We start from the raw sequence: 57671 nt of genomic DNA, 5'->3' as shown, positions 1-57671 counted from the left end.
CGGCTCGGGGCGGCGAGTGCTGCGGCGAGCGGTCTGTCGAGAAGCACGAGGTCGGCGGGCAGGCCGGGTGCGATCCGGCGTGGTGCGCCACCGGGGTCGTCGGCCGGGCTGAGGTAGCCGGCGAGCGCCGTCGCGGCGCTGACCCTCTCGGCGGCGCCGACGGTCCGGCCCAGGGAGGTGGCGCGGCTGGTTGCCGACCGGATGACGCGCCACGGGTCGGGGTCGCCGTACGGGGCGTCGCTGGAGCAGGCGACCCGAACACCGTCGGAGAGCAGCCCGGCGTACGGATAGAGATGAGGTAGGTCGGCGGGGTCGACGTCACGGAGGTAGTCCTCCCCGCGGGTGCGCAGGAAGTCCGGCTGGGTCACGACCGCCACGCCGAGCCGCGCCAGGCCGGCACCGAGGCCGTCGGGAACCACGGCGGCGTGTTCCACCCGGTCGCCTGCGAGCGCTCCGACCTCCTCGAGCGCGACCACGGTGAGCACCAGCGACTCGCGGGTGACACAGTGCACGGCGACCGGGCGTCCTGCTCGGTGGCTGTGGGCGATCTCCGCGGCCAGGTCGTCGAAGTCGGGCAGGTCGTGATCGCGCAGCAGCAGCTTGCGCGGGCCGCCGGTGAGGCCGGCGGGCAGCGCGGCGCCGGTGGGCGCGCCGAGCAGGGTGAGCCGCTGCGGGACCGCGCCGCTGTCGGCGGCGACGGCGAGCAGGTCGACCGCCGCGGGGTCGAGATCGGGGGTGGCGTCGGTGAGCCCGGTGATGCCGTAGGACGCCAGCCGCCGGGCCGTGGCGGCCAGGTCCGGGGGTGAGTGGGGGAGAGCCGGCCGGAGCCGGTCGTCGTAGCGCCACAGGCGTCCGGTGGGGTTCCCGTCGCCGTCGCGCTCGACATCGGCGGTGTCGTCCAGTACGTGCTGGACCCGATCGAGCGCGGCGCTGTTGAGCATCCACAGTGCGCCGCTGCGGTGCTGGACCCGCACCGGTACGTCGCTCCTGATCCGGTCCAGCGTGTGCCGGTCGAGCGGGCCGGAGATCGACTCGTGGTAGCCCACCCCGCGCACCCAGCCGGCCTGTGCGGGCGCTCGGCGGAGTGCGTACACGAGGCCGGACGTGTCGTGCGCGGCGGCGGGGGAGCAGTCGACGGATTCGGCGGCCCGGGCCAGGGCGAACAGGTGGATGTGGTGGTCGTGCAGGCCCGGCAGCAGCGCGCCGCCGTCTCCGCCGACCACCTGGGCGATGCTCTTGCGGTGGATCTGTGGGGGCTGCAACCCGGTGACTCGCCCGTGGGCCAGGTGGACGTCGCAGCGCCTGCCATCCACCTCGACGTCGGCTATGACGAGGGGCGTCATCCGTCCGCCTGCCGGGGCATCGGCGGTGCGACCGGGACCGCACCCTCCGCGTACTCGACCCACCAGCCATCCCGCCGCCGGACGACCTGATGCTCGGGTGTGCCGCCCGTGGCGGCCTCGCTGGCCACATGGAGCATGGAGACGTCGATCAGCATGGCCTCCTCCCCGGTCAGGGCCGCCTGTGCCGCGACGGCGGCGGCCACGCCGGCGAGCGGGTCGGCGAGCGCGTCGCCTGCTGGAAGCAGGTCGCCGCCGTCGGGAACCACGAGGCCGGCCGCGGCGGCCACGTCATCACCGAAGCCGACGGCGTCGGAGTCCCGCCCGCGAGCGGTGATGCTGATCCAGCACGTGCCGCCCGCGACGATGTCGGCGGCGTCGAGGCCGAGCTGGCGCAGCGCACGTGGCCGGGAGGCCTCGAGGACCAGGTCCGCGGAGGCGACGAGGTCACGCAATTGGTCGCGCTCGGTGGTGAAGTCGAGCCGGACCGCCTCATGGCCGGCATGGAGGAGCTCGAAGAACGCGGGTGGGCCCGAGCGGGCGCCGTCGGGGCGGGCCGTGCTCTCCACCTTGATGACCCGAGCGCCGAGGCGACCGAGGAGATGGGCGCACAGCGGCCCGGCCCACAGACTGGTGAGGTCGACCACGAGCGGCTGCTCGCGCACCGCCCGGTCGCCGATCGTCGTGACGACGACGCCAGGCCGGTCGGCCGGAGGGTTCGTGGGTACGACGCCCCCGGGCAGGCCGAGCAGCTGGATCCGTTCCTCGGCTTCCGCCGCCGTCGTAGCGCGCAGCCAGCCTGCCACGGCAGACCAGGGGTCCTCCGCCGGTCGGCTGTCGCTCTCGGCGACCAAGGCGGGGACCAGGTCGACATCAGATTCCCGTGCCAGCGACAACCCGACGTACCCATCCTCCGCCGGCAGCACTCGAAACGCTCCGCCGCACGACCACGGCCCGTTGCGGCCCAGCCCGGCGTACGCCGCCCGCTCGCCGAGCAATCCGGGGATCTCGAACCCCAGCCCGGCGAGCTGCTCGCGGACCTGCAGGGCCGCGCGACCGGGGGCAAGCAGCGGAGGGCCACTCGGGCGGCCGGTCAGCGCCATTGCGCCGGAGGCCGCCCACGCTGCCACCGGGTCAGAGCCGGCCATCGACCAGCCCCCACTCCAGTGCCGTCCCCACCCCGATCCGGTCCCCGGTCAGGGCCAGGAACGCCGTACGCCACGGTCCGATCCGCTGCGTCAACGAGACCGTCCCACCCGCGCCCGGGATGAGGCCCATCGCGAGCTCGGGCAGCTGGAAGAACGCATCGTCGCGCGCCACCACCTCGGCTGCGAACGACGGCACCTCCACCCCCGCACCGATGCACGCCCCATGGACCTCGACCCGGACCCGGTCTCCCAGTTCGTGCATCAGTCGTCCAGCGCTGCGTCCGAGGCGTACGAGATGGGCGGCGGCGGGATCCGCGGCGGTCCCGAACTCGGCGAGGTCGCCGCCGGAGCAGAAGGAGCGGCCTGCCCCGCGGAGCACGACGCTGCTCAGGCTGTCGTCGGCCAGGGCCAGCTCCAGACCCTCGATGAGCCCGTCGCGGACCGCCCGGCCGAACGCGTTATGACGCTCGGGTCGGTTGAGGGTGATGGTGAGAATGTCGCCGTCTCGGTCGAGCAGGACCGGCCGGCTGTCGTCGGGCACGGGGGCGGTCGGTGTACGGGCTCGCCAGGCCCGGAACTCGGATCCGGCGAGAAGGGTCGAGTAGGCCAGAGACTCCAACTGGAGGTGATCGGCCACCGTTCCTCGAGGGGCCATGCGCAGGAGATTCGCAAGGGTCAGCGCCGCGGTAGGCGCTGTCCGAACGGTTGCGCTGATGCGCTCGAGTGCGTCAGTGTCGGCAGGCACCCAGGCGTGACCCGGGCCAGCCGGGGCCAGAGTTGTCGTGAGGGCCTTGAGCAGCGGCGCGAGGCTCGGCGAGACTGGTTCCGTGGCGATGCCGACCGTCACTACGGTGGGCTTGGACTGCTCGCTGCAGGCGCGGGAGACCAGCTCGGGAGGCGCGTCGCGGGCGGCGTCGAGATCGACGACGGCGAGCGGACTCTGGTCAGGGTCACCGGTCAGCACTGCCGCACCGTGTGCCAGCGCGCCCAGGTCGGTGACTCCGCTCGTGTTCGTGATGCCCACGACGACGGATCTTGCCACCGTTCACCCGGTTCCGTGTAGGGCAGGCCGGAATCTCAGCGTGCGAGCAACGCGCGTGCCATGACCAGTCGCTGAATCTGATTGGTGCCCTCGTAGATCTGTGTGATCTTGGCGTCACGCATCATGCGCTCGAGGGGGAAGTCGCGCGTGTAGCCGCATCCTCCGAGGAGCTGAACGGCATCGGTGGTGACCTGCATCGCGACGTCGGAGGCGAAGCACTTCGCAGCCGCTCCGAAGAACGACAGGTCGGGGTCGCTGCGCTCCGACTTCGCCGCGGCGACGTACACCATGATGCGTGCCGCCTCGAGCTTCATCCCCATGTCGGCGAGCATGAACTGCAGGCCCTGGAAGTCGCCGATCCTCTTGCCGAACTGCTTGCGTTCGCGCACGTAGTCGAGCGCATGGTCAAGGGCACCCTGGGCGATGCCGACGGCCTGTGCGCCGATGGTCACGCGCGTGTGGTCCAGGGTCTGCAGGGCAAGCTTCAGTCCCTCACCCTCCCGGCCGACCATCCGATCCTCCGGGATCCGTACGTCGTCGAATCGGAGCTCTCGGGTCGGGGACCCCTTGATGCCCAGCTTCCGCTCCGGAGCGCCGAACGTGAAGCCCTCGTCGTTGCGTTCCACCACGAACGCGGTGACGTTCGCGCCTCGGCGCCCGTCGGGGTCGGTGACGGCGAGGACGGTGTAGTACTCGGCCGCGCCGGCGTTCGTGATCCACGACTTCTGGCCGTTGAGGACCCAGTCGTCGCCTGCCCGGGTGGCGCGGCACTTCATGGACGCCGTGTCGCTGCCGGCTTCGCGTTCGGAGAGCCCGTAGGCGAACAGCGCATCGCCGCGCGCGACGGGAGGGAGGTAGGTGGCCTTCAGTTCCTCCGACGCCCCCAGCAGCAGCGGCATCGTCCCCAGCTTGTTCACCGCGGGGATCAGCGAGGAGGAGGCACACGCGCGGGCCACCTCCTCGATGACGATGCAGGTCGCGAGCGCGTCGGCGCCGGCGCCTCCGTACTGCTCAGGAATATGGGGGGCGTGGAAGTCCCCGGCACGTAGCGCGTCGTACGCGGCCTGGGGGAAGGTGCTGTTCTCGTCGACCTGAGCCGCCTCGGGCGCGATCTTGCTCTCGGCAAGCGCACGCACCGCCTCCCGGAGATAGCCGTGCTCCTCGCTGATCCGGAACATGTCGAAATCGGACGTACTCGTCATGGTCTGCCTGCCTCAGTAGTTGTAGAAGCCGCGGCCGGCCTTGCGGCCGAGGAGACCGGCGTCGACCATGCGGAGCAGCAGCGGAGGAGCGGCGTACAGGGGCTCCTTGAACTCCTCGTAGAGGGAGTCCGCGACTGCCTTGGTGGTGTCGAGCCCGATCAGGTCCGCCAGGGCCAGCGGGCCCTGCGGGTGGGCCGCCCCGAGCACGAGTCCGCGGTCGATGTCCTCAGCATCTGCGAACCCCGACTCGAGCATGCGGATCGCCGAGAGGACGAACGGGATCAGCAGTGCGTTGACCACGAAGCCGGCGCGGTCGGGGCAGTCGATCGCCTCCTTGCCGAGGACATCCTGGACGAACCTACGCGACCTCTCGGTGACGTCGGGCGAGGTGATCAGGGACGGGACGAGCTCGACGAGCTTGAGCACCGGGACAGGGTTGAAGAAGTGGATGCCGATCACGTTCTCAGGACGCGTGGTGGCGACGCCGAGCTTCATGATCGGGATCGATGAGGTGTTGGAGGCGAGGATCGCGTCTGGCGACTCGACGATCTTGTCGAGCTGAGTGAACAGGTCGGTCTTGGCCTGCTCGTCCTCGACGATCGCCTCGACCACGACCTCGCGGTCGGCCAGCGCGTCGAGCGAGATCTCGAGCCGGATCCGTTCCAGCACCGCGGCGGCCGAGCCGATCTTGCCCTTGTCCTCTGCGCGCTTCAGCGACTTCGTCAGACGTGCCTGTCCGGCCTCGGCCGCCGGCGCGCTCGACTCCACGACGACCACCTCCATCCCGGCTCGTGCCGAGACCTCCGCGATGCCCGCGCCCATCAGGCCGCAACCGACTACGCCGATCCTGTTCACTGTTCTGCTCTCTGTTGATCGAAGCGGGGATGGTCACACACGGGCAGCGGATCAGGACTTGCAGTGACTCACTTGCCTCTTGGACATCTCCCAGGACGTCCGACCAATAGAGCGGACCTGTCTGACGAGGTCAATGAAGTCCGCCATGACTCCACTCCGAGGGATGGCGAGTTCACCCCTGTGGAGGGAAGGTCACGCCCAGGCAACACATCTAGCGTCAGGACGCGTGACGCGGCCCGTCCGGTCGCGTCGACAGCCTGTGACAGGAGCGAAACGATGGGTCGAATGCCAGATGATGTCATCAACCACGAGCTGAGCCTGGTGTGGCAACAGATCTTCACCTGGGCGAGCTGGGCGATCGTGGCGGTGATGCTCGCCATCGCCGTGACGATGTGGGTGCGACAGCGCACGCCGTTCTACCTGATCGCGTGTCTCGCTGCGGGCGTTGCCGCCTACGCCGAGCCCCTCTACGACGTGGCCTTCGACCTCTGGTTCTACGACGCCCACAACGGGGAGCCCGGCGCGATGTGGTCGCACTTCACGGCGTTCGGTGTGGTGCAGCCGAACTGGTCGCACAGCGGCTACGTCATCCTCTACGCCAGCGCCTGCCTCTATGCCGGCCGTCGGATCTACCAAGGCAGGCTGGGTGGCAAGGGGCTGTTCGTCATCTGGGCCGCCGAGATCGCCGCCTCGTGCGTCTTCGAGGTCATCGGCACCGGCACCGACGTCTACACCTACTACGGCCCGTACGAGCTTCGGATCTGGAACTACCCCCTGGTGATCGGCGTCCTCGAGGGCACCCAGGTCGTGCTCTTCACGATCGTCGCGGTGCACATCTGGCGCCGGGTCGAGTCCGCGTGGGGGCTCACCAGCCTGTTCATCGTCTTCCCGATGACCTTCTTCGCGGCCAACTTCGGGATCGGTGCGCCGATCATCATCGCGCTGCACCTCGATGGGGCCGAGTTCTCGCGCGGCCTCGTCTGGGCCGCCACGTTCCTGACCATCGCGATGTGCGCGGCGGTCGTGAACGGCCTGACGAGGTTCCTGCCCGACCCGATCGGCTCCGGCGAGCCGGAGGTCGCTCCGGAGCCGGCATCGTCGGTGCGGGCCTGACCCGGGCCTGACGCACGATTCTGCAGGTCACGGCGAGCAAGAACACCCCGTCGGACGGTCAACCCCCCACTACGGGAGGACGCCCCGGAGGGCGGCGGAACCTACGTTTGAACGAGGCCGGTATCCGGCCCCCGTCCGCCCAGTGGGCCCGATCAGGAGGTACACAGTTGAGTACGTTCAAGGATGCTGACGAGGTCTACGCCTTCATCGGCAAGGCCATGGAGGCTTGCGTCGTCGAGCCGAAGTTCGTCGAAGCCACCAAGGACGGCAATCTCGTCGTCCTGATCCAGCAGACCGACCCCGAGGCCCATGTCCTGGTCGACTTCCCGGGGCAGAAGGTCCTGACCGGGGATGCGGCGAAGGCGGCAGCCTCCACGGTCCAGCTCCGGATGAGCTCCGACAACGCCAACAAGTTCTGGCAGGGCAGGCTCAACTTCACCCTCGCCATGGCGCAGCGCAAGGTCAGGCTCGAGGGCAAACGGACCACGGCGCTCGCGCTGCTTCCGCTGACCGACCCGATCTTCGAGACGTACAAGGCCATCCTCGCCGAGGCCGGCCGCACCGACCTGCTCGTCGACTGACGGCCGGTCCTTCCACCCTCCCGGCAATGACACGAGCAGGAGCCAACATGACTGACAAGATGACCGAGGACGAGTTCGAGGGCGCCTTCGCCAAGGCGCAGGAGCTCTCGCAGTTCTTCCGTGAGATCGGCCCGAAGTACGACGAGGAGAACACGTTCGCATTCCCCTCGATCGCGGCCTTCAAGAAGAGCGGGCTAGGAGCGCTGTCCGTTCCGAAGGAGTACGGCGGCCTGGGCGGCGACCTGCTCGACACGTCGCGCGTGGTGAGCGAGCTCTCCCGGGGCGACTCGGCCATCACCCTCTCCTACAACATGCACTACATCATGGTCGGCATCACCATGAGCCTGATGAGCGAGACCCAGAAGAAGCACTGGCTGGGACGCGTGGTCGACGGCGACATCATGTTCGGCCCGTTCTCCGAGCAGCGCGCCGGCTTCAGCGGCCTCGCTGACATGAAGGCTGTCCCGCAGCCCGAGGGTGGCTGGAAGCTCTACGGCAAGAAGGTGTGGGGCACGCTCTGCGAAGCCTCCGACATCGTGACGACCAACGCGACGATCACCGACGCCGAGGGCAACCTGCCCGAGGACTTCGAGGAGCGGGTCAACGCCGAGTCGTTCTTCATCGGCGACTTCAAGGTCGACGAGAACGGCCAGGGCGATGGCGTCCGTATCGAGAAGACCTGGAACGCGCTGGGCATGCATGCCACCGGCACCCAGACCATCGTCTTCGACGGCTACTACGTGCCCGAGGACGGTTTCATCTGCGAATGGCGTTCGGGTGCCTTCGGCGTCCTCGAGTGGGCGTCGCTGATGTTCGCCAGCATCTACCTGGGCATGCAGGCGCGCATCCTCGAGGAGTCGCGTGCGGTCCTCTCCAAGAAGACCCTGGGCGCCGTGTTCGGCGCGGTCGTCGCATCGGACGTCAAGGTCTCCGGTGTGGGACACATCATCGACGGCATCGGCGACATGGCCTCACGCTACGAACTCTCCCGTCGTGTGCTCTACCGCACCTGCACCGAGGTCTCGGAGGGTTATGACGACAACTGGCCGATCGAGCTGCGCTTCCCGTACATCGGTCTGGCCAAGACGTTCATCGCCGAGAATGTCATGCACATGAGCAAGCACGCGATGAGTATGGTCGGCGGGTCGTCGTTCAAGAAGGGTGCCATCTTCGAGCGCCTCTACCGCGACTCGGCCGCCTCGATGTTCCAGCCGCTGAACGCAGACCAGTCCCGCACCTACATCGGGGAGAACCTGCTCGCCCCGGAGGAGCTCGACGACTGATCTCACCGCACAGCCGACGTCGGCCTGCCCCTGTCCGGGGGCGGGCCGACGTCGATTTCGGGTCTCCGAAGCAGCTTTCAGATCGGCACCGTGACCCCAGCTGTCCACTCCTACGGGCAGTGCTGATCATCCCGTGGTGTGAGGCGTACGTCACTCCCTGCTCATACCTTCATAAGTGGGGTTGCGGCGCGCAGAATGTCGAACCTCTTCGAGAAGTCCCAATGGAGGAGAGATCAATGAACTACGCGTTCGCCATCAAGTGGCTGAAGGCATTCCGCGAGAGCTCTGAGGTGATCACCGCGCTGTACGCGGACGACTTCGTCTTCGAGGACCCGATCCTCGACCAGTTCGGGATCACTGACAAGGGCGACCTCGGGCGGATCTTCGACCTGTACGCCAACAAGGACCGCACCAACGGCCTGGGCGTGCACAACTTCCGGATCCGCGGCTACTGGGGTGACCACAAGAGCGGTCTCATCCGTTGGGAGTGGGGCCCGGAGGACTGCACGAACTTCATCGGCCTTGACGTCGCCAACAAGCCGTTCGTGTGCCAGGGCCACACCTTCCACCAGTACAACGATGACGGTCTGATCGTCCGCGAGTCGTCCTGGTGGGAGATCTCGACAATCCTCGAGCAGATCGGGTACCCCGGCGCCGACAACCCCCGCCCGCTCGGTAAGACCGCCGTCCCGGCCTGATTTAGGAGAACAGACATGACCGACATCGAATACGCGAAGCGCTGGGCGGAGACCCGCACCACCGACCTGGACGCGCACCGCGAGCTGTACGCCGCCTCGAGGCACTTCGCCATCGACAGCCGTAAGGTCGAGGACCACGAGCTCGACACCATCACGACCGACGCTGAGTTCGCGGAGGGCATGGCGCGATACGTGAACAGCGACGAGACGAGTGGTGCCGGGGTCCACAAGTTCACGGTCACGGACGTACTCCCGGGCAACGGCCACATGCTCATCCACTTCGACTGGGAACTCAAGGGCGCCGACAGCTACTGCGGCCTGCCGACCAACGGCAAGACGCTCCGGACCAAGGGATCGGCGTTCCTCGACTTCGACGCGAACGGGAAGATCGAGATGGAGTCCAGTTTCGTCGCTGAGGTGCCCGTCTTCCAGGAGCTCGGCGTCGCGCTGATCACGCCGCACTACTGGGAGGAAGGGTTCGACCCGGCTTCGCTGGGCTGACCTACGCGCGACCCCCACGTGGCCGGAGACCGACAGGTCTCCGGCCACGAGTCATTTTTCCGCTCTGTGAAGTGGGTCACCCCATGGGAGGGGCCTGTTCCTCCCCTGAGGTGTCGCCCACGTCACACCGCCAGATCTAGGTTCGGAGGACCGCGGTGGTGGCCGGCAAAGAGCACCTGGTCACCACCGCGCGACCAACACCAGTAGCGACAATGCAGCAGAGAGCAGGGGCCATGTGGGGCACGATGCCAGACGTCCTGGACAGGGCATGCGGGTACTACACGAACTCCGTCGCCGTCGTCGACGGAGACCGGCGGATCACCTACGGCGAGCTGCGCGACTGGTCCAACCAGATCGCCAACGCACTGGTCTCCCTCGGCGTGCGGAAGGGTGAGCGCGTCGGGCTGCTGCTCCCCAACACGTTGGAGTTCATCCCGAGCCAGCACGGCATCTGGAAGGCCGGCGCGGTCCTCGTGCAGATGCCCGGTCGGGCGGCAGCCGCCGTCCACCGCGCCAACCTCGACCAGACCGAGGCCACCACGCTGATCTACCACTCCTCGTTCGACGCCGTGGTCGAGGAGATGCGGGCCGAGCTGCCGAAGCTTGGTCGCTTCATCCGCGTCGGCGGCGACGTCGAATCCTCCGCTGACCACGCGTTCGAGGCCCTGGTCTCCGGCCAGCCGACCGAGCGGCCTGACGTCGCGCTGGACGAGCACGACGAGGCGTACGTGCTCTTCACCTCCGGCAGCACCGGCGAGCCCAAGGGCGTCGTCCAGTCCCACTTCACCTGGTGTCACTACAGCATCACCGCCGGCCTCGAGATCGGTGACATCCAGCAGGGGGAGGTCTTCGCGCACGGCGCCCCGCTGACCCACTTCACCCAGATCTTCGTCCACCCGACGTTCCTGCGGGGAGGCACCAACGTGATGCTGCCGGGGCTCGAGGTCGAGACGCTCCTCTCCGCCGTCGAGCGCGAGAAGGTCACGGCGACCGCGGTCGTTCCGACGATCATCTACATGCTGGTGGACCACCCGAAGCGTGACTCCTACGACCTCTCCTCGCTGCAGACGATGATCTACGCGGGTTCGCCCATCGCCCCCGACCGCCTCAAGGACGCGCTCGAGGTCTTCGGCCCGATCTTCATCCAGACCTACGCCGGCACCGAGCCCGGATACGTGTCCTGCCTGCGCAAGACCGACCACCGGGTCGACACCGACGAGGACGTCAGGCGACTGGCATCCGGCGGCCGTCCGCTGCCGTTCACCCAGGTCACCATCCAGGACGAGGAGGACAACGTCCTCCCGGTCGGCGAGATCGGCGAGATCTGCTCCAAGCAGCTCGGCCAGATGCTCGGGTACGTCGACGCGTCGCGCAACGCCGAGGCGCTCCGTGGCGGCTGGGTGCACACAGGCGACATCGGCCGGCTCGACGACGACGGCTTCCTCTACCTGGTCGACCGCAAGAAGGACATGGTCGTCAGCGGCGGGTTCAACGTCTTCCCGCGCCAGGTCGAGGACGTGCTCCTCGAGGACGCCGACGTCGCACAGGTCGCCGTCGTCGGCATCCCGCACGAAAAGTGGGGCGAGGCGGTGCACGCCTTCGTCGTCGTCAAGGACCGCAGCACCGCCGGCGACGAGCTGGTGGCGCGGCTGAAGGCTCGGGTGAAGGCGGCCCTGGGGCCGGTCTCGGCGCCCAAGACCGTCGACTTCCTCGACGAGCTGCCCGTCAACCCCGCCGGCAAGGTCGACAAGAAGACCCTGCGGGCTCCCTTCTGGCAGGGCCGCGACCGCCAGGTCGGCTGAGACAACCACCACCAACAGGAGTATCCGATGAGCGTTCCGCACTACCCCCTCCAGATCAACGGCGACATCGTCGAGACCGACGAGACCCTCGAGGTGCGCAGCCCCGCGACGGGCGAGCTCGTGGCCACCGTGGCGAAGGGTGGCGCTGCCGAGATCGACGCGGCGGTCGCCGCGGCGAAGGCCGCCGACAAGAGCGGTGTCTGGCGCAACACGCCGCCGGCCGAGCGTGCCGCGATCATCAACACGGTCGCCGCAAGCCTGGCCGGTCGCATCGAGGAGCTGGCCGCCCTGCAGAGCAGAGAGAACGGCGCGACCATCCGCGTCACCGGCGCGCTGCATGTCGGCCTCTCGATCGCCAACATGCAGTCCGTCGCCGCCCAGACCCTCGAGTACGAGTTCGAGAAGGCCGGCCCGGAGATCGGCCCGGTCCCGGCTGAGGGCATCCTCCGCCGCGAGCCGCTCGGCGTCGTCGGCGCGATCGTGCCCTGGAACATCCCGCTGCTGACGATCGTCTGGAAGGTCACCCCAGCGCTGGCCGCCGGCAACACCGTGGTCCTCAAACCGGACGAGCACGCGCCGTTGCTCGCGCTCGAGCTCATGAAGGAGTTCGAGGCCGCAGGCCTGCCGAAGGGCGTCCTCACCGTGGTGGTCGGCGACGGCCACGACGCCGGCGCCCGCCTCAGCCAGCACCCCGACGTCCGCAAGGTCGGCTTCACCGGCTCCACCGAGGTCGGCAAGAGCATCCTCGGCGCCTCCGCCGACAACATGAAGCGGGTCACCCTCGAGCTCGGTGGCAAGGGCCCGAACATCCTGCTCGACGACGCCGACCTCGATGTTGCCATCGACGGCGCCATCTACGCCTGCATGGCGAACAACGGTGAAGCCTGCGAGGCCGGCACCCGACTGCTCGTCCCGAGCGAGCGCAAGGACGAGATCGTCGAGCGGCTGGTCGCCCGGGTGGCCACGATGAAGATCGGCGACCCGCTCGAGCTCGCCACCGACATCGGTCCGCTGATCACCGCCGAGCAGCGTGACCGGGTGCTCGCACACATCGCCAAGGCCCAGACGCAGGGCGCCAAGGTCGCCATCGGCGGGTCCGCCCCGGCTGGCGACGAGTTCGCCAACGGCTACTTCGTCGAGCCGACCATCCTCACCGACGTCACTCCCGAGATGACGGTCGCCTGCGAGGAGGTCTTCGGACCGGTCCTCAGTGTTCTCAGCTACGAGACCGTCGAGGAGGCCGTGGCGATCGCCAACGACACCGAGTACGGCCTGTCCGCGGGTGTCTGGGGCACCGACGAGGCGCGCGTCCTCGACGTTGCCCGCCAGCTGGAGGCCGGCATGGTCTACGTCAACGACTGGCATGTCCTCCACCCGGCGTACCCCTTCGGCGGCTACAAGCAGAGCGGCCTCGGTCGCGAGGGTGGCCCCAACGCCCTGGACCAGTACACGGAGCAGAAGTACATCTCCGTCGACCGCTCGGGCGGCGTCGAGAACAAGGCGTACGGCCTCGTCCTCGGCACCCCCGCCTGACCGCGCAACTCTGACCGAGGAGCAGTCATGCGCCAGCACGTGTCAGCGAGCAGCAAAGACCTCGTCGAGGCGGCTTGCCGTGAGCTGCTTCTCGGTCGGGGGGTCGTCGTCTTCGATGACGAGGACCGCGAGAACGAGGGCGACCTGATCTTCGCCGCCGAGCACATGACGGCGGAGTCGATGGCCTTCGTGATCCGTCACACCAGTGGCCTGGTGTGCGTCGGCATGGCCGGCAGCCGGCTCGATCAGCTCGGCCTGCCGGCCATGGTCGAGGCCGCGAGCGACCCACGCGGGACCGCGTTCACGGTATCCGTGGACCTTGCGAACCCGGCCTCGACGGGCATCTCCGCCCTGGACCGGGCGGCCACCGCGCGCGCCCTTGCCGACTCCCGGTTCGGGGGCGATCTGTTCACCAGGCCGGGACATGTGTTCCCGCTTCGGGCGCGTCCCGGGGGAGTCCTCCAGCGGGCAGGGCACACGGAGGCCGCGGTCGACCTGTGCCGGCTCGCAGACCTGCAGCCGGCCGGAGTCCTCGCCGAGATCACCAACGACGACGGCACCATGGCGCGGATGCCGGACCTGGTGCGCTTCGCGGGCGACCACGGCCTGGTGCTTCTCTCGGTCGCCGACGTCGTGCGGGTTCGCATGTCGACCCTGCACGGCGAGTTCCACGCCGTGACCAACCGCTCAGGATCCCGACTCGACCATGACCTCGGCGCCAACTGCGCGCCGGAACGGAGAGCATCATGACCAGCACCGTGACCCCCCCGACGAACGTCGATCAGAAGTTCCGTGCGGCCATGTCGGCCTTTCCCAGCGGCGTCACCATGATGACGACGGCCGGCCCGGACGGCGAGCCGCGCGGATTCGCGGCGAGCTCGTTCTGCTCCGTCTCGCTCGACCCGCCCTTGGTGCTGGTCTGCCTCGCCAAGACCGCGCAGTGCCACGACGCCTTCATCGACAACGACCAGTGGTCGATCCAGGTCGCGGGTGCTGCCCACGTCGACCTCGTGACCCGGTTCGCGACCAAGGGGGTGGACAAGTTCGCCGGCGGCGAGTTCGTGCCCGACCACCGCGGTGTTCCCGTACTGGTCGATGCAGCCGTGCTCATCGAGTGCGAGGCACACCAGCGGTACGACGGAGGTGACCACACCATCCTCGTCGCCAAGGTGCTCGACATCGATGTGGATGACCGGCCGGCCCTCCTCTACTTCCAGCGTGAGTTCCGGCACCTGGACCACTTTCCGATGCAGGGGGCCTTCTGATGGCCCTCGACACCCAGCCGCCCCCGGCGGCTGAGCAACCACAGCGGCCGCTGACGCCATCGGGCCGGATGATGCACCGAGCCCCGGCGGGCGTGCAACGCATCCTCGTCGACATGGGCGAGGCGGGCAGGCTGCTCGGCTATCTCGTGAAGACCGCGGTCAAGGAGCCCCGGGGCTACTGGACCGCGACCCGCGACGAGATGTTCTACATGCTGCAGTTCTGCTGGCTCCCGGTCACGCTGGCCGTGGGCGGATTCTCGTTCCTGATCGCCAACTACGCCTACGACCTGGTCGGCCTCCTCGGCGCCGGCAACCGGCTCGGGACCTACTTCGTCTTCGCCAGCCTCCGTGAGATCTCGCCCTTCGCGACCGGCATGGCCGTCGCGGGCGTCATGGGCACTGCGATGACGGCCGACCTCGGCGCCCGGAAGATCCGCGAAGAGCTCGACGCCTTCACCGTCCTCGGCATCGACGCCATCCGCACCCTGGTGCTGCCGCGCGTCATCGCGATCACCGTGATGATGGTCGCCTTCAACATCGTCGGCAGCCTCCTCGGCATGAGCATGGCGATGATCTCCGCGACCTGGCTCGGCACCACGTCTCCCGGCGCCTTCCTGGGCAACCTGCTGGGCTCCATGACGGTGCCCGAGCTCGTCGGCACCACGGTCAAGTGCACGCTGATCGGCCTCTTCATCGGCGTGGTCTCCGCGCAGAAGGGGCTCAACGCCAAGGGTGGGGCCGAGGGCGTCGGCCGAGCGGTCAACGAGGCGGTCGTCCTCTCGTTCGCCGCCGTCTGGGTCGTCAACTTCATCGTCAACGCCACCATGCTCGGGCTCAACCCCGAGATGCTGATCAGCAGGTAGGGGAAGAACATGACCACGACGCACGTCACGAACCCCACCACCGATGAGGACGAGGGCCCAGAGCTCAGCGTCAACAGCTCGGGTGGCATGGGTGGCTACAGCGACGGAAGCTCGCTGATCGCCGATCTCGGTGGCATCGCGCTGTTCGGCATCCAGATCGTCAAGTCGATGCCGGACGTCCGGCACTACGGCACGGAGGTGCTGCGCCAGGCCGGGATCATCATCCTCAAGAGCACGTTCATCATCTGGTTCATGATGTGCATGCTCGCCGCGGAGATCGCCTTGGAGGCGCACTACCTGCTCGCCCAGCTCGGCGCTGGCGGCTACACCGCCGTGTTCAGTTCGACCGGCGACTACACCGTCGCTCCGGAGATGTGGGGGTGGATCCTCTCGGCCAAGGTCGCGTGCGGCCTGGTCGCGGAGCTCGGCTCCATGCGGATCAGCGAAGAGATCGACGCCCTCGACGTCATGGGACTCGACTCCCGGGCGTATCTCGTCAACACTCGGGTGCTCGCGATGATCATCGTCACGCCGTTCATGTTCGTCACCGGCACCGGCCTGATGTACATCCTGGGCTACTACATGAACGTCTACCTGTTCCACAGCGTTTCTGGTGGCGGCTATCTGTCGGTGTTCTGGTCGTTCACGACCCAGCAGGACCTCCTGCTCTCACTGCTTCAGGGCACGATCATGGGCCTCCTCATCGTCCTGGTCGGTTGCTACTACGGCTTCAACGCGAGCGGCGGCCCCGTGGGGGTCGGCAAGGCCACCGCAAAGTCGATGGTGATCAACCTCGTCATCGTCAGCGTGCTCGGCGCGGTCTTCCAACAGCTCTTCTTCGGCGCCTTGACACGAGCACCGATCAGCTTCTGACGGCACGTCTGGTTCGGACTCCACCGAAAGGAAACCCGCATGTCCTCTCACACCGCCAGCCTCGACGAGGACCGCTCGTACGAGGAGATCTACTCTCAGGGCGTCATCGTCGACCACGACCCCAACCTGGACCACAGCGTCCGGATCAAGGAGGTCAAGAAGTCGTTCGGCTCCTTCGACGTCCTCACCGGGCTCAACCTGAACTTCGTCGACGACGCGATCACCACGGTTCTGGGTCCCTCGGGCACGGGCAAGAGCGTGCTGCTCAAGCACATCGTCGGCCTGCTCGAGCCTGACTCCGGGGTGGTGGAGGTGCTGGGGCAGGACATGTGGAGCATCAACGCGAAGGAGCGGCAGGAGATCCGCAAGCGGATGGGAATCCTGTTCCAGGACGGCGCGCTCTTCGGCTCCATGAACATCTACGACAACGTCGCGTTCCCGCTGCGCAAGCACACCACCAAGCGCGAGTCGGAGATCCGCAAGATCGTGATGGGTCACCTGGACGAGGTGGGACTCGCCCGGGCAGTCACGAAGTTCCCCGGCGAGGTGTCTGGCGGAATGAAGAAGCGTGCCGGCTTCGCACGCGCCCTGGTCCTCAACCCGAGTGTCGTGATGTTCGACGAGCCCGACTCCGGCCTCGACCCGGTGCGCACCAGCCTGCTCAACGACCTGATCCTCAAGATGCACGCCGAGCACGGTGGAACCTACGTGCTCGTGACCCACGACATCCGGACCGCCCGCAAGGTCAGTGACTACGTGGGCGTGGTCTGGCAAGGAAAGCTCATTCACTACGGCGAGACGGAGGAGGCCTTCAACTCGGACATGCCCTTCGTGCGGCAGTTCCTGTCCGGAGACTCCGTCGGCCCCCTCGGAATGGACTGAACGACGATGCGACGAATGCGATGGCTGGCCCTGGCAGGTGTAGGGGCAGTCTTGGTTGGCGGCCTGGCCACGATGGGTGGGGACGACTACGAGGTCGACCTGGTGATGCCCTCGGCGGCTCAGCTGTCCGAGCGGAGCTCGGTGTGGATCAACGGGCATGACGCCGGGAAGATCACCGCCCTGGACGTCAAGAACGGGAAGGCGATCGTCACGGTGTCCGTCGACGAGGACTTCGCGCCGCTCCATGACGGGAGCACCACTCGGGTCGAGTGGGTCTCGGCGGTGGGCGAGCGAGTCCTGACGATCTATCCCGGACCGACGAAGAATGCCGCGCTCCCGGAAGGAGCTCTCGTCGAGGGCACCTCGCGACAGGTCGAGGTCGACCAGGTGCTGCAGGCGCTCGACGAACCGACCAGGAAGCGCCTCACGACGCTCATCGGTCAGCTTAACGACACCGCGGGCGGTCGAGAGGACGAGACGCGTGACACGATCCGGGGCGCCTCGGCAGCCGTCGGCGCGCTCGGGGAGGTGCTCCAGGCAGTCGGCCAGGACGGCCCCGCCATCCGGGCCCTCGTCACACAGCTCAGCGAGCTCACCGGCGCGGCCGCCTCACGCAAGGACGGCATCGCGAACACGGTGCAGCAGCTCAACGAGATCTCCGAGGCGACCGCGCGCGAGGAGAAGGAGCTCAACGAGACCCTGGGGCGCCTTCCACGAGTCCTCCAGACTGCGCAGGGCACCCTCCGCAAGGTGCCCGGCGCGACCGAGCCGACCGTGGACCTGCTCGAGGACCTGCGTCCCTCCACGCAGCTGCTTCCGAGCGTCAGCGCAAACCTGGCACCGACGCTGGTCGACCTGCGGCCGACGGTGGCCGAGCTGCGCCCGTTGCTCTCGGATGCAGACGAGCTTCTCGCGCAGACCCCAGGGTTGCTCGATACGAGTCACCAGGTCGTGCCCACCCTCAACAACTTCGTGGACGACGTCGGACCTGCGATCGCGTTCCTGCGTCCCTACACCCCAGAAGGCGTCGGTGGCGTCGGCAACTGGGGCCAGGCATTCGCCCCGTACGACGGGGCGGGGCACACATGGGCAGGCCTGCTCGGCCCAGGCACCAACTTGGTCAACGAGAGCCCCGTGCCCTTGCCGACGGCCCGCCAGAACCCCGCCCCGCCGCCGGGGCAGCCCGAGGGCCAGCCCTGGACCGACGCGAATGGGAGTGAGATCAAATGACGAAGAAGACCTTGATCGCCGTGATCACGGCGCTGGGCCTGGTCGCCGTTCTCGGGTTCGTACTGATGGGCCGAGGCGGAAATGATGACCAGGCCGAGCTGGTCGCCGTGTTCGACGATGCCAGTCCGCTTGTGCCGGGCAACGTCGTCAAGGCCTCCGGCGTGGACGTCGGAAAGATCACCGATGTCGAGCTCCGCGACGGGAAGGCTCAGGTCAAGATGCGCATCGACCGCAGCGTCCTGCCGCTCCACGAGGACGCCAAGGCGACCATCACCACCCAGGACCTGCTTGGAGAGCGGTTCATCCGGCTCCACCGAGGCAGCCCGGACGCACCGTTGATGTCGGCGATGACGATCCCCACGAAGAACACGGACCGGGTGGTCGATCTCCAGGATGTGCTCAACGCCGTGGACACGCCGACATCGGTGGCCCTCTCGGCGCTGCTCACCGAAACGGGCGAAGGTCTGCAGGGTCGTGGGAAGCAGGCAGACGAGGCGCTTGCGGCCCTCGCCCCCGCGATGAAGCAGACGAGCGACCTGGCGGAGATCCTCGAGGACCAGAATGACCTGCTGACCCGACTGGTGGACAACACCCAGCCGGTCGCGTCCTCCGTGGCTGCCGACGAAGGCCGTCAGCTGGACCAGCTCGTCGACTCGGCCACCCAGTCCCTCGAGATCGTCGCCTCGGAACGGGCCGCCCTCCAGGCTGCGCTGGCCCGGTTGCCGCAGACCTTGCGCAGCGCCCGAGCGGCCCTCGCCGAGCTCGCCGGCACAGCCGAGCCGACACGTCGCACCCTGAAGTCCCTGCGGCCGATCACCGACGACCTCGATGACGTCAGCGGCGAGCTGCAGAAGTTCGCCGACGCAGCAGACCCGGCACTCGGATCGCTTCCGCCCGTGCTGGAGCGCGCCGACCAGCTGCTTGCCGAGGCAGCACCCGTCGTGTCCGCACTGCGCCCCGCCGGCAAGGACCTCGTCCCGACCTCACGATCGGGAGCCCAGCTCATGGGCACCGCGCTGAGCGGTAAGAGCCTGACCGACCTCATGGAGTTTGCCGAGGGCTGGTCGCTGGCAACGAGCGACTACGACGCGATCAGTCACTACTTCAAGGCGATGGTGCCGCTCTCGCCCAACTCGATCGGTGACACGGCTGCGGGGATCGCGCCGGTCGTCCCCGATGACACCGCGCACGGCCTGCCGGTGCCGACGGCGCCGGAGATCGAGCAGAAACCGCGCGAGGGCGCGGCCGAGGACGATGCGATCGGCGGGCTGCTCGGCGGTGCCGCAACCGATGACGACAGTGCCACCGGCCTCTCCTCGAAACAGGAGAGCAGCCTCGTGGAGCAGTTCCTGGGAGGTCTGCAGTGAGCATCAAGGTGACTCCGGAGTTCCGGACACGTGCCCTCGCCTTCAAGGCCGGACTGATTGTCCTGGTCGTGCTGGCCGGCATCCTGTTCGTGACGTTCAAGGCTCAGACTGGGATGCCATTCGCCAAGACCACCGAGGTCCAGGCACTGGTCTCCAACGTGCACTCGCTTCGTGCCAATGACGCTGTGCGTCAGTTCAGCAAGCGGATCGGCCGGGTGAGCTCGATCGACTACCAGGACGGCGCCGCCCTGGTGACCATGGAACTCGACGGCGACGTCGACGTATACCGCGACGCCCACGTCGAGCTGTGGGACCTGTCCGCGCTGGCCACCAAGTTCGTCGCGCTCGATCCGGGCACGCCCGAGGCGGGAGAGATCGGTGACGAGCCGATCCCGGCCAGCCAGACGGATGACTCCGCAGACGTCTATCAGCTGCTCGATGTGCTCGATCCGAAGACGCGGAGCGCGGCGACCTCGACCCTGCGTGCGCTCGGCGGCGGAGTCGCCGGGCATGCCAAGGACATCCAGCATCTCCTCGCGGCTGCCCCCGATCTCCTGGGCGACCTCGGCGCCGTATCTGCCGCCCTCGCTGCCCCCGAGACAGATCTGGTCGGGCTCCTGGACAACGTGGAAACCGTCTCCGGTCGGCTTCGTGGCCGGGAGTCGGAGATGCGCCAGCTGATGGACCGCAGCCAGGAGACACTCGCCGCCGTGAGCGTCGACTCGGGAGAGCCGCTCCGCCGCACGGTGGACCAGCTGCCGCAGACGCTCGAGCACACCGAGCGTGCGATGAGCAGCCTCCAGACCCCGCTGGCGGACACGGGGCACGCGATGAGGTCCCTGCGTCCCGGAGCCGACGCACTAGGCCGCTCGGAACGCGACCTCCGCGGCTTCCTGCGTGAGTCGGTGCCCGTGGCGAAACAGGTCCCACCGGTCGCGAAGACGGCGATCCCGGCGGTCGAGGACCTCACCCAGACGGTCGCGGATGCGCGCCCGCTGGCCCCGATGGTGCGCCAGGCTTTGGCCGACCTCAAGGTGCCGCTGGGTGTGCTTGCCCCGTACGCCCCCGAGATGGCCACGCTGTTCCTCCGTGGCCGGAGCTTCGTCTCACAAGGACCGCAGCCCGGTGTCCGCTACGCACGGCTCGGACTGACGCCAGGGGTCAACACCGTCACCGGCGGACTGATCGCATCCGGCGACGCCAGCCTGCCGCAGAACATGTACCCGCGCCCGGGCGAGGCGCAGAACGACCGTGCCGAAGGCCTCACGCCTCCCGGCCTGCCCTTGGGAGTGAACTGATGACAACGTCTCGTCCGAAGTTGGTCCTGTCATCGCCGAAGACTGTCGGCGTGATCGTCATGGCGGTGCTCCTGGCCTTCTCGCTGTTCGCCTTCAACCGGGCGAAGGTGCAGACGACGCTCGCCTCGGGGGAGCCGCTCAGCGCGGAGTTCCGGCAGGACTACAAGCTGGTTCCGCATGAGAGTGTGGTCAAGCTCGCCGGCGTCGAGGTCGGCAAGGTGACCGGCGTCGAGCAGGCCGACGGTAATGCCGCGAAGGTCGTCATGAAGCTCGACGACGGCACCCTCGACAAGCTGGGCACGCAGCCGAAGGCCAACATCCGGCCCACGCTGGTGCTCGGCGGCAAGTACTACGTCGAGCTGGTCCAGGGTGGCAAGGACGGAGCTGCCGCGGAAGGCGCCACCATCCCGGCGAAGCGGACCACCGTCCCCGTCGAGCTCGACAAGGTCCTCTCGGCCGTGACTCCGGAGGCCACTGAGTCGGTGCGAGGCACGGTCGGCAGCCTGGAGAAGACCCTCGACCGCGGCGGCCAACGCGAGGTCGGGGAGCTGCTCGACAGCGCTCCTGCCGCCTTGGAACCCACCTCCCAGGTTCTCGGAGCGCTGCGAGGCAACCAGCCCTCAACGGATCTGACGCGTCTGGTCACTGGGCTCAACGCCACCGCGACGGAGTTGACCCGCGAGCGAGGTCAGCTCGTCACGATCATCGACGACCTCTCGGTGACGACAACTGCTCTCGCAGACCACCGTAAGGCGATCGCCGGCACTCTGGACCAGGCGCCTGAGACGCTGCGCGTGACCGAGGCAGGTCTTGCTGACCTCGACGGGACGCTCGACCGGCTGCGGACCACTGCAGAGGACTTCAGGCCTGCCGCGCGCGAGCTCGAGCCGACCCTCCGTGAGCTGGACGGTGTGCTGGTCACGGCTCGGCCCGTGATCGCGGACGCGCGTGTCGTGGCCCACGACGCTCGCCCCCTCGTCGAGGACCTGCGGCCCGGAGTCAGTCGCGCCACCTCCGTCCTCGAAGACATCGAGGGACCGGTGGCCGAGCGTCTCGACGGGCCGCTGAAGAAGGCCGTCCTGTCTCCATGGCACGGGACCGGCGTCTACGAGGGAGGCGGCAACGACCACCCGCTCTACAAGGAGGTCGGCTACCTCCTTTCCGACACCGCCGACGTGTTCAAGTACCACGACAAGAACGGTGCCCACGGTCGCCTGATGGCCGGCGTCGGACTGAGCACTCCTGGCGGCATCATCGGCCACTCGATCGAGCAGTACCTCGAGCTGCTGGGGTACCAGCTCCCCGCCGGACCGCAGGAGGGCGCCAACCAGGGAGAGCCGGCGCCTCCGCTCGGCTCCTCGCCGTCACACAGCGACGGTGCCTTGGGGTCAGCGCCCGAAGGCCCGTCCGAACTGACCCTTCCACTGGTTCCCAGGAGTGAGCGATGAACGAGCAAGGCAGGCTGGCCGCGTACTGGGAGCGGATCAAGACCGTTCCCGGCCTTGGCCGAGACGTGACGGCCCTGGCCGTCCTGATGGTGCTGGGCGTGGTGGCCGCCGCGATCATCAAGTCGTATCTGGGCGGCACCACGCCGTGGAGCGACAGCACGCTCGTCAAGGCCGAGTTCGCCGAGGTCCCTGGGCTGAACCCGAGCGCTCAGACCTCCGTCACCATGGCGGGCGTGCGGGTCGGCAAGGTGACCGCAGCGAAGGCGAGCGACGGTGGATCTGCCGTGGTCACGATGAAGCTGGAGGGCGAGTACGACGTCTACCGTGACGCCCGTGCCGTGCTGCGGCCCAACAACCCACTCAACGAGATGCAGGTCGAGATCAACCCGGGTTCGCCCTCGGCGGGCAGGCTCCAGGACGGCGAGGCCATCCCGGTCAGCCAGACCGCACGTCCGGTGCAGGCCGACGAGATCCTCGAGCACCTCGACGAGCGGTCGCAGCTCGCGCTGACGGACCTGCTGGTGGAATCCGATGTGGCGCTGGCCCGGGCGCCCCAGAACCTGCCGCAGGGCCTCGGCGCCACCAACGACACCCTTCAGGCCGTGCAGCCGGTCGCCGAGGCGCTGCGGACCCGCCGCGAGAAGATCGCGGCGTTGGTCAGCGCGCTCTCGGACATCTCCGCGGCGGTCGGCCGCAACGATGAGCGGATCGGACGCCTCGCCGACGCGACGCAGGCGACGCTCGCGGTGCTCGCCGACAGCGATCAAGCCCTGCGGGCGAGCCTCAAGGAGTTGCCTGGCCTCACAGGCGACCTCCGCGCGGCGTTGAACAGCACCCAGGCTCTGACGGAGGAGCTCGACCCGACGCTCGACAACCTGCGCAGCGCTTCGGACACGCTTCCGGGCTCGCTGAAGCGCTTCCGATCGACGGTGGGGAACCTCGGCAAGACGCTCGACGCCGCCAAGCCGGTGCTCGACAAGGCACGTCCGGTCGTGGCCGATCTGCGGCCGCTGGTGGCAGATGTGACCACGTCGCTGCACGACATCGAGAAGATCACCTCGCCGCTACCCGACGATACGCGCACGGTCATGAACTACCTGACCGCGCTGAAGGCATTCGTCTACAACACCTCCTCGGTCTTCGGTGCAGGTGATGCCAACGGCGGCCTCATCCGTGGCCACCTGATCGTGCCGCTGCCGGGTGCCGGCGTACTGCCCAATTCACCTGACCAGGGAAGAGGAGAAGGATGATGAAGACCCTCCTACTTCAGCGCACGGGCCGCATGGTGACGCTCGCGGTGTTCTTCGGAGTCTGCGCGATCATCATGTTCATCCTGTACAGCGGTACAGGTGCCAAGCGTCCGGTCCTCGACAGTGAGGAGTACACCGCCACGGTCGTGATCCCTGACGTCGACAACCTCGTCCAGGCCTCACAGGTGCAGGTCGCCGGTGTGAAGGTCGGCCAGGTGCGTTCGGTGGAGGTGAGCGACAAGGGGGCCGAGGTCGTCTTCGCGCTCGACGACGAGTACGCCCCCTTGCACGAGGGAGCCGAGCTCCGGGTCGCCGAACGCTCGCTCGTGGGCGAGTCCTACCTCGCCCTGACCCCCGGCAAGGGCACCGAGATCCCGTCCGGCGCCGAGCTCCCCGCCGGCATGGTGAGGCCCAGCGCGCAACTGCGTGACGTCCTCGCCAGCCTGGACGAGGAATCGCGCGGCGACATGAGGGAGCTGCTCCGCTCGCTGGGCGCTGGAACGTCCGGCGCGGAGGGTGATCTCGACACGCTGATGACCGGACTGGGCGATCTCGGCCGTGAGGGCCACACCGCTCTGGACGCGATCGCTGCCCAGTCCGAGGACCTCGACAAGCTCGCGCGGCAGACATCGCAGGTGTTGCAGGCACTCGACACCGGCGAGGGCCAGATCGCCGACCTCGTCGACAACGCCAACCAGATCACGGGTGCGACTGCGGGTCAGCGCGGGGCGATCGAGGCCACCCTCCGCGAGGCGCCAGAGACGCTGGCTGCCACGCAGACCGCGAGCGACTCGCTCGTGAGCCTGTCGGTCGCGCTCGGTCCGGTCGCGAAGGACCTGCGTGCCGCAGGACCAGGCCTCACCACAGCACTGGGCGAGCTCCCCGCCACCACCAAGGACCTGCGCGGGATGCTGGAACCCCTTTCGGGCGTCCTCGACCAGGCGCCCGCGACGCTCGACCGGGTGCCCACGTTCTCCAACGACGTCCGGGCGACCATCCCGACCGCACAGGCGACGCTGGCGGACGTCAACCCGATGCTCTCCTACATCAAGCCCTACGGACCGGAGCTGGCCGCGTACTTCGCCAACTTCAACGCGGTGCTCAACTATCGCGACGAGAACGGTTCCTACTACCTGCGGCTGACCCCGCTGGTGAACACCCACTCGCCGCAGCTGCCGCTCTCGACCAACAACCTGCTGGGCAACTACACCAACGCCTACCCGGCGCCGGGCTCCGGCGCGAGGCCCGGGCCCTTCAAGGGTGATTACCCGCGCGTCGAGAGGCAGGTTCGGTAACCATGGGGAAGGTGCGGCTCCTGGGCGGGGGCATCCTGATGGCCGTCGTGGTAGCGGTGGTGGTGGCGGGCCTCGCCCAGGTCCGCACCGACACGACCACGCAGTCGCTGCTGCCTGTGGAAGACCCGGGTCTGGAGGCTTCCCTGGAGGCTGCCCGCTCGTTCGGTGGCGACCCCGTCGTCATCCTGGCCGAGACCGACGAACCGCGGTCGTTGCTGCAGGGCGACCAGATCGAGCGCCTCGTCGGACTCGAGGGCCGATTGGCGCAACTTCCCGACGTGGCCGTCGTCTACGGCCCCGGCACGGTGCTCAACCAGGTGGCGGGCCAAGCGCAGAACATGATGGCCGCGATCGCCGGCCGGCGGAACGCGCTGCGCGCGGGTGCCGAGCAGCGCGCCGAGAAGGCTGGGCTGTCGCCCGCGAAGGTCAAGCAGGCCGGGGAGCAGGCCATCAAGGCGTACGACGCTCGCTACGGCAGCCTTCTGGTCAAGGCCCTTCCGGCGGGGCTGCCGACCCTTCGCAACCCACGGTTCGTCCAGGCAGTCGTGTTCGACGAGGACGGTCGTTCACGGCAGCAGTGGCGGTTCGTCGTGCCCAGCGCGGACGCCGTCGCGATCATCGTCCGCCCCCGCGAAAGCCTGGACCAGGCCGCGACCGAGCGCCTCGTCGAAGAGGTCGAAGAGTCGGTCGACAAGGCCGGGCTCGAGACGAGTCGGGTGACCGTGACCGGCATGCCGGTTGTCGCGGCAGGACTCGGCGACGTGCTGACGCGGGAGATACCGCTGCTCGGAGGCATCGGCCTGGTCCTGATCCTCGCCTGCTACCTGCTCCTGCCGTGGCTGTCGCCTCGACGTGCGCGACTTCTGCCCCTGGTAGCTACCACAGCGGCGGTTGCCGGCGTCCTGGCTGCCTTCGGCTGGCTCGACCACCCACTGTCCCTCGGTGTCGTGGCGTTCCTGCCGATCGTGCTGGGCACAGGCAGCGACTTCCCCGCATACTTGGTCCGAGGGGCCATCCGCCGTCAGGTGGTGGTCACTGCTCTGGCGGCCGCCGCGGGGTTCGGCGCCCTGGCCGTCTCCTCTGTGCCCTTCGTCCGCGACCTCGGCCTCGCGCTGGCCTCGGGGGTCGTGGCAGCCACAGGTGTCGGCCTGATCCTGGCCCGCAGGGCCAAACCTCTGTCTCCGGACGACGCCCCGTCGCCGGGGGGCGATGCTGGCGAACCCGTCAGGAAACCCTCCGGTCGCAACGGCTTTGCGACCAGGGTCGGGATCGTTGGTGCAGCCATCGCGTGTGCCCTCGGAGGCTGGATCGCGCTGCCCGGTCTCGACGTGGAGTCGCAGCCCGACCAGTTGGCTGCGGGCCTTCCCGCACTCGAGGACGTACGCCATGCCGAGGAGCTCGTGGGGTCGGCCGGCGAGGTGCAGGTGCTGGTCCGGGGCAGTGACGTGACGTCCCCGGAGTCGCTGGCATGGATGCGGGAGGTGCAGGAGGTGGTCGTACGCCGGTTCAGTGACAGGCTGCACCCGATCGTGAGCCTCCCGAGCCTGCTGAGCTTCCTGGGTGACGATCCGACCCCCGCGCAGATCCGGGCGGGGCTCGAGCAGCTGCCGCCGTACCTGCGTGGTTCGGTGATGCGCAGCGACGGCCGGCAGGCGGTGCTCAGCTTCGGGATCGAGCTGGAGGACGTCGAGGCCCAACGTACGCTGCTCGCCGACCTCCGTTCGGCCATCCCCGACCCTCCTTCGGGAGTCGAGGCAGACCTCGCGGGACTGCCCGTGGTGACGTCCCGCAGCTACGAGCTGGTGTCCGGGAACCGTTACCTCGACGCGCTGGCGGGGATCGCCGCTGCCGGGCTCGTCCTCCTGGTGGGGCTGCGGCGGCGTTCCGACGCTCTCCGCGCGGTCGTGGCCGCCGGTCTCGCCACGGGCTGGGGCTTTGCTGGTGCATGGCTGCTGGGCGTCCCACTGACTCCGCTCACCGTGGCGCTCGGGTCCTTGGCCACGGCCACGGCGTGCGAGTTCACCATTCTCCTCGGCGCCGCGAAGGCGTCGCGCACTGTCCTGCTCGGGCGGTCCGTCATGGTGGCAGCGGTCGCGGCCGCCTGCGGATACCTCGCGCTGGCGTTCTCGGGACTTGCGGTCATCCGTGACTTCGGTCTGTTCCTCGCAGCGACCGTTGCCCTGTCCTTCGTCGCGGCCCACGTCGTCCGAATGCTTCCCTCAGCCCCGGGGCCGGAGCAGAGCCCGCCCGCCAACGAACCCACGAAATCCCCTGAAGAGGTGCTCGTATGAAACTGCCCGCATTCCTCACCCAGCGGCCACTCGGCACCAAGACCGTCGGAGTCGTACTCGTCCTGGCCGTGCTGGTCGCGGGAGCCGTTCTCGGCGTGCGCGAGCTCCGCGACCTCCCGGACGACGCGGCCTTCGAGTACGACGGCACCGTCGTCACCAAGGATGACCTCGATGAGCGTGTGGAGGTGCTCGGAGCGCTCTACGGCATCAAGGAACCCGGTAAGAAGGACGGCCGAGCTGCCTTCCGGCGCGACACCGCCAAGGCAGTCGCGGTCAGCATGGTGCTCGACGACGCGGCACGTGACAAGGGCGTCGCGGTCTCTGACAAGCGTGCCCGCGACACCCTCGACCAGATGGTGGCGTCGCAGCTGGGCGCGGATCCGCGTGAGGCGTTCACCGAGCTGCTCGCGGACTTCGGGGTGACCGAGGCGGCGGTGCTCGACGAGGTGAAGCGCCAGCAGGCCGTCGCGCTGCTGTTCGAGAAGATCACCAAGGATGCGGCCGCGGACGTGACGGCCGCCGACGCCCGCGACTACTACGAGGCACACCCGGACCGGTTCGTGACCCCCGAAGGCAGGGAGTTGCGCAACATCGTGGTCCGGACCGACAAGGACGCGCAGGCGGTGGTGCAGCGGGCTCGGAAGGGCGAGGACTTCGCGGCCTTGGCCCGTGCCAACAGCCTGGACGACGCCACCAGGGACCAGGGTGGAGCCCTGGGCGTGGTCCCCGCGAGCTCGCTGGCCGGAGACTACGCGAAGGCGGCCTTCGGAGCCCGGAGCGGAGCGGTCTTCGGTCCGGTACGTACGCAGTTCGGGTGGAATGTCGGCCAGGTCGTCCGCATCGTGCCCGGCAAGGAGCCGACGTTCGACCAGGTCGAGGACCAAGCTCTCGATGTCGTGCGGTCCGAGCGCGCCCTCGAGACCTGGCGCGACTGGCTCGAGGGCCGCATCAAGAAGGCCGACGTCGAGTACGCCGACTCCTACCGCCCCGAGGACCCGAACGAGCCACCGGCAGTGGCCACGGAGCAGCCATGAGCACGACGCTCGTGAGTGGAGCCATCGCCCTGATCTCACTCGCGCTCGGGCTGTGGGGATCCAACAACCCGGCCCGCCTGGTCCCCCCAGGACTCTCAGAGGAGCGCCGTGCGCGCGATGAGCGCCGGATCCGCCGGGGTGCGAGGTCGATGCTGGTGATGGCTGGGGTGTTCGCGGTCCTCGCTGCCGTCCCTCTGGCGGCACGCTGATGGCGACGACCGTCGACGTGGTGGACGACGGCTGCGTGCGGACCCTCGTGATGAACGGGCCGATGTCCCTCAACTCGCTGGCAGAGTCGACGGCTAACGCACTGCACGACCAGATCCAGATGGCGGAGCGCGACGAGAACATCCATGCCGTCGTCCTGACCGGGGCGGGGGAGCACTTCTCCGCGGGAGGCGACGCGGAAGGGGTGCTGAGCGCCCACGGGCCGTCGGACGACGACGCGATCCTGCGGTTCATGCGGGCGTACCAGCGCGCGGCCAGGGCCGTGTGGGAGAGCCCGCTGCCGATCATCGCTGCGGTGTCTGGAGTTGCCTACGGTGGTGCCTTCAACCTCGCTATCGCGTGTGACCTCGTCGTCTGTTCCAGGAGCGCCCGGTTCTGCCAGGTGTTCCTGCGGCGAGGGCTGGTGCCGGACTTCGGTGGGGCGTTCATACTTCCTCGCATCGTCGGGATGCAGCGCGCCAAGGAGCTGATGCTGCTGGCGGACGAGATCGACGCGGTCGCGGCGTACGACCTGGGGTTCGTCAACGTCGTCGTCGACACACCCGACCAGGCGCGAAGTCACGCCCAAGGGCTGGCGCACCGGGTCTCCGCCGAGTCGCGGTTGGCGGTTTCCCTGACGAAGAAGCTCCTTCACCAGAGCGCCAGCGGGTCGTTCCCGTCCGCGCTGGAGCTCGAGGCCTTGAGTCAGACGTTGGTGCTCGGCTCCGACAAGGCACGGTCGGCGTTCGAGGCCTTTCGGGAGCGCTGAGGATGAGTCACAGCGTGACGTCGAGGATCCGCCGGCACATGATTTGCAGGTCCTGCTCGACCGAGGGGCGCCTGCGCAGGTGATCCGTACGAGTGACGTCGTTGACCACCGTGAGGACCGCGTGCACAAGGAAGCGGGCGCGTCGCTCCTCGATTTGGGGCCGGGTCTCGCGGACCAGTCGGATCCACTCCGCCACGTAGTCGTGCTGCGAGCGGCGCACCTGACGGCGGTGTTCCTCGGGCAGGTTGGTGACCTCTGCGACCAGGATGCCGACGAGGTCGTGGTGGACGAGAGCGAACTCGATGTAGGCGTCGAGCAGGTTCGTGATGCCCTCCGCGCTGTCACGGGCCCGCCCGAGCGCCCGTGAAGCGCCGAGCTGGAGCGGTTCGGACGCACGTGCGATCACCGCGGAGAGCAGGTCTGACTTCTTGGCGAAGTACTTGTAGACCGCCGCACCGCTGATGCCCACGCTCTCTCCGACGTCCTCCATGGAGACGGCCTGGTAGCCGAACTGGTGGATGAGCGGGGTCGCCGCCGCCAGGATGGCCTCTCGCCGGCCATGCGGGCGCAGCCCGACGACTGTCGGGACGGGCGGCGGCTCCGCGCCATCCTCGCTCCCGGTGAGGCTCGTGGTGCATACGGCGAGCGCCATGCGCTCGAGCATGTCGATGATGTCGTCCGGCTCCAGCTCCGTGCTGTGATAGGACGGACTGGTCAGCACGGCCAGGGCCGCCCAGGTGAGCAGGTCAGCCTGACCGGCGGATAGGTCGGGCCGGGCAGACCTGAGCTGTCGTGAGAACTCGTCGATGAAGGTGAAGAACCTGGCCCGCATGGCAGTACGGGCCTCGTCATCGAGGAAGCGCGCCTCGCGGTTCCACAGGACACCCATGTAGCGCCGCTCTCCAGCTGTGGTCGCAATGCCCGTGATGACCTCACCCAGGTCCTCGGGCGAGCCCTCGAGGACGAATCGCGTCGCCTGGTCGAAGCCGTCGGTCAGCGCGTGGCTCAGCAGGTCCTGCTTGCCCTTGAAGTGTCGGTAGATGGCGCCTGCGGTGATGCCGACCTCCGCCGCGATCTGGCTGGTGCTCACGTTGTGAAACCCATGTCGGTAGAAGAGATGGCCTGCCACCTCGACGATCCGTTGCTTGCGGTCCCGCGGCCGAGGAGTGCTCTTCAGCGGTGCACGTCGCAACTGCTCCGTCATTGCCTTCTCCCTGAGTGTCGATGGGGCGTCTCAGAGGAGACGGATCGACGATATCTTCCAAGTCCCGTCGATGTGCTGCAGGTCAAGGGCGAACTGGGCCGGACCGGTGGCCGACTGGCCGGAGGGGGTCGAGGCTGCTTGGTCCGCGAAGACCAGGAGCTTGGCCCGATCGTCTCTCAGCCACACGACTCCGACATCGCGGACGGTGGTGGTGAGGGAGATGCGCCGGGCCCGTGCGGCACGGAGGTGTGATCCGTACAGCCGGTCGTACTGACCGGCCGCGTCGCCCACGAGGGCCTCCTGTGCTCGTCGCCGGGTGGCCGCGACGTCTCCAGGCTGGATGGTGAAGACCTCGGCTGCCGTCGTTCTCCCCATCTCGACGACCTCGTCGGTGGCGGCGCCGGAGACAAACGCGACGTTGTGATCTGATGCTGAGGTGGAGCCGCCGGACTCGGTGGCCAAAGCGACGGCGACGCCGATGACGCCGACCGTCGTCAGCATCAGGACGGCGCGGGCGCGTCGTGGCCGAGGGACGGTGATCCTCATGTGCTCCTCACCGTCTCGAGATAGGTGATACGCCATGCCGAGTCGATGTGCTGCATCAGCATGCGGAGGCGTCGGACGGCGATGGCGGGCTTTCCGCGGCGCGGCGTGGTGCGGACCTCGATGACGCTCAACACGGTCGCCCGACCTGCGCTCGGGTCGAGAGCCGAGACGGCTGTCTCGAGGACCGTCGCATCCGTCGCGGTGCCCTTGCGACGAATGTCTGCCGCGATCTGCGCGGGATGCCGCGCCAAGTCACGATGAAGCGCGCCGCTCGACACCTCAAGCCAGTCGCCTACGGTCTGCTTGCTCTTCTGGGGATCAACCGTGTTGAGGGCGATGGCTGCCTCGGCGGCGGCCTCGATCGCGAGATCGCGGGCGCGAACGGTGTCGCTGTCGGCCTCGGTCATGCCGCTGCTGCTCCATGGGGACCATGCGAGCAGCCCGAGCACGACTGCGGTCGCGACGACCGCTGCCGTGACGGTCCTTCGGGCGAGGCCGAGCGTGCGCGGGTCGAAGTCGAGCCGCGGCGGATCCTCGGCTGGGTCGACCTGCTCCGCTGGCGGTGTCTCTCTCATGCCCGTCACCAGTCCTCCTCAAGTCGTCCGCGCGTGCGTGCGTCCAGCGTGTCAATCCGTTAAGTAAACCACCAATCACGTTCCGTAGCCACGGCGTGACCCTTGCGGAGCGCCGATGACATGGCTGGAATCGAGAGTTTCCTCCAGTTGAAGCATTCGAAGGCTTGACGAAACAATGTGGCGGACATCACTATGGGCTGCGAAGTAAATAGAGCGCAAGTTCCATCGACGTTGGGATGGAGATTCAAAGATGACTTCTGTGCGCTGCCCTGGCGCGAGTTCCGACCATTTGGGGGACGAGCTGGAAGAGCAACGGCGCGAGATCGCCGAGCGGCTCAGGTCGCTGACTGCTGCTGCCGCGCTTTCTGCCTCGACTCCGGGCTTGGAGGCGCTGTCGGGCCCTGGTCTGCTGGGGCTCGATGGTTCTGTGCTCCAGCGACAGTCCAGTCTCTTCGCGGCCACCGAGGCCGCGTCTGCCGTCGTCGGTGAGCGCATTCGGCCGGCGCCGCTCTTGGCCGCCAGGCGGGTGAGCCTTGCTCTGGAACGCCTCCAGGCGGTTACCGAGCTGGACGACGTCCTGCGCGCCGTCCCCTCCGAGCTCTGCTGGGCCGGTGACTTCGACCGCGTGCTTTTCTCGCGTGTGGAGAGTTCCTCGTGGTCGCCGCAGGCGTGGTTCACGGCCCATCCCGAGTCTGCCGTGGACGTGGCGTTCGGCAAGCTGGTCCGTGGTGCGACCTTCCCACTTGCCAGCGGGTCGATCGAGGCTGAGATCGTTCGCCGCCGTGTCACGGCCCTCGTGACGGATGCCGCCAGCGAGACGAGGACGTTCCCGCCACTCATCACGGTCGCCCACTGTGACTCATACGTGATCGCGCCGGTCGTCTCTGGGGGAGCGGTGGTCGGCTTGCTTCACGCGGATACCGGGGCCACTGGCACCCCCCTTGTGGAGGCGGACCGGGTGACCATGCGTGCGTTCGGTGATGGTGTCGGGTTGATCCTGGACTGTCTTGCGCTGCTCGGGGCGCTCGACGAGCAGCGCCGGCAGATCTCGGCCGCACTTGCCCGGGCCGGCCAGGCGGTGGGAGATCTGTGCGACGCTCCGCTCATCCTTGCGAGTGAGGCGACCGCGACCTTGCCGCCACCGCGCCAGCCGGCTGCCCGCGGGGCGATGAGCGGGCTCACCGCTCGCGAGCAGGACGTGTTCGCGTTGCTGGTCTCCGGAGCAACGAACCCTGAGATCGCCGATCGGCTGACGGTGTCGGAGACGACCGTGAAGTCGCACGTCAAACACATTCTGCGCAAGCTGCGGGTCAGCAACCGCGCGGAGGCGATCGCGAAGTATGTCCGCGGTGGCGGCCTCAACGGAGTTGCGTCATGAGCGAGCGCAAGCGAGCGACCGCGGGCCTCAGGCCGCCGGGTCCGTATTCTTCGCCCTTTCGTACGGAGGCGGTGGCATGAGTGTCATCGCCCCCGCGAAGAGCGCCGTCTTCGCCTCCAGCGGACGGAGCGGGCGCCCACGGCTGAGCGGCTATCACCGAGCTCGTGCCAACGATCTGCGGAAGCTGGTGGCGGAGGCCCTCCGAGTCGAGCCCGACGTCCTCGTGGTCGGTGATCCTGGTGTCGACTACTCACCGGACCGGCTCACTGTGCTCGCACGGCTGTGCGTGGAGGAGGCCCAGGTGGAGGAGTCGGGGGACGAGAACCGAGCCCGCGATCTGTTCGGGCTCGCCCTGGAGCTGCAGGTCCTGGCACTTGATCTGCACGAGGAGAACCTGGTCCAGTGCAACCGGCGCCTGGCGGACTGTGCCGAGGGCCTTGCCCGCCTGAGGGGCCTTCCCACAGCACAAGACCTCGTGGCCGTGGTGTGCGAGGAGCTGGCTACGCGCTGCGGGTTCGGTCGGGCCACCATCTCCAGCGTGGAGAACAACGCGTGGAAGCCGCGCAAGGCGTTCTTCGCCGAGGCCGACGCGGCGTGGTTCGAGGAGTGGGTGGGCCAAACGATCCCGCTTCACGGTCACACCCCTGAGGCCCGGCTGCTCACCGAACGGCGACCAGCCCTCGTCGTGGATACGGCCAGCACCCAGGTCCACGAGGACATCATCGTGGAGGCGGGCCAGTCCCGGTCCTACGTCGTGGCTCCCGTCTGCTCGCGCGGAACCGTCGTGGCCTTTATCCACTGCGACCACTTCCCGACCGCGCGGGCGTCGGACGAAGTGGACCGCGACCTGGTCTGGGCGTTCGCCGACGGCTTCGGCCGCCTCCATGAGCGGCTCGTACTCATGGAGCGGTTCCATGCGCAGCGCGCACAGGTCGGCACGATCCTGGATGCCGCGCTGCGCACCCTGCCGGAGTCCTTGGGCGTCGTCCCGCGCACCGGCTCGCTCGGCGCGGGCAACCACTTGGAGCTCCTGTCGGAGCTGACTGCTCGTGAGTCCGAAGTCCTGCAGCTCATGGTCGCGGGAGCGCCCAACCGAGTGATCGCCGAGCGCCTGGTCATTGCGGAGGACACCGTCAAGTCGCACGTCAAACAGATCCTCCGCAAGCTCGGCGTGGCCAACCGGGCACAGGCGATCGCCCGCGCTGCGGGCACCGCTCCCGCCTGAGTGGATTGCCCCTGCGGGGGGTGGAGTAACCCCCCGCAGAGTGATGTGACGGGTGCCACATCCTTCGTACGGTCGGAACCTGACTGCAGATTCCCCTACGGAGGCGCCATGTCCACCACAGATCGCCGTTCCAGCCACGCGTCGACCACGAAGGTGCCGAGGCATGTGGCCGCGCTGGTCCCTCTGGTCGTCCTGTCGGTCGCATGGACCGCCCATGTTGCCAACCCGTACGCGTTCGTCAGCGGGAACGAGCCGCGGACCGCGCATCCCGAGGGTGTCTCGGTGCCGACAGCGGCGCTGGAGGACCCGGCGAGCTACTCGCGACCCGCTGTCGTCGGGGTCGGTGTCCCGCAGAGGCGTGCTGCGCAGGTCGTGACGGCTTCTTCGGCCAAGGGCATCCCGAGCGCAGCGCTCGCTGCCTATCAGCGCGCCGAGACGGTCATCAATGCCGCCGATGCGACGTGCAACCTCGACTGGCAGTTGCTCGCGGCGGTGGGCCGCGTGGAGTCGGACCACGGCCGCTACAACGGCAACACGCTGGGCACCGACGGTGTCTCGCGTCCGGGCATCTACGGCATCCCTTTGGACGGGACGAACAAGACCCGGGCGATCGGGGACACCGATGCCGGGCAGTACGACCGTGACGAGGTCTGGGATCGTGCTGTCGGCCCGATGCAGTTCATCCCCACCACGTGGTCGACCGTCGGCGTGGATGCCGACGGGGACGGGCGGCGGGACCCCCAGGACATCGATGACGCTGCGTTGGCGGCAGCGGTGTACCTGTGCTCGGGCCACCATGACCTTGGCGACGAGGCCGGTCGCCGTGCAGCGGTTCTTCGATACAACCACTCGCAGTCGTACGCCGACATGGTGCTGCGCACCCGGGGGGCGTACGTCAAGGGCGGCTATACCGCTGTTCCCGCCGACATCGCGCCTGCTGTGGCCGCCATGGACGGCTCGTACCAGTCGGGTCGGGGTGGGTCTGTTGATGGGCAGAAGGCGCCGAGCCCAAGGCGGCCGGCCCGCCACGGCGCCGGTTCCACCGATCACCCGAGCTCTGCTCCGGCGGATGCTGGTGAGCAGACGGGCACGGAAGGCCAGCCTGAGGCCAAGCCGGAGCCGTCCGCTCCGCAGGAGACTCCGGAATCGCCGCCCAAGCAGGTGCAGGAAGAGGTCGAGGGGACTCTCGAGAAGGTCGCCGAGCCGCTCCCGAGCCCTGTCGACGAACCGGTCGATCAGGTATTGACCCTGACCCAGGCCATCACCCGGTGTACGACCGAGGGTGTGAGCCGGCTCGACCTGCTGGCCTGGAACCAGTGCATCGACGACCTGGTGCAGTGAGGCGGCCACGCGGCGACCTGGGACCGGCCATGGGCTCCGGCACCGGCCGGGTGCTGCGCGAGACGGCGGCATGGCTGCTCGTCGCAGCCGGCGTCGCGGCCCTTGTCCTCCCAGGTCCCGGGCTGCTGATGACGTGCGCCGGCCTGACGCTGCTGGCTCGACACCACGCCTGGGCCGAGCGCTGGCTCGCCCCGGTGCGACGACGCGCTCTCCAGGGCGCCGCCCACAGCGTCGCGACGTGGCCGCGCATCGTCCTAGCGGCGACTCTGGCCCTCGGCATCATCGGATGTGGGATTCTCTGGGCCTGGAGTCCACCGGCGCCGTCCTGGTGGCCGGTCCCCGAGATCTGGTGGCTGCCCGGCGGCGTTGCTGTGGCCGTCACGCAGATCGTCGCGGGCATGATCGGACTGGGCACGATCGCATACTCCTGCTGCCGCTTCCGTGGTCAGCTGGACGCGCCCAGGCTCCCTACGCGGCAAGAGACTGCTGTCGAGGAGGCGGCAGCCTAGACGTACTTCCCCGTGACGTGGTGAACGCGGGCAGCGCCTTGCGGACCTGGAGGCCGGCGGCTCGGTCGAGCGGGGTCAACAGCGGGTTGGTGTGGTGACCCACTCCGTACCGGAGGTCTTCGTCTATCCACTCACGCCACGCTGTTCACAACCTGACGGGGAAGTACACCTCGAGCTTGTTTGAGAACTTGGACGCGCCGGCCGAGTCAGCTACGCGGATCAGGCGGATCCGGCCTGAAGTGTGACCACGCCGATCGCGACCAGGATGATCCCCGCCAGTTGGACAGGGCTCGGCCGCTCGTCGAACAGGACTGCGCTCAGGAGAGTGATGAGGGAGATCCCGATGCCGCACCAGATCGTGTACGCCGTGGCGACAGGCATCCCTCGCACGAGCGCCTGAGAGAGTGCATAGAACGAGAAGCTGTATCCGATGACGACGACAACCGACGGAACGAGATGGGTGAAGCCCTGGGAGCTCCGCAGGCTCATGGTCGCGGTGACCTCGCTGCCGATGGCCAGTGCCAGCCACCCCCACATCAGCGCAGTGCCTTGCGTCGCTCGTGCCTGCGCAGGCGCGCGTGCTTGGACGCGAGAGTGTCGCGTCGAGGTGCTGTGCGTCGTGTCCGGCTCATCCGTTCACTCCATCTCGTGAGTCTGTCAATGGACGGTAGAACCGAAGTCGTCAGCCAGCGTCACCTCGCGGGGGTGAGGTCCTCCTCCCTCCGGGTAGGGCCGTGCCTACGGGCAGATACAAGGACATCCAGGTAAATCGGGGCGGGCTCTTTCGGGTTCGGCTTCACGGGCCGCTAGATTGAGCAGATGGATCCGATCGAGGAAGCGCACCGTCAGTGGGTGGCGCACGGCTGGGCCGAGGCTGCGGACGGGATGGCGATGGTGACCTCTCTGGTGCGCGTTCACCAGCTGATGATCGAGCGCATCGACGCCGTGTTGAGGACGTACGACCTGACCTTCGCCCGCTACGAGATCCTCCGGGTTCTGGCATTCTCACGCGCCGGGCGGATGCCGATGACCCGGTTGGGCTCGCTCCTCCAGGTGCATCCGACCAGTGTGACCAGCGCCGTTGCCAGACTGGAGAGACAGGGGTACGTCGCGCGAGTCCGTAGTGCCGAGGATGGCCGCGTCGTGCTCGCGACCCTCACCGCGGCCGCCGTGCGCGTGGTCGAGGATGCCACGGCCGAGCTGAATGCTGAGGTCTTCGCGGCGCCCGGCCTCGACCCCGACGGCGTCGAGACGCTGACCCGACAGCTGGCGTCGCTGCGCGCGGATGCCGGGGACCCGGTCCGCTGACCAACTGGTGGGCGAACCGCTACCCAAAAATGATTGGACGTCATAGTATCTTGGTGTGACCGAACTTCACACCGCCCGTAACCCTGTCCGGATCGTCACCGCGGCCGCGCTGTTCGACGGCCACGACGCGGCGATCAACATCATGCGCCGAATCTTCCAGTCGCAGGGCTGCGAGGTGATCCATCTGGGCCACAACCGCTCGGTGAAGGAGGTCGTCGACGCGGCGATCGAGGAGGACGCACAAGGGATCGCGGTCTCCTCCTACCAGGGCGGCCACGTCGAGTACTTCGAGTACCTGGTGGAGTCGCTGCGCGAGCGCGGTGCCGGACACATCAAGGTGGTGGGCGGTGGCGGCGGGGTGATCGTGCCGGAGGAGATCGCCCGGTTACGTGCCTCCGGGGTCACCATCTTCTCCCCGGAGGACGGTCAGCGGATGGGGCTGGCCGGCATGATCAACTCGGTCGTTGCCGACCTCGACGTCGACCTGTGGGCGCAGCGGCCGGTGAGCGCCGAGGAGGTGATCGCCGGCGACCGTTCCTCGGTTGCCCGGGCGATCACCGGTGCTGAGCAGGGTCGGCTGCCCGCCGACGTACTCGACAGGCTCGAGGCTGCCGCGGCCGCCCGCGTCGTGCCGGTGCTCGGCATCACCGGCACCGGAGGCTCCGGCAAGTCGTCGCTGACCGATGAGCTGGTGCGGAGGCTTCGGGTCGACCAGGAGGACAAGCTGCGCGTCGCGGTGGTCGCGATCGACCCGACGCGGCGTCGCGGCGGGGGCGCGCTCCTCGGTGACCGGATCCGGATGAACTCGCTGGCCTCGGACGGCGTCGAGGGGCCGGTCTACTACCGTTCGCTGGCGACCCGCGGTGCCCACGAGGTGCCCGACCACCTGGCCGACGTGCTGACGATCGTCCGGGCGGCCGGCTTCGACCTGGTGATCGTGGAGACCCCCGGCATCGGCCAGGGCGACGCCGCAATCGTCCCGTTCTTGGAGGATCGCGGCACCTCTCTGTATGTGATGACGCCCGAGTTCGGCGCCGCCAGCCAGCTCGAGAAGATCGACATGCTCGACTTCGCTGAAGTGGTCGCGATCAACAAGTTCGAGCGCCGCGGCGCTGACGACGCGCTGCGTGACGTCGGCCGTCAGCTGGTCCGCAACCGGGAGGCGTTCGGGTCGAGCTGGGAGGACATGCCGGTCTTCGGCACCTCGGCGGCGACGTTCAACGACGACGGTGTCACGGCCCTCTACCAGCACCTACGGGTTCTCTTGGCCAAGAAGGGCCTCGCCATCGCCGAGGGCACCCTCGCCCCGGTCACGGTCAAACACTCCAGCGGAGCCCACGAGATGGTGCCCGGCGACCGGTCGCGCTACCTGGCCGAGATCGCCACGACCGTCCGTGACTATCACGCCGCCACCGAGCAGCTGGTGGCCCAGGCTCGCCGGGCCCAGGCGTACGCACTGGTGGCCGCCGACCTCCCCGAGATCGGCGATGCGGCCGAGACGACCAGCCGAGACGTACCCGCCGAGATCGCCAGCCGGATCGCTGCCTGGCCGGGCATCGTGAAGGAGTACGCCGAGGATCCGGGCCGGATCTCACTCAGCGGCAACCGGGTGCCGCGGGTGGCGCTGCCCCGGTACGAGGACCACGGCGAGATGGTCCGGTTCTGGCGCCGGGAGAACCTGCCGGGTCACTTCCCGTTCACCGCGGGCGTCTTTCCCTACAAGCGGGCCAACGAGGACCCGGCACGCATGTTCGCCGGCGAGGGCGACCCCGCCCGTACGAACCGCCGTTTCAAGATGCTCTCCGAGGGCCAGCCCGCTGCACGGCTCTCGACCGCGTTCGACTCGGTCACGCTCTACGGCCGCGACCCTGATGAGCGCCCCGACATCTACGGCAAGGTCGGCACCTCGGGGGTCTCGGTGGCCACCTTGGAGGACATGAAGGAGCTGTACGACGGCTTCGATCTCCTCGCTCCCACCACGAGTGTCAGCATGACCATCAACGGCCCGGCCCCGACCGTGCTGGCGTTCTTCCTCAACACCGTGATCGACCAGGCGCGCGAGCGCGGGATCGACCCGGCGAAGGCGCTGCAGACGGTCCGCGGGACCGTGCAGGCCGACATCCTCAAGGAGGACCAGGGGCAGAACACCTGCCTGTTCTCCACGGAGTTCAGCTTGCGCTGCATGGCCGACATCCAGGAGTGGTTCATCGAGCAGGGGGTGCGCAACTTCTACTCGGTCTCGATCTCGGGCTATCACATCGCCGAGGCCGGGGCGAACCCCATCTCCCAGCTCGCCTTCACGCTGGCCAACGGCTTCACCTACGTGGAGTCCTACCTGGCCCGTGGCATGGACATCGACGACTTCGCGCCCAACCTGTCCTTCTTCTTCTCCAACGGGATGGACCCGGAGTACTCCGTCATCGGCCGCGTCGCCCGCAGGATCTGGGCGGTCGCGATGCGGGACCGCTACGGCGCCTCGGAGCGTTCGCAGAAGCTGAAGTACCACGTTCAGACGAGCGGTCGGTCCCTGCACGCGCAGGAGATGGACTTCAACGACATCCGCACCACGCTGCAGGCGCTGATCGCGATCTACGACAACGCCAACTCGCTGCACACCAACGCCTTCGACGAAGCCGTGACGACCCCGTCCGCCGATTCGGTGCGTCGGGCGCTGGCGATCCAGCTGATCATCAACCGCGAGTGGGGCCTGGCGATGAACGAGAACCCGCTGCAGGGCTCCTTCATCATCGACGACCTGACCGACCTGGTCGAGGAGGCGGTGCTGCGCGAGTTCGAGCGGATCTCCGAGCGCGGCGGCGTGCTCGGCGCGATGGAGACCGGCTACCAGCGCGGCAAGATCCAGGACGAGTCGATGCTCTACGAGCACCGCAAGCACGACGGCACGCTGCCGATCGTCGGCGTCAACACCTTCCGGCGCCCCGAGGACGGGGCCGACCACGTAACCGTCGAGCTGGCCCGTGCCACGGATTCGGAGAAGGAGTCCCAGCTGCGCCGGGTGCGCGACTTCCAGGACGCCCACCGGAGCGAGGCTGCCGAGGCCCTGGCCCGGCTCAAGGAGGCGGCAGCGAGCGGTGAGAACGTCTTCGCAGTGCTCATGGACGCCGCTCGGGTCTGCACCCTGGGCCAGGTCACCGAGGCGTTCTTCGAGGCCGGCGGGCAGTATCGCCGCAACGTCTGAGCGATCGGTCCCGTCGGCGGGCACGGGTCGGCTCCTCATCGTGTGGCCCTTCCTCGGGCGCAGCGCCAGGAATGGTGACTTCTCCATTCGCCGGGCCACGCGATGACGCGACCGGCCGACGTGCAAGTGGCACCATGGGCACCCAGTCACAGGAGGCCGCATGTCCAGCACCGCCACATTCATCTCGCCGACCGATGGTACGGCGCTCGCAGTCCGGACGTGGGGGGAGGAACTGCCCGCGCCGCGGGGCGTCGTGCAGGTCGCCCACGGCATCGCCGAGCACCTGCAGCGCTACGACCGTCTCGCCCGGGCCCTCGTCGCGGCCGGCTACGCCGTCCGAGCCGTCGACCACCGTGGCCACGGCGGGTCCGTCGCGTCGGCCGACCAGCTCGGGCACTTCGACTTCGAGGCACTGGTGGCCGACGTCGCTGCTGTGGGTGCCTCGCTGCGCGATGACTTCCCCGGCGTCCCGATGTTCCTCGTGGCGCACTCGATGGGATCCTTCGCGGCACAGACGGTGATCCTCGACCGGTCCGAGCTCTACGATGGCGTCGTGCTGTCCGGCTCGACCGCACTCGACGTGCTCGCCGCGGAGCTCTCGAAGGCCGAGGGCCCGATCGGACTGGAGGCGTTCAACGCCGGGTTCGAGCACCGGACCGGGTACGAGTGGCTCTCGCGCGACGAGGCCGAGGTCGATGCGTACGTCGCCGACCCGTTGTCCGGGTTCGACCTCCCAGACACCGCCGTGCCCCAGCTGTTCGGCGGTGCCGCGCGGCTGGGCGACGCGGCGGCCCTGAAGGGCATCCGCTCCGATCTGCCGATCGCGATCGTCTCCGGCGACGCGGACCCGCTTGCCGCAGGTGGGGCCCTGGTCGAGCTGCTGGGCCAGCGCTATCGCGACGCCGGGCTGACGGACGTGACGGTCACGCTCTACCCCGGGGCGCGCCACGAGATCTTCAACGAGACCAATCGCGACGCGATCACCGCGGACGTGATCGAATGGCTCGAGGCCCACTCCTGAGGCGTCACATTCAGGGTCTGTGCGATCGAGATCCGCGAGCTCACCGACGTGACCAGGCAGCGGCGAGAGATCCCGGCTTCCGCCGCGATATGCGAGATCGGACGTCCGGCGTCCACGCGCTCGCATAATCGGCGACGCGCTTCCGGCGTCAGCGGGGGCATTGGGGTGCCCCGCCACATCGCCCCTTCGCTGAACTCGGTGAGTGGGACGGGCTCTTCCCGGCGGCCGGGGTCTGAGATTGGAGCCTCAGCCTGCCCCGAGGCGGTTTGTGTGGCGCTGGCCCAGGCCAGGAGCCCGGTGCGGGTTGTTGTCTCACGCATCAGGGGTGATCCGAAGACGAGCAAGGCTAGGCGGACCATCCCGCGGAGTGTCCAGCCGAAGGTATTGATGGCGACGAGGCCGGCGACCTCACGACGTCATCGAGGTGGTCGGCGGCATCGAAGCTCTCGCGCCTTTCATCCTTGATCGTCGTCGATGTCCTTCCGCTGCGGTCCTGTTGGTGTGGTCGAGCGTGTGCTCCTCCGGCGTCTGAGCCCGGAGGACCTACATGATTCTGGAGTGAAAGGCCAATCACTTGGGATGACGAGGGTCATACTGGATTGGGACGCCCGCCCGTGACCAGAAGAGGCGCCGGGACGTGACTCCGCCGGGGCCGGTGCTCGCCAGATCAGCCCCGAGGCGTCCGGGCCGGATCCACGCCGAGGCAGGCGTGGGCCATCTGGCTGAGCAGTTCGGTGAGCCGGTCATCCGGCAGTTCGGGGTTGAAGTTCAAGATCGACTGGATGGCGCCGATGGCGGCGTGGACCGTGAGGCGCGCCTCCTGGTCGGTCAGATCGGATCGCAGCGGAGCGAGGACGTGGACCCATTCCTCGATGTACAGCCGTTGCAGCCGGCGCAGTCTCCGACGGTCCTCCTCGGGGAGGTTGTCGACCTCGCGGTGGTAGACCGCCAAGACGTTGCGATCATCGATGGCGATCCGAATATGGTCGCTGACCAGCGCAGACAGTGTCTCGCTGTCGTCGGTGGTGACCTTGGCGATGTCCTCGGCGCCGGAGCTGATTCGGTTCATCACGCGATCCAGCAAGGCGATGAGGATCGATGTCTTGCTGTCGAAGTGCCTATAGATGCCCGAGCCCACGATCCCGGCCTCCGCGCCGATGTCGGCCATCGATACGTCATGGAAGCTCGTGCGTCCGGCCAGGTCCGCGGCTGCGGCCAGGATGCGCGCCTTGCGGTCGGGGTCGCGTTGCCGCCGGGTCTCGTTGGTCATGGCGCCAGTGTGCACCGCGGCGCGGTGTTGTGGGGAGGGTGCCCTCGGCGATGTGGTCGGTGTCGCGATAGGCAGAGATCCGAAAGTGACCGGAATCACGATTTGTCCTTGAGAGTCTTGTCAGTTAGTGATTGGCGGTTTACATTGATGCTCCGGGCTCGGGCCTCAGTCAGGGCTTCGTTGCCCGCCAGCTCATCGGGAGATGACGTGACCCGCCGAACCACGATGGCTACGCCGTCCGAGAGGCCGATCGCCGCCGAGGCGGGGGAACTGGTGGTCTCGAATCTCGAGGTCGTCTACAACGACGCCGTCCTGGTGCTGCGCGGTATCTCCGTCTCGGTTCCGACCGGCTCCGTGGTGGCTCTCCTTGGTGCCAACGGCGCGGGCAAGACGACACTCCTGCGGGCCATCTCCGGGTTGCTGGACTTCCACCGTGGCGACATCACCAAAGGGAGCGTTGGCTTTGCAGGCGCAGACGTGACGAGCCTGAGCCCTTCACACCGTGTCACCCGGGGGCTGGCGCAAGTGATGGAGGGACGGCGCATCTTCCAGTCCTTGTCAGTGGAGGAGAACCTCCGGGCCGGGGCGATCGGAGCAAAGGGCACCACTGCGAGCGAGACCTTCGACCGGCTGCTCGACATGTTCCCGGTTCTCGCCAAGCGCCGACGCGACATCGCGGGATATCTGAGCGGGGGTGAGCAGCAGATGCTCGCCATCGGCCGAGCGCTGATGTCCGAACCCACGTTGCTCCTGCTCGACGAGCCGTCCCTGGGTCTCGCGCCGCGCGTGGTCGAACAGATCCGGGACGCCATCGTCTCCATCAACGGGCAGGGGACCAGCGTTCTGTTGGTGGAGCAGAACGCGACCATGGCCCTCTCGATCGCCAACCACGCCTACGTCCTCGAGCACGGCCGGATCGTGAGTGAGGGCTCTGCTGCCGCGCTCATGTCCGACCGCAACGTGGCGGACTTCTATCTCGGCGGCGGCGAGCACGCCGAGCGGTCATACCGCGACGTGAAGACCTATCGACGCCGCAAGAACTGGGGAACCTGACATGCCCACCACGAGACTCGAAACGCTCATGACGCCGCCCTCGACGGAGGGACGCCCGCTGCTCGAGGTCGCCAATCTGCGGCTGAAGTTCGGTGGTGTCACCGTCCTCAACGATGTCAGCTTCGATGTGAATCGCGGTGAGTTGTTCGCGATCATCGGCCCCAACGGCGCCGGGAAGACCTCGATCTTCAACTGTCTCTCCGCGGCCTACCGGCCCGAGGCCGGCAGCATCAAGATCGACGGACGCGAGCTCGTCGGCATGCGTCCGGCCCAGACGGTACGACACGGCATCGGGCGCACCTTCCAGAACCTGGGACTGTTCCCAGACCTCGATGTCGTCGAGAACCTTCTGCTGGGTCGCCACTCGCTCATGCGCACAGGCTTCCTGAGTGGTGCGCTCTGGTTCGGCCGGGCCCGCGGCGAGGAGCTCGCACACCGGATGGTGGTCGAGGAGATCATCGAGCTTCTTGCGCTCACGCCGTTCCGTCGGCAAGCGGTCGGAACGCTTCCATACGGCGTCCAGAAGCGGATCGAGCTGGGCCGGGCCCTTGCGATGCAACCGAAGGTGTTGCTCCTCGACGAGCCGGTGGCCGGCATGAACCTCGAGGAGTCGGAGGACATGGCTCGCTACATCGTCGAGCTGCGTCGGCTTCTGGGCGTCGCGATGATCCTGGTCGAGCACGACATGCGGCTCGTCATGGATCTTGCCGACCGCGTGATGGTGCTCGACTTCGGCACCCCGATCACCACGGGTGTCCCGAATGACGTCACGTCGCACCCGGGCGTGGTCGCCGCATACCTCGGAGGTGCGGCATGAGCCTGTCCGCCCACGTTCGACCTCCAGCCGCCGCTGTCGAACCGGACACGATCTCGACGCTGCCCGCTGCGCTGCTCTATCGAGCGCTCCGCTCCCCGCGCCAGGTCGCCCTCCGCAAGAAGCACTTGGGCGTGTGGCGCAGCTACACGTGGGGAGAGTACGCCGAGCGGGCCGCCGCCATCGGGATGGGGTTGCGCCGCCTCGGCGTGCAGCCCGGTGACCGAGTGGCGGTCCATGCCGGCAACCGACCGGCGTGGGTCATCGCCGACATGGGTATCCAGGCCATCGGAGCCGTTACCGTCGGCCTGTATCCCACGGCTGCTGCGGACGAGGTCGCCTACCTCTTGGAGCACTCCGAGTCGGTCGTCCTGATCGCCGAGGACGAGGAGCAGTACGACAAGACCGCCGCCGTACGTTCCGGGCTGGTGAGCCTGCGCAACATCGTCATCATCGATCCGCGGGGAGTGGATCTCGCCGACTCGATGCTGATGTCGTTCGACGACCTCGAGGCCGAGGGTCGGAGGTCATCCGACGACCTGCTGACGGACCTGGCGGCAGCGGTGGCAGAACTCGACCCGGCGCTGCCGGCGACCATCGTCTACACGTCGGGGACGACCGGCCCGCCGAAGGGCGCCATGCTCAGCCACGCCAACCTCGTCGCCGCTTCCCGCAACGGGGAGTCGTCCTTCGGCGTGGCGCCGGGGGACGAGGTCCTCTCCTACCTGCCCCTGTGTCACGTCGCCGAACGGCTGGTCTCGGTCGTGTGCGCGCTGGCCTCCGATTACGTCGTGAACTTCGGCGAGGACTCCGACACCTTCAACCAGGACCTGCGTGAGGTCCAGCCGACCTTCTTCTTGGGTGTGCCGCGCGTCTGGGAGAAGATGATGGCCTCCGCGACGATCAAGATCGGCGACGCCGGCTTGCTGAAGCGAAGCAACTACCGCTTGTGGCTCAGCATCGGTCGCGGCATAGCGCGGCGGCGGTGGGCGCGCGGCCGGCTCGGTCCTGTGGACCGCATGCTGTACGGATTCGGCTGGCTGATGCTCTATCGGCCACTGCGGGAGAAGCTCGGCCTCAGCCGTTGTCGCAGCGCGGTGTCGGGTGCGGCCCCGATCGCCCCCGAGGTCCTCGAATACTTCTGGTCGATCGGCATCCCGGTCGTCGAGGGCTACGGCCAGACCGAGAACACCGCCCAAGGCTCGATCGTCGCCGTCGACAACGTGCGGCTCGGCACTGTCGGTCGTGCCGTTCCCGAGACCGAGCTGCGGCTGGACCCCGGCACCGGCGAGATCCTCACGCGCGGGCCCGCGACGTTCCTCGGCTACTTCAAGGATCAGGAGGCCACCTCGGCTGCGATCGACGCTGACGGATGGCTGCACACCGGCGACGTCGGTGTGGTCGATGACGACGGGATGATCCGGATCGTCGACCGGATGAAAGACATCATCATCACCGCCGGCGGGAAGAACATCAGCCCGTCCGAGATCGAGAACAAGCTCAAGGTCTCGCCCCACGTGCGGGAGGCGATCGTCATCGGCGACCGTCGCAAGTACCTCACCGCACTGATCGGCATCGAGCTGGACACCGTCGGCGCGTGGGCGCAGTCGCGAGGTATCCCGTTCACCACCTACACGGATCTCTCGGCCAACCCTGCGGTCGTGGAGCTCGTCGGCCATTGGGTCGAGGAGGTCAACCAGTCGTTCGCGCAGGTCGAGACGGTCAAGCGCTTCGCCATGCTCCCCAGGGAGCTGGACACCGAGGAGGGCGAGGTGACCGCGACACAGAAGGTCAAGCGGCGGTCCATCGAGGCGACTTACGCCTCCCTGATCGAGGAGCTCTACACATGAGTACGACGGGCGTGGGCACCGAGGCCCTCATCGAGACACTGTTCTCGGGGATCGCCGTCGGCGCAAAGTACGCACTTGTAGCGCTCGGATTCGTCATCGTCTTCAAGGCGACGCGCGTCCTGAACTTCGCCCACGCGAGCTTCGTCCTTCTCGGCGGGTTCATCACCTGGCAGCTCGCCGCTGAGTGGGGCGTTAACTTCTACCTGGCACTTCCGCTCGCGATGGTGGCCGGCGCACTCATCGGCACGGCACTCCAAACCGCCCTGCTGCAACGCCTCTTGGGGGAGAGGCCGTTCTCGATCATCATGATGACGATCGGGGTGCTGTACGTCTTCGACAACGTCACCTCCGCGATCTGGGGGCCAGAGGACCGGGACCTGCCGGATCCGTGGGGCTCCAAGACGGTCGACCTCGGATCGGTCAATCTCGCCGTCGCGGACCTGTGGACCATCGGCGTGACGTCCGCTGCAGTCGGTGCCTTCTTCCTGTTCTTCCGATACTCCAGCCTCGGCCTCGGAATGCGGGCCACGGCCGACGACCAGGAGGCCGCCCTGGCCACCGGCATCGACGCACGCCGGGTCCATCTGGCTGCCTGGGCCACCGCGGGCGCTCTGGGCACCCTGGCGGGCGCCATGCTCTCATCGGGTGCGGGCTCGGTCGGCCCATCACTCGGTGCCGTCGCCTTCGTCGCCTTCCCCGCCATGATCGTCGGTGGGCTCGAATCACCCGTCGGCGCCGTTGTCGGCGGCCTGCTCATCGGACTCATCCAGCAGCTGACAGCACTTCTCCAGCCGGAGTACGCCGCCTGGCTGGGGTCCGGCTTCGACCGTGTGGCGCCGTTCGCCGTGATGGTCATCATCCTGCTCGTGCGGCCGTATGGGCTGTTCGGTGAGCCCGAAGTGAGGCGAATCTGATGTCGACAATGACCTTGTCCCACGCGTCCAAGCGCCGGGGACGTCCGTACCGGAACATGACACTCAGTCATGCGGCGGACCTGAGGACGATTCGCGGCCCCTGGCGCATCGCCTTCTCGGTCGTACTCGTTGCCGTGTTCTTTGCTCTGCCGGTCCTGATCTCCGACGCGACACTGGGCACCCTGATCCTTTGTGGGGCCTTCGCGATCGGCGCCATCGGCCTCAATCTGTTGATTGGACTGACCGGCCAGGTGAGCCTGGGCCACGCCGCCTTCGTCGCCATTGGCGCCTACTGCACCTCGTACCTCGGTGATGGACGCGGCTGGCCGTTCCTGGCCTACTTCGCCACGGCGATCGTCCTCGGACTCGTCGCCGGCGCGGTGATCGGGCCATTCGCGCTGCGACTGCGCGGAAACTACCTCGTGATAGTGACCATCGGCCTCGTCTTCGTGTCGGAGCATGTCCTGCGCAACTGGGAGAGCCTGACCCGGCCCGTCCGTGGAACCGCGCCCACCCGCGACGCCGCGGTGGCGATCGGCCCGCTCGACTTCGGAGCCGGTCTCGACCTGGGTAGCGCCCTGTACACCCGTGAGCAGTCGATGTTCTGGCTCACGTGGGCACTCGTGGCGCTGGCGGCGGTGGTGGCGCACAACTTGACCCGCAGCCGGGTCGGCCGCGCGATGCAGGCAGTTCGAGATCGTGATCTGGCGGCCGAGGTCATCGGCGTGGAGCCGGGCCGCACCAAGATCGGCGCCTTCGCCGTGGCCAGCGCCATGGCGGCTGCAGCAGGTGTCATCTACGCGCTGGGGCTGGGCGCCATCGACTACCAGGAGCTCTCCGGGATCCACGGATTGTTCATGTCGATCACGTTCGTCGCGATCATCATCCTGGGCGGCCTCGGCACCGTCCACGGGTCGATCCTGGGGGCCCTGCTCGTGGTCTACGGGCAGCGCCTCATCGCCAATGAGGGCGCCGCGATGCCGATCCTAGGCATTCCGGTCGAGCGCGGCTGGATGAGCACCGGCGAGCTCAACGGGGTCCTCTTCGGAGGCCTCATCATCGTCTTCCTGCTGCTCGAGCCACGGGGGCTCGCCGCGTTGTGGGCGAGGGTCCGGACCTGGTTCCAGGGCTGGCCGTTCTCCTACTGACTTCCCATCGCAAGCGCTGTCCCGACACAACACAACCCATGAGGAGCGTCACCATGCAACATCCACGTCGCCGTAACACGGCAGGGATCACCATCACTGCCCTCTGCCTGGTGGCCCTCGCGGCCTGTGGCCGGGCCGACTCCGGGAGCGGAAGCTCAGGGGGCCAGGGCTCAGCGGGAGCACCGGCAGAGGCGCCCGGCTTCGACGGCACCACCATCACGGTCGGGGCACTCACCCCGACCAGTGGCCGCGTCGCCGTGATCGGCAACCCGGTCACTGTCGGCAACCAGATCTACTTCGACATGATCAACGAGACGGGCGGTATCGCCGGCAAGTACCCGGTCGAGGTGCTGGTGCGCGACAGCAAGTACGAGTCGACGACCGCGGCCCAGGAGTACCAGGCAACCAAGGACAAGGTGTCCATGTATGTGCAGCTCCTGGGCACGCAGGTGGTGAGCTCGCTCCTCCCGGACCTTGCGCAGGACGGCATCGTTGCCTCGCCTGCGTCCCTCGACTCCTTCTGGGTCCGGGAGCAGAACCTGCTGCCCTGGGGAGGGCCGTACCAGATCCAGGTCGTGAACGGCGTGGACTGGTACCTCACCGAGGGCGGCGGAGAGGGCGCGACGATCTGTTCGCTGACCCAGGACGACGCGTACGGTGCCACGGGCCGCGACGGCTTGGCGTTCGTCGCCGAGCAGCACGGGATCACACTCGGCAAGCAGGTGCAGTTCACCCTCGGGACGACGGACTACACGACCCACATCAACCAGCTCAAGGGCGCCGGCTGCGACGCCGTTCTGCTCACCGCGACGCCTGCAGACACGGCAGGAGCGCTGGGCAAGGCGGCCCAGGTGGGCTTCGAGCCGCAGTGGCTGGGACAGTCCCCGACCTGGCTGAAGCCACTCTTCGAGGGCGACCTGAAGGACTACGCGGAGAAGAACCTCGTGATCCTCGCCGAGGGCGGCTCTTGGGACGAGCCGGCGTCGAAGGGGATGGGCGACATGATCGCGGCCCTGGAGAAGTATTCCCCCGACACTCCGGCTGACTGGTACCTCACCGTCGGCTGGACCCAAGCCCGCGCGACGCACCAAGTGCTCGAGGCAGCCGTCGAACGTGGCGACCTCTCCCGTGATGGGCTCATCGAGGCGATGAACAGCCTGGATACGATCACCGCCGACGGCATGTTCGGTGACTACGGGTGGGGCGCGCCGGAGGAACGCGAGCCGCCGCGTACCAGCACGATCTACGCCGTCGACATCGACGGGTCTCCGATGGGCATCACGCCCAAGGCACAGGACTACACCTCGGACGCTGCGGCCGAGTACTCATTCGACGACTGAACGACTTGCCCAGCATGCTGCCGAACACCGCTGCTCTCGGGGACTGGGGACTGGCTCGACCAGATCCGACAGATCCTCGAGAGCAGCGGTGCAGCAGGCAGGGCTTCCAGCACCCCGAGCAGAATGCCCACAGGAACCGCCGATTCTGTCGACGATCTCATCAGAACAGGCTCTTGGCGATGATCTCCCGCTGGATCTCGTTCGTGCCGCCGAAGATCGGCGGGGCCAGGGCACGACGGACCTGGTACTCCATTCCGAACTCGCGCGCGTAGCCGGCGCCACCCATGAGCTGCATGCCTTCGAGCGCGGCCCGCTTTGCGTCCTCGGTAGCCCGCATCTTGGCCATCGACGACTCCTTCGCGAGGCTTTCCTCGTGACCGTCGTCGACAGCCTGGGCGACGTCGTAGAGGAGTGCTCGTCGGCCGTTTCCAATACTGAACACCGCGATGATGAGGCGCTCGACCCCCAGGCCGCGCATCAGATGGTTCCAGCCCTGGTCCGGTTCACCGATCATCACTCGTTCGAGAACGAGGCCGACGCCTGCGCTGAACACGGCCACCAGGTCCCGGCCGAAGTCGTCGACGGTGTCGGTCTCGGTGCTCTGGTCAGCGCTGACGAAGGCGACAACGCCGGTGGGTGCCAGGACCGGGGCGGCGACATAGGCGTGGGAGTGCATGACGGACTGGATGCGTGAATGGACCCGCGGATGGTCGAGTGCGTTGCGCACGATCGTCGGACGTCGTTGCGCACCGTCTCGCCCTTGAGCAGGTCTCCGATCGGGTGGTAGGGACTGCCCGCCTCCGACGGCGCGAGCCTCCTCCGGGCCGCTGTTGATGTGGAAGGCTGCCGGAACCCAGCGCCGGTTGTCGAGCCAGGAGAACAGCGTGCGGTCGAAGTCCATCTTGGCGGCCTCGTGCGGAACGTCGGCCACGAGCTCGTAAACGGTGTTGGCCGTGCGCAGCCGGCGTAGTGATTTGTGCAGGGCGTGCACCGACTCGGTTCGAAGTCTCAGGTCGAGGTAGCGGGTCGCGAGCTGCATCCTCCTCAGCTCGTCGAGCGCGATGGCGGCGCGCTCGGCGTCGCTGGTCCTCCCCATCTCCCAGGCGTAGTTTGGTGGGGATGGTCCCGGTGCGAGCGCGTTCACCCGAATTCCGTACGTCCCCCACTCGACAGCCGGCGACATCGTCATCGCGTGCACTGCCGTTTTCGCTATCGCCGACGAGACGACGTACGCCGACCCCGCTCATACCCAGGTTGTCTGGATCAAGAGGATGCTGCCAGCGAGCCCGTCTCGGATCCATCGCTTCCGGCCGCATGAGCGGTGTGGAAGGGCCGGCGCGGGTGCCGCTGTGAGCGGCTCGGCCCGAACAAGGTGGCGCTTCCTACACCGGCGCAGGTCCTTCGCGCGAGGTTGATGCCGACGTGTCGCCGCGCGGGTCACATCCTGGCGGCGCCCGTCTTGATCGCCTCACGCAAGCGAGGGTAGGTGCCGCAGCGGCAGATGTTGCGCAGACCGTCGAGGTCGTCGTCGGTGATATCGCGGCCCTCGGCCTTGACCCGACGGACCAGGTCGACGGCGGCCATGATCTGGCCCGGCTGGCAGTAGCCGCACTGGGCGACGTCCTCGTCGAGCCAGGCCTCCTGCATGGGGTGCAGGTCGGCGCCGACGGTCTCGGGCAGGCCCTCGATGGTCGTGATCTCGTCGTCGGAGCCGATGTCCTTGACCTGCACCGAGCAGGGGTTGAAGGCCTTGCCGTTGATGTGGGAGGTACAGGCCTTGCAGACGTTGATGCCGCAGCCGTACTTCGGGCCGGTGACCCCCAGCAGGTCACGGAGCACCCAGAGCAGGCGTACGTTGTCGGCGACATCGACACTGACTCGCTTGCCGTTGACGATGAAGGTGTGGGTGGGCATCTGCTCACTCCTGGAGGTAGGTCAGACCGTCAGTCGGAGACTGCGGCACGGGCGGGATGGTCGGCTTGACCTCGAAGTGCGACGGGTCGTGGTGGTTGATAGGGAACTCCGTCGGCGTCTTGCCGGTCGCCCGCGCGTAGGCGTTCGCGGTGGCCGCCATCGATGCGGCCACGGCGAGCTCGCCGGCGCCGCCTGGGTCCTCGGAGTCGTTCGGGACGATGATGACCTCGACGGTCGGTGGCGTGTTCCACTCGCGGGTGTAGGCGTAGTTGTCCCAGCTGGCCTCGAGGAAGTAGCCGTCACGCAGGTGCAGGCTGGACGTGAGCGTCTGGGCGATGCCGTCCATGGCGCCGCTCATCATCTGGGCGTCCAGACCGCGGGGGTTGACCACGAGACCGGCATCCACGCCAATCACGACCTTCGTGACGCGCGGGCCGGTCACCCCCTCACGTACCTTTCGGTTGACTGTCTCAGGACGGCAGTCGATCTCGACGAGGCAGGCGGAGAAGCTGTGGTACTCGTTGTTGATCGCGATGCCCTGGGCCGTGCCCGCCGGCATCGCCCGGCCCCAGTGTCCCTGCTGTGCGACCGCGTCGAGCACCGTCTTCGCACGCTGCTCGCGGACGAAGGCCTGTCGGAATCGGTAGGGATCCTTCCCGACGGCCGCGGCGATCTTGTCAACGGTGAGCTCACGAGCCGTGGCGACGTCGGGGGAGTAGATGTTGCGCATGGCGCCGGTGGTGAAGCCGAGATCGATCTCGTTGAGCAGCTGTGTGCTGACGCCGAAGTCGTAGTGGTAGGCCTGGGTCAGTGCGAAAACGGTCTCGGAGAAGCCGAGGTCGGCGACCGGCAGCCGCGGGGCGGTCGCCGTGAGGACGTCGCCGAACCCGTGGGTGAAGTCGTTCTTGACGCCAGTGTGTCGAAGCTCCCAGGTCAGCACCTCCCCCGCCAGCACGGTCGCCCGGATCCGCGTGGTGGCCATGGGGTGCACCCGGCCCTGACGCGAGTCGTCGGCGCGGTGCCACATCAGCTTCACCGGCACCCCCATCGCTTTGCTCGCCTGCGCGGCCTCCACGGCAGCGTCTGGGAAGACCTTGCGCCCGAACGAGCCGCCACCGGTCACGACATGGATCGTCACCGATGTCGGTGGCAGCCCGAGGATCTCGGCGATCCGCTCCTGCGCGACGATCGGCGCCTTGAAGCCGCCCCACACCGTGGCGCGACCGGGGCGTACGTCGGCGATCGCGCAGTTGGTCTCCAGCGCGGAGTTCGAGCGGAACCAGAAGGTCGAGTTCGTCTCCACGGTCTTGGCCAGCAGCGGCACCTTCGGGACGGCCAGGGGGATCTCCGCGCGACGTACCCGTTCCAGGATGTCGGCGTCGCTGAGCCCGTCGACCGGGCCCGGACCCCAGGTGACGTCGAGGGCGCGGATGGCGTCGATGCACTGGCCGAAGGTCTCGGCTCGCACCGCCACCCCGGTAGGGATCTCCGCGACGTGGGTGACCCCCGGCATGTCCAGCACGGCCGCTCGGTTGCGCACCGAGTCCACTTTGCCGTTGAGCGTGGGTGGCCGGCACAGCATCGTCGGCAGGGCCCCGGGCACGTCCATGTCCATCGTGAACTGCTTGCGTCCGGTCACTGCGGCGCGCGCGTCGATCCGGTTGCGCGGTGTGCCGATGACGGTGAACTCGGCGGGCTCCTTGAGTTGTGCCTCGACCTCGACGGTCTCGTCCACCGAGGCCGAGGCCGCCAGCTCGCCGTAGGAGATCTCCACCCCGTTCGGCGCGAGCACCTTCCCGTCGACGGTCTTCAGCGCAGCGAGGGGCACGTCGCCGCCGAGCATGGTCGAGGCCGCGTCCAGCAGCCGCCTGCGGGCGATCGCGGCCGCTGTGCGGATCGGGAGGTACGTCGTCATCGTGGTGTTGCTGCCGCCGGTCAGCTGGTTCATCAGCAGCTCGGGGCGCGCATCGGCGAGGGTGATCTCGATCTTGTCCAGGCCGATGTCGAGCTCGTCGGCGATGATCATGGCCGTCGAGGTCGTGATCCCCTGACCGACCTCCATCCTGGGCAGAGCGAAGTGCACCGTGCCGTCCTCGCGCAGGTCGAGTGAGATCAGGTTGGCCGTCGGCGCGACCGCCAGGAGCTGGGCGTCGCTGAGGTCCATGATGTCCGCGACCCCCGGCGGGGTGATCACCTTGGCCGCCGCCCGCTGCTCCAGGCCGAGCGACACGGCCACCGACAGGGTCGGAGCCGCCACCAGATATCCGAGCAGCGTACGCCGGCTGGTTCGTGGCCCATCGTAGGTCGTTTCGTCCTGTGTCATCGCAGCCCTCTGCTTCCGGGAACCTTCGATCATGAGAGGTGATCTGGGCCACAACGTAGCTGCGGTTCAGCGCTGTTGCGAGGGTGGCGATGACCGGTTCACCCCATCAGACACCTATTTCCTCCCAGGGGCTGACGTTCGAAACCGAGCCACCCGAGATGGAGTCGCCTCGGTCCGGTGGCAACGGAATCGTCGACAACTCCAGTGCGGTCCGGTCGGTTGTCGATGCTTGATGTGATCCTGGGTTCACATCTCCACATGAGATGGCCGAGGCTCTGCCCGCCTACGTGAGAGTGCGACTAACCTTGACGAATGTGACTGATGTCGCAACAATTGCTGAGATAGTGAATCGTGATACACAAAAGGGTGGGTTGGCAGTGACCACACAAACGGTTGTCGGCGGCAGCGTCACGTGGCCCGAGCTCGAGGATCCGGCTGGTTCTTCGGCGCGGTTGTCCGCGGTGGTGGAGAAGGCCGCATCGATGGCGACCGTCGCGTCGCTGGGGAGCCTTGTCGAGCTGGCGCCCTGGCTGATCTGCGAGGCGGGCGGGTTGGACCGCGCGATGCTCTCCCGGGTCACCGGATCTGTCTGGACACCCCATGCCCTGGCGATCACGAAGGGCGAAGACGATCCCGTCAACACCTTGCTTGCCGAGAGCCTCGTGGGGCTGTCGATCCCGCTCAGTGGGTCGCTGGTGGAGACCGAGGTGCTGAGGCGGCGGCAGACGCTGCTCGTCGACCGTCCCAGGCCGAGATCCCACTCCTCGAGCGTCATGGGTGAGCTCTCCCGCTCGCGGTCGTACGTGGTCGCCCCGATCATCATCTCGGATCGGGTGTCCGGATTCCTCCACGCCGACAGCTTCACGACCGGCCGTCCCCTCGGGGAGATCGACCGTGTCCTGCTCGCGACCTTCGCCGGGATCTTCGGGCTGCAGTACGAGCGCTGCGTCGCGGCAGACCGTCTCCGAGCGCAGAGCGAGGCGGCCGCGGCCGCCCTGAGCGCGGCCACCTCGCAGCTGGTCTCGACAGTCGGCCCGACATTGCGTCGGGCGGAGCCGAAGGCACCGGTCCGCCGGCGGGCCACCACGGAGTCGGTGGGGCCGACCACCTCCGGACTGACGTCGCGCGAGTGGGGCATCCTGCGGTTGATCGCGACCGGCGCCACGAACACTCAGATCGCCTCGGCTCTGGTGCTCTCGGAGAGCACCGTGAAGTCGCACGTCAAGCACATCCTGCACAAGCTCCCGGCGGCGAACCGCGCCGAGGCCGTGTTCAGGTTCAAGCAGCTGGAGCAGCAGGGACTCGCCTCATGAGACTGGGCGAGCGGGCTCGCTCCGAGCCACGACCTTCAGGGTGCTCCAGCGAGGATGCGCTGGGAGCCAGGATCTTGGACCTGCCGGGCCATCAGGAGGTAGGCGCTGTCGATGCCACCGAGTGGGACCTCGGCTGCGAGATCGACGCGTTCGTGGGCGCCGTCGACAAGCACGATGCCGCGGTCCACGCCCAGCGGCTCATGGACGCCTGCAGCGCCGCGAGGCGACTGAGCGCGATGCCGACGTCTCGCCAGCTGGTCGACGACGCATGCGCCGAGCTCGTCGAGTGCTGCGCCTTCGGGCGCGCGGTCCTCTCACGTGTCGAGCACGCGACCTGGCGACCTCTGACCGGTCACTTCGTCACGGGACGCTCCGAGCCGGAGTGGCTGGGGGCATGGATCGACAGGCCGATCGAGCTCAACGAGATGCTGGTCGAGACCCGCGTGGTGCGCGGCCACCGGCCCGTACTCGTCGAGGACACGGCCAGATCCCCTGTGTATCGGCCCATGATCATCGACGCTGGCCGTTCCGGCTCGTACGTCGTCGCGCCTGTCGTGGTGCGCGGGGAGGTCGTGGGGCTCTTCCATGCGGACCATGGGCCCGTCTCGAGACGCTGCGACGGCGTCGACCGAGACGTGCTCTGGACCTTTGCTCAGGGGTTCGGTCTCGTCTACGAGCGGCTCGTTCTCGCCGAGGAGTATCGCGCGCAGCGGACGCGTCTGCACGACGCCCTGGCGTCGACACAGCGGATGCTGAGCTCCCCGAGCGGGGACCTGGTCCCAGACGGGATCGACGAAGGAGGCCCGCTGTGCGGGCCCCTCCTGGGTGGTGTTCTGGACGAGGGCGGTGCCGGCACCTTGGCGGACGCCACCGAGGAGCCCCTCACCAGCCGGGAGCGTGAGGTGCTCGAGCTGATGGCCGTGGGGGCGACCAACCCCATGATCGCGAGCGAGCTGGTCGTCTCGGCGAGCACGGTGAAGTCTCATGTCCGCCACATCCTGCGCAAGCTCGGAGCCGTGAACCGCGCTCAGGCGATCGCGCGATACCTCGGTTCGCCCGACTGACGGTCGCAGGCTCACCCCATCGGGCGGTGGTTTCCTCCCGCAGGCTGACGTTTGTAGTGACAGCGCTCACTAGGTTCGATGACGGGCCGCAGGTGCGGCCTCGGAGAGTGTGGCCAACAGGCTGAGAGGAAACGACAGTGGCGTTGACCGAGTGGACCGACCGCCTACGCATCCCAGCCATCGCCGCCCCGATGACCGACGTGTCCGGGCCCGACTTGGTGGCCGAGGCGTGCTGCGCCGGAGTCGTGGGCGCGTTTCCGAGCCACAACGCGGCGAGCTCGTCGGAGCTGGAGCGGTGGCTCGCGGAGATCAACGAGCGACGCGCACACGTGGGCACTGGCACCCAGGCCGCGCCGGTCGCCGTCAACCTGGTCGTGCACCCGACGAACAGCCGGCTCGACTCCGACCTGCGTGCGGTGCTGAGCGGCGGCGTCGAGGTCGTGATCACCAGCGTCGGATCCCCCAGATCGATCGTCGGCCCGCTCCATGACGCCGGGGTGACGGTTCTCGCTGACGTCGCGAGCATCCACCACGCGCGCCGTGCGATCGATGCCGGTGTGGACGGCGTCGTCCTGCTCACCGCCGGTGCCGGAGGGCAGACGGGATGGGCCAACGCGTTCGCGTTCACCCGGGCTGTACGGGACGAGTTCAACGGGATGGTGGTGCTCGCCGGTGGGGTGAGCGACGGAGCCGGGATTCTGGCTGCGCGCGTGCTCGGCGCCGACCTGGCCTATCTCGGGACTCGCTTCATCGCGACCACGGAGAGCCTCGCGCCCGCGGCGTACAGGGCCGGAGTCGTCGCAGCGTCGCTGGACGACGTCGCCACGACCACGCAGGTCACCGGGCTCGCCGCCAACGTGCTCTCGGAGTGGCTACGAGGTGTGGATCCGGCCATGGGCGGCGGGCACGAGAGCGAGGCGGGCTTCTCGGTGGACCGGCTCCTGTCCCAACGCGGGGTGTGGGCGGCGGGCCACTCCGTCTCGGGGACCGATCGTGTGCTGCCCGTGGCCGAGCTGGTTGCGCTGCTTGACCGCGAACTGCGCGAGGCGCGGTCGCGCCTGCTCGCGGCGGCATTCACCCAAGTCGAGAACGACTGAGTCAGAACCGGAAACTGGAGGTCAAACATCATGTGGGGAACACTTCCCGAAGTCTTCGACCGGGTGTGCGCGAGCTACCCGGAGCGCACCGCGAT

Annotated in this window: 52 protein-coding genes (2 of these 52 running past the window's edge); 39 read left to right on the top strand and 13 right to left on the bottom strand. The window is 68.0% G+C overall.

The annotated features are described in order from the left end of the window. The 5 genes in view from ACFVDI_RS05485 to ACFVDI_RS05465 are tightly spaced (at most 53 nt apart) and all read right to left on the bottom strand, a layout consistent with a single transcriptional unit that may run on beyond the window. On the bottom strand, window positions 1-1343 hold the 5' portion of the coding sequence (locus ACFVDI_RS05485; protein ID WP_350716031.1) for an amidohydrolase family protein. It extends 58 nt beyond the left edge of the window; 1343 of the gene's 1401 nt are visible here — the first part of the coding sequence; it begins with the start codon at window positions 1341-1343; its stop codon lies off the left edge, out of view. Further along, window positions 1340-2488: a CoA transferase gene (locus ACFVDI_RS05480; protein WP_179658625.1), complete on the bottom strand. Its 1149-nt coding sequence runs from the start codon at window positions 2486-2488 to the stop codon at window positions 1340-1342. The genes ACFVDI_RS05485 and ACFVDI_RS05480 overlap by 4 nt, the downstream gene beginning before the upstream one ends. Next, window positions 2475-3512, bottom strand: a complete 1038-nt coding sequence (locus ACFVDI_RS05475) for an enoyl-CoA hydratase/isomerase family protein (RefSeq protein ID WP_350716032.1) — start codon at window positions 3510-3512, stop codon at window positions 2475-2477. The genes ACFVDI_RS05480 and ACFVDI_RS05475 overlap by 14 nt, the downstream gene beginning before the upstream one ends. A gap of 53 nt (window positions 3513-3565) precedes the next feature. Next, on the bottom strand, window positions 3566-4732 hold the full coding sequence (locus ACFVDI_RS05470) for an acyl-CoA dehydrogenase family protein (RefSeq protein WP_350716033.1): 1167 nt from the start codon (window positions 4730-4732) through the stop codon (window positions 3566-3568). 12 nt (window positions 4733-4744) lie between these two features. Further along, a complete protein-coding gene (locus ACFVDI_RS05465; RefSeq protein WP_179658624.1) occupies window positions 4745-5587 on the bottom strand; it encodes a 3-hydroxybutyryl-CoA dehydrogenase in 843 nt (280 codons plus the stop codon). Window positions 5588-5872: 285 nt separating this feature from the next. On the opposite strand from ACFVDI_RS05465, the gene ACFVDI_RS05460 reads away from it, so the two are divergent. From ACFVDI_RS05460 to ACFVDI_RS05355, 22 genes are all read left to right on the top strand, one after another. Next, window positions 5873-6700 (top strand): hypothetical protein, encoded by an 828-nt coding sequence (locus ACFVDI_RS05460; protein ID WP_246321487.1) that lies wholly within the window; start codon window positions 5873-5875, stop codon window positions 6698-6700. 167 nt (window positions 6701-6867) lie between these two features. After that, on the top strand, window positions 6868-7281 hold the full coding sequence (locus ACFVDI_RS05455) for an SCP2 sterol-binding domain-containing protein (RefSeq protein WP_179658622.1): 414 nt from the start codon (window positions 6868-6870) through the stop codon (window positions 7279-7281). 47 nt (window positions 7282-7328) lie between these two features. Next, the gene (locus tag ACFVDI_RS05450) at window positions 7329-8564 is read left to right on the top strand and encodes an acyl-CoA dehydrogenase family protein (protein ID WP_179658621.1); all 1236 of its coding nucleotides are present in this window, start codon (window positions 7329-7331) and stop codon (window positions 8562-8564) included. Window positions 8565-8800: 236 nt separating this feature from the next. After that, window positions 8801-9262: a hypothetical protein gene (locus ACFVDI_RS05445; protein ID WP_179658620.1), complete on the top strand. Its 462-nt coding sequence runs from the start codon at window positions 8801-8803 to the stop codon at window positions 9260-9262. Window positions 9263-9277: 15 nt separating this feature from the next. After that, on the top strand, window positions 9278-9763 hold the full coding sequence (locus ACFVDI_RS05440) for a hypothetical protein (RefSeq protein WP_179658619.1): 486 nt from the start codon (window positions 9278-9280) through the stop codon (window positions 9761-9763). Between the two features lie 245 nt (window positions 9764-10008). Beyond that, window positions 10009-11565 (top strand): AMP-binding protein, encoded by a 1557-nt coding sequence (locus ACFVDI_RS05435; RefSeq protein WP_246321486.1) that lies wholly within the window; start codon window positions 10009-10011, stop codon window positions 11563-11565. A gap of 27 nt (window positions 11566-11592) precedes the next feature. Beyond that, window positions 11593-13098 (top strand): aldehyde dehydrogenase family protein, encoded by a 1506-nt coding sequence (locus ACFVDI_RS05430; RefSeq protein ID WP_350716036.1) that lies wholly within the window; start codon window positions 11593-11595, stop codon window positions 13096-13098. Between the two features lie 27 nt (window positions 13099-13125). Next, window positions 13126-13848, top strand: a complete 723-nt coding sequence (gene ribB, locus ACFVDI_RS05425; protein WP_179658617.1) for a 3,4-dihydroxy-2-butanone-4-phosphate synthase — start codon at window positions 13126-13128, stop codon at window positions 13846-13848. Next, the gene (locus ACFVDI_RS05420) at window positions 13845-14363 is read left to right on the top strand and encodes a flavin reductase family protein (protein ID WP_008357912.1); all 519 of its coding nucleotides are present in this window, start codon (window positions 13845-13847) and stop codon (window positions 14361-14363) included. The genes ribB and ACFVDI_RS05420 overlap by 4 nt, the downstream gene beginning before the upstream one ends. Then, entirely contained in the window at window positions 14363-15226 is an 864-nt protein-coding gene (locus ACFVDI_RS05415; RefSeq protein WP_246321485.1) for an ABC transporter permease, read from the top strand. The genes ACFVDI_RS05420 and ACFVDI_RS05415 overlap by 1 nt, the downstream gene beginning before the upstream one ends. 9 nt (window positions 15227-15235) lie before the next feature. Then, window positions 15236-16099: an ABC transporter permease gene (locus tag ACFVDI_RS05410; protein ID WP_179658615.1), complete on the top strand. Its 864-nt coding sequence runs from the start codon at window positions 15236-15238 to the stop codon at window positions 16097-16099. Between the two features lie 39 nt (window positions 16100-16138). Continuing rightward, window positions 16139-16981 (top strand): ABC transporter ATP-binding protein, encoded by an 843-nt coding sequence (locus ACFVDI_RS05405; RefSeq protein WP_179658614.1) that lies wholly within the window; start codon window positions 16139-16141, stop codon window positions 16979-16981. Between the two features lie 51 nt (window positions 16982-17032). Then, a complete protein-coding gene (locus ACFVDI_RS05400) occupies window positions 17033-18211 on the top strand; it encodes an MlaD family protein (RefSeq protein WP_246321484.1) in 1179 nt (392 codons plus the stop codon). Beyond that, complete coding sequence (locus tag ACFVDI_RS05395; protein WP_179658612.1) at window positions 18208-19578, top strand: MlaD family protein; 1371 nt, start codon at window positions 18208-18210, stop codon at window positions 19576-19578. Before ACFVDI_RS05400 ends, ACFVDI_RS05395 begins: the two co-directional genes overlap by 4 nt. Continuing rightward, a complete protein-coding gene (locus tag ACFVDI_RS05390; protein WP_179658611.1) occupies window positions 19575-20876 on the top strand; it encodes an MlaD family protein in 1302 nt (433 codons plus the stop codon). Before ACFVDI_RS05395 ends, ACFVDI_RS05390 begins: the two co-directional genes overlap by 4 nt. Window positions 20877-20935: 59 nt before the next feature. Continuing rightward, complete coding sequence (locus tag ACFVDI_RS05385) at window positions 20936-22324, top strand: MlaD family protein (protein WP_378901402.1); 1389 nt, start codon at window positions 20936-20938, stop codon at window positions 22322-22324. Beyond that, window positions 22321-23574, top strand: coding sequence for an MlaD family protein (locus tag ACFVDI_RS05380; RefSeq protein ID WP_378901371.1), 1254 nt, complete (start codon window positions 22321-22323; stop codon window positions 23572-23574). The genes ACFVDI_RS05385 and ACFVDI_RS05380 overlap by 4 nt, the downstream gene beginning before the upstream one ends. Continuing rightward, window positions 23574-24869: an MlaD family protein gene (locus ACFVDI_RS05375; protein WP_378901368.1), complete on the top strand. Its 1296-nt coding sequence runs from the start codon at window positions 23574-23576 to the stop codon at window positions 24867-24869. The genes ACFVDI_RS05380 and ACFVDI_RS05375 overlap by 1 nt, the downstream gene beginning before the upstream one ends. Before the next feature lie 2 nt (window positions 24870-24871). Continuing rightward, window positions 24872-27160, top strand: coding sequence for an MMPL family transporter (locus ACFVDI_RS05370; protein WP_378901365.1), 2289 nt, complete (start codon window positions 24872-24874; stop codon window positions 27158-27160). Then, entirely contained in the window at window positions 27157-28194 is a 1038-nt protein-coding gene (locus tag ACFVDI_RS05365) for a peptidyl-prolyl cis-trans isomerase (protein ID WP_378901362.1), read from the top strand. Before ACFVDI_RS05370 ends, ACFVDI_RS05365 begins: the two co-directional genes overlap by 4 nt. Next, the gene (locus tag ACFVDI_RS05360; protein WP_378901359.1) at window positions 28191-28403 is read left to right on the top strand and encodes a hypothetical protein; all 213 of its coding nucleotides are present in this window, start codon (window positions 28191-28193) and stop codon (window positions 28401-28403) included. Before ACFVDI_RS05365 ends, ACFVDI_RS05360 begins: the two co-directional genes overlap by 4 nt. Next, window positions 28403-29170, top strand: a complete 768-nt coding sequence (locus ACFVDI_RS05355; RefSeq protein WP_378901356.1) for an enoyl-CoA hydratase/isomerase family protein — start codon at window positions 28403-28405, stop codon at window positions 29168-29170. Before ACFVDI_RS05360 ends, ACFVDI_RS05355 begins: the two co-directional genes overlap by 1 nt. Window positions 29171-29177: 7 nt before the next feature. Here ACFVDI_RS05355 and ACFVDI_RS05350 read toward each other — a convergent pair whose 3' ends face one another. From ACFVDI_RS05350 to ACFVDI_RS05340, 3 genes are read right to left on the bottom strand one after another with little or no spacing between them, the layout of a single operon-like run. Then, complete coding sequence (locus tag ACFVDI_RS05350; RefSeq protein ID WP_378901353.1) at window positions 29178-30374, bottom strand: TetR/AcrR family transcriptional regulator; 1197 nt, start codon at window positions 30372-30374, stop codon at window positions 29178-29180. Window positions 30375-30404: 30 nt separating this feature from the next. Continuing rightward, window positions 30405-30920: a hypothetical protein gene (locus ACFVDI_RS05345; RefSeq protein WP_378901350.1), complete on the bottom strand. Its 516-nt coding sequence runs from the start codon at window positions 30918-30920 to the stop codon at window positions 30405-30407. After that, complete coding sequence (locus ACFVDI_RS05340) at window positions 30917-31327, bottom strand: hypothetical protein (RefSeq protein WP_378901347.1); 411 nt, start codon at window positions 31325-31327, stop codon at window positions 30917-30919. Before ACFVDI_RS05340 ends, ACFVDI_RS05345 begins: the two co-directional genes overlap by 4 nt. 418 nt (window positions 31328-31745) lie before the next feature. Here ACFVDI_RS05340 and ACFVDI_RS05335 point away from each other — a divergent pair, with 418 nt between their 5' ends. The 4 genes from ACFVDI_RS05335 (at window position 31746) to ACFVDI_RS05320 (ending at window position 35948) form a co-directional block, all read left to right on the top strand. After that, window positions 31746-32873, top strand: a complete 1128-nt coding sequence (locus ACFVDI_RS05335) for a LuxR C-terminal-related transcriptional regulator (protein WP_378901344.1) — start codon at window positions 31746-31748, stop codon at window positions 32871-32873. Window positions 32874-32949: 76 nt separating this feature from the next. Continuing rightward, entirely contained in the window at window positions 32950-34098 is a 1149-nt protein-coding gene (locus ACFVDI_RS05330) for a response regulator transcription factor (protein ID WP_378901342.1), read from the top strand. 108 nt (window positions 34099-34206) lie between these two features. Beyond that, window positions 34207-35439 carry a lytic murein transglycosylase gene (locus tag ACFVDI_RS05325; protein ID WP_378901340.1) on the top strand — a complete coding sequence of 411 codons (1233 nt, stop codon included), beginning with the start codon at window positions 34207-34209 and terminating at the stop codon, window positions 35437-35439. Window positions 35440-35468: 29 nt separating this feature from the next. Next, window positions 35469-35948, top strand: coding sequence for a PGPGW domain-containing protein (locus ACFVDI_RS05320; RefSeq protein WP_378901337.1), 480 nt, complete (start codon window positions 35469-35471; stop codon window positions 35946-35948). Window positions 35949-36167: 219 nt separating this feature from the next. Here the strand turns inward: ACFVDI_RS05320 and ACFVDI_RS05315 are convergent, their stop codons facing one another. Further along, a complete protein-coding gene (locus tag ACFVDI_RS05315) occupies window positions 36168-36485 on the bottom strand; it encodes a multidrug efflux SMR transporter (protein ID WP_008357878.1) in 318 nt (105 codons plus the stop codon). A 282-nt stretch (window positions 36486-36767) separates the two neighbouring features. Between ACFVDI_RS05315 and ACFVDI_RS05310 the strand changes: the two genes are divergently transcribed. The 3 genes from ACFVDI_RS05310 (at window position 36768) to ACFVDI_RS05300 (ending at window position 41476) form a co-directional block, all read left to right on the top strand. Continuing rightward, the gene (locus ACFVDI_RS05310; RefSeq protein ID WP_378901333.1) at window positions 36768-37256 is read left to right on the top strand and encodes a MarR family winged helix-turn-helix transcriptional regulator; all 489 of its coding nucleotides are present in this window, start codon (window positions 36768-36770) and stop codon (window positions 37254-37256) included. Between the two features lie 55 nt (window positions 37257-37311). Next, window positions 37312-40455, top strand: coding sequence for a fused isobutyryl-CoA mutase/GTPase IcmF (gene icmF, locus ACFVDI_RS05305; protein WP_378901330.1), 3144 nt, complete (start codon window positions 37312-37314; stop codon window positions 40453-40455). Between the two features lie 160 nt (window positions 40456-40615). Then, window positions 40616-41476, top strand: coding sequence for an alpha/beta fold hydrolase (locus tag ACFVDI_RS05300; RefSeq protein ID WP_179658595.1), 861 nt, complete (start codon window positions 40616-40618; stop codon window positions 41474-41476). 667 nt (window positions 41477-42143) lie between these two features. Here ACFVDI_RS05300 and ACFVDI_RS05295 read toward each other — a convergent pair. After that, window positions 42144-42746 (bottom strand): TetR/AcrR family transcriptional regulator, encoded by a 603-nt coding sequence (locus ACFVDI_RS05295; RefSeq protein ID WP_179658594.1) that lies wholly within the window; start codon window positions 42744-42746, stop codon window positions 42144-42146. 225 nt (window positions 42747-42971) lie between these two features. On the opposite strand from ACFVDI_RS05295, the gene ACFVDI_RS05290 reads away from it, so the two are divergent. From ACFVDI_RS05290 to ACFVDI_RS05265, 6 genes are read left to right on the top strand one after another with little or no spacing between them, the layout of a single operon-like run. Further along, window positions 42972-43799: an ABC transporter ATP-binding protein gene (locus tag ACFVDI_RS05290; protein ID WP_350716130.1), complete on the top strand. Its 828-nt coding sequence runs from the start codon at window positions 42972-42974 to the stop codon at window positions 43797-43799. A 1-nt stretch (window position 43800) separates the two neighbouring features. Further along, on the top strand, window positions 43801-44616 hold the full coding sequence (locus tag ACFVDI_RS05285; protein WP_179658593.1) for an ABC transporter ATP-binding protein: 816 nt from the start codon (window positions 43801-43803) through the stop codon (window positions 44614-44616). Beyond that, window positions 44613-46463, top strand: coding sequence for a long-chain fatty acid--CoA ligase (locus ACFVDI_RS05280; protein WP_008357866.1), 1851 nt, complete (start codon window positions 44613-44615; stop codon window positions 46461-46463). Before ACFVDI_RS05285 ends, ACFVDI_RS05280 begins: the two co-directional genes overlap by 4 nt. Beyond that, window positions 46460-47377, top strand: coding sequence for a branched-chain amino acid ABC transporter permease (locus tag ACFVDI_RS05275; RefSeq protein WP_040755028.1), 918 nt, complete (start codon window positions 46460-46462; stop codon window positions 47375-47377). The genes ACFVDI_RS05280 and ACFVDI_RS05275 overlap by 4 nt, the downstream gene beginning before the upstream one ends. Window positions 47378-47433: 56 nt before the next feature. Beyond that, window positions 47434-48525, top strand: a complete 1092-nt coding sequence (locus tag ACFVDI_RS05270) for a branched-chain amino acid ABC transporter permease (RefSeq protein ID WP_378901324.1) — start codon at window positions 47434-47436, stop codon at window positions 48523-48525. 53 nt (window positions 48526-48578) lie between these two features. Continuing rightward, complete coding sequence (locus ACFVDI_RS05265) at window positions 48579-49865, top strand: ABC transporter substrate-binding protein (RefSeq protein WP_378901321.1); 1287 nt, start codon at window positions 48579-48581, stop codon at window positions 49863-49865. Window positions 49866-50025: 160 nt separating this feature from the next. Here ACFVDI_RS05265 and ACFVDI_RS05260 read toward each other — a convergent pair whose 3' ends face one another. The 3 genes from ACFVDI_RS05260 to ACFVDI_RS05250 form a co-directional block, all read right to left on the bottom strand. After that, window positions 50026-51078 carry an acyl-CoA dehydrogenase family protein gene (locus ACFVDI_RS05260; RefSeq protein ID WP_350716132.1) on the bottom strand — a complete coding sequence of 351 codons (1053 nt, stop codon included), beginning with the start codon at window positions 51076-51078 and terminating at the stop codon, window positions 50026-50028. Window positions 51079-51302: 224 nt separating this feature from the next. Next, window positions 51303-51779, bottom strand: a complete 477-nt coding sequence (locus tag ACFVDI_RS05255; protein WP_008357853.1) for a (2Fe-2S)-binding protein — start codon at window positions 51777-51779, stop codon at window positions 51303-51305. Window positions 51780-51783: 4 nt separating this feature from the next. Further along, on the bottom strand, window positions 51784-54102 hold the full coding sequence (locus tag ACFVDI_RS05250; protein WP_008357851.1) for a molybdopterin cofactor-binding domain-containing protein: 2319 nt from the start codon (window positions 54100-54102) through the stop codon (window positions 51784-51786). 377 nt (window positions 54103-54479) lie between these two features. On the opposite strand from ACFVDI_RS05250, the gene ACFVDI_RS05245 reads away from it, so the two are divergent. The 4 genes from ACFVDI_RS05245 to ACFVDI_RS05230 all read left to right on the top strand — a co-directional run. After that, window positions 54480-55415: a LuxR C-terminal-related transcriptional regulator gene (locus ACFVDI_RS05245; RefSeq protein WP_350716052.1), complete on the top strand. Its 936-nt coding sequence runs from the start codon at window positions 54480-54482 to the stop codon at window positions 55413-55415. Between the two features lie 74 nt (window positions 55416-55489). Then, window positions 55490-56479, top strand: a complete 990-nt coding sequence (locus ACFVDI_RS05240; RefSeq protein ID WP_350716053.1) for a LuxR C-terminal-related transcriptional regulator — start codon at window positions 55490-55492, stop codon at window positions 56477-56479. A 137-nt stretch (window positions 56480-56616) separates the two neighbouring features. After that, entirely contained in the window at window positions 56617-57576 is a 960-nt protein-coding gene (locus ACFVDI_RS05235) for a nitronate monooxygenase (protein WP_350716055.1), read from the top strand. Between the two features lie 30 nt (window positions 57577-57606). After that, window positions 57607-57671: the beginning of an AMP-binding protein gene (locus ACFVDI_RS05230; RefSeq protein ID WP_350716057.1), read on the top strand. The gene runs 1504 nt beyond the window's last position; only the first 65 of its 1569 coding nucleotides appear in the window; the start codon lies at window positions 57607-57609; its stop codon lies beyond the right edge, outside the window.

Origin of the sequence: Nocardioides sp. NPDC057767 (assembly GCF_042798275.1) — a bacterium.
Classification (GTDB): domain Bacteria; phylum Actinomycetota; class Actinomycetes; order Propionibacteriales; family Nocardioidaceae; genus Nocardioides.
This window is presented reverse-complemented; position numbering and strand designations above follow the sequence as displayed.

Bases quoted from the DNA above. Each gene is read 5' to 3' on its own strand.
- ACFVDI_RS05320 (WP_378901337.1), top strand. From the start codon at position 35,469: ATGGGCTCCGGCACCGGCCGGGTGCTGCGCGAGACGGCGGCATGGCTG.
- ACFVDI_RS05360 (WP_378901359.1), top strand. From the start codon at position 28,191: ATGAGCACGACGCTCGTGAGTGGAGCCATCGCCCTGATCTCACTCGCG.
- ACFVDI_RS05300 (WP_179658595.1), top strand. From the start codon at position 40,616: ATGTCCAGCACCGCCACATTCATCTCGCCGACCGATGGTACGGCGCTC.
- ACFVDI_RS05275 (WP_040755028.1), top strand. From the start codon at position 46,460: ATGAGTACGACGGGCGTGGGCACCGAGGCCCTCATCGAGACACTGTTC.
- ACFVDI_RS05280 (WP_008357866.1), top strand. From the start codon at position 44,613: ATGAGCCTGTCCGCCCACGTTCGACCTCCAGCCGCCGCTGTCGAACCG.
- ACFVDI_RS05310 (WP_378901333.1), top strand. From the start codon at position 36,768: ATGGATCCGATCGAGGAAGCGCACCGTCAGTGGGTGGCGCACGGCTGG.
- ACFVDI_RS05355 (WP_378901356.1), top strand. From the start codon at position 28,403: ATGGCGACGACCGTCGACGTGGTGGACGACGGCTGCGTGCGGACCCTC.
- ACFVDI_RS05415 (WP_246321485.1), top strand. From the start codon at position 14,363: ATGGCCCTCGACACCCAGCCGCCCCCGGCGGCTGAGCAACCACAGCGG.
- ACFVDI_RS05325 (WP_378901340.1), top strand. From the start codon at position 34,207: ATGTCCACCACAGATCGCCGTTCCAGCCACGCGTCGACCACGAAGGTG.
- ACFVDI_RS05265 (WP_378901321.1), top strand. From the start codon at position 48,579: ATGCAACATCCACGTCGCCGTAACACGGCAGGGATCACCATCACTGCC.
- ACFVDI_RS05480 (WP_179658625.1), bottom strand. From the start codon at position 2,488: ATGGCCGGCTCTGACCCGGTGGCAGCGTGGGCGGCCTCCGGCGCAATG.
- ACFVDI_RS05405 (WP_179658614.1), top strand. From the start codon at position 16,139: ATGTCCTCTCACACCGCCAGCCTCGACGAGGACCGCTCGTACGAGGAG.
- ACFVDI_RS05270 (WP_378901324.1), top strand. From the start codon at position 47,434: ATGACACTCAGTCATGCGGCGGACCTGAGGACGATTCGCGGCCCCTGG.
- ACFVDI_RS05290 (WP_350716130.1), top strand. From the start codon at position 42,972: ATGGCTACGCCGTCCGAGAGGCCGATCGCCGCCGAGGCGGGGGAACTG.
- ACFVDI_RS05255 (WP_008357853.1), bottom strand. From the start codon at position 51,779: ATGCCCACCCACACCTTCATCGTCAACGGCAAGCGAGTCAGTGTCGAT.
- ACFVDI_RS05460 (WP_246321487.1), top strand. From the start codon at position 5,873: ATGCCAGATGATGTCATCAACCACGAGCTGAGCCTGGTGTGGCAACAG.
- ACFVDI_RS05340 (WP_378901347.1), bottom strand. From the start codon at position 31,327: ATGACCGAGGCCGACAGCGACACCGTTCGCGCCCGCGATCTCGCGATC.
- ACFVDI_RS05420 (WP_008357912.1), top strand. From the start codon at position 13,845: ATGACCAGCACCGTGACCCCCCCGACGAACGTCGATCAGAAGTTCCGT.
- ACFVDI_RS05395 (WP_179658612.1), top strand. From the start codon at position 18,208: ATGACGAAGAAGACCTTGATCGCCGTGATCACGGCGCTGGGCCTGGTC.
- ACFVDI_RS05385 (WP_378901402.1), top strand. From the start codon at position 20,936: ATGGCGGTGCTCCTGGCCTTCTCGCTGTTCGCCTTCAACCGGGCGAAG.
- ACFVDI_RS05450 (WP_179658621.1), top strand. From the start codon at position 7,329: ATGACTGACAAGATGACCGAGGACGAGTTCGAGGGCGCCTTCGCCAAG.
- ACFVDI_RS05380 (WP_378901371.1), top strand. From the start codon at position 22,321: ATGAACGAGCAAGGCAGGCTGGCCGCGTACTGGGAGCGGATCAAGACC.
- ACFVDI_RS05335 (WP_378901344.1), top strand. From the start codon at position 31,746: ATGACTTCTGTGCGCTGCCCTGGCGCGAGTTCCGACCATTTGGGGGAC.
- ACFVDI_RS05440 (WP_179658619.1), top strand. From the start codon at position 9,278: ATGACCGACATCGAATACGCGAAGCGCTGGGCGGAGACCCGCACCACC.
- ACFVDI_RS05295 (WP_179658594.1), bottom strand. From the start codon at position 42,746: ATGACCAACGAGACCCGGCGGCAACGCGACCCCGACCGCAAGGCGCGC.
- ACFVDI_RS05285 (WP_179658593.1), top strand. From the start codon at position 43,801: ATGCCCACCACGAGACTCGAAACGCTCATGACGCCGCCCTCGACGGAG.
- ACFVDI_RS05430 (WP_350716036.1), top strand. From the start codon at position 11,593: ATGAGCGTTCCGCACTACCCCCTCCAGATCAACGGCGACATCGTCGAG.
- ACFVDI_RS05365 (WP_378901362.1), top strand. From the start codon at position 27,157: ATGAAACTGCCCGCATTCCTCACCCAGCGGCCACTCGGCACCAAGACC.
- ACFVDI_RS05375 (WP_378901368.1), top strand. From the start codon at position 23,574: ATGAAGACCCTCCTACTTCAGCGCACGGGCCGCATGGTGACGCTCGCG.
- ACFVDI_RS05345 (WP_378901350.1), bottom strand. From the start codon at position 30,920: ATGAGGATCACCGTCCCTCGGCCACGACGCGCCCGCGCCGTCCTGATG.
- ACFVDI_RS05435 (WP_246321486.1), top strand. From the start codon at position 10,009: ATGCCAGACGTCCTGGACAGGGCATGCGGGTACTACACGAACTCCGTC.
- ACFVDI_RS05315 (WP_008357878.1), bottom strand. From the start codon at position 36,485: ATGTGGGGGTGGCTGGCACTGGCCATCGGCAGCGAGGTCACCGCGACC.
- ACFVDI_RS05470 (WP_350716033.1), bottom strand. From the start codon at position 4,732: ATGACGAGTACGTCCGATTTCGACATGTTCCGGATCAGCGAGGAGCAC.
- ACFVDI_RS05250 (WP_008357851.1), bottom strand. From the start codon at position 54,102: ATGACACAGGACGAAACGACCTACGATGGGCCACGAACCAGCCGGCGT.
- ACFVDI_RS05410 (WP_179658615.1), top strand. From the start codon at position 15,236: ATGACCACGACGCACGTCACGAACCCCACCACCGATGAGGACGAGGGC.
- ACFVDI_RS05330 (WP_378901342.1), top strand. From the start codon at position 32,950: ATGAGTGTCATCGCCCCCGCGAAGAGCGCCGTCTTCGCCTCCAGCGGA.
- ACFVDI_RS05350 (WP_378901353.1), bottom strand. From the start codon at position 30,374: ATGACGGAGCAGTTGCGACGTGCACCGCTGAAGAGCACTCCTCGGCCG.
- ACFVDI_RS05445 (WP_179658620.1), top strand. From the start codon at position 8,801: ATGAACTACGCGTTCGCCATCAAGTGGCTGAAGGCATTCCGCGAGAGC.
- ribB (WP_179658617.1), top strand. From the start codon at position 13,126: ATGCGCCAGCACGTGTCAGCGAGCAGCAAAGACCTCGTCGAGGCGGCT.
- ACFVDI_RS05370 (WP_378901365.1), top strand. From the start codon at position 24,872: ATGGGGAAGGTGCGGCTCCTGGGCGGGGGCATCCTGATGGCCGTCGTG.